Genomic DNA, 57671 nt, shown 5'->3' with positions numbered 1-57671 from the left:
AAATCACTCCGGCAGTAATCGAGTTTGTGGATATTGCGGGGCTGGTTCGGGGCGCTTCCAAGGGAGAGGGATTAGGAAACCAGTTCTTGGGAAATATCCGGGAAACGGATGCCATTGTCCATGTAGTGCGTTGTTTCGAAGATGACAATGTGATTCATGTAGACGGTTCTGTAGACCCCATCAGAGATATTGAAACCATTGAATTGGAGTTGATTTTCTCTGATTTGGAGCTTTTGGACAGAAGAATGCAAAAGACCAAGAAGCTGGCCAATAACGACAAGGATGCGAAAAAGGAATATGCCCTTTTGGAAAAGCTTCATGCTCATCTGGAAGAGGGAAAACTGGCCATTAACTTTGAAGCAGACGAGGAAGAGGGGGCTTTACTGGACAGCATCGGACTTCTTACCAGAAAGCCTGTGATTTATGCCTGCAATGTGGCGGAGGAAAGTCTTGCGGATGACGGAGAAAGTAATCCCCACGTGGCAAAGGTTCGGGAATATGCAAAGAAAAACCACTCCGAAAGCTTCGTGATTTCCGCCCAGATTGAGCAGGAGATTTCCGAGCTTTCCGAGGAGGAAAAGGGCGAATATCTGGAGTCCCTTGGATTAAGCGAGTCCGGTTTGGATAAGATTGTTCGTGCTTCCTATTCTCTTCTTGGACTGATGTCTTACCTTACAGCAGGGGAGAAGGAAACCAGAGCTTGGACCATTAAAAAGGGAACCAAGGCTCCTCAGGCAGCAGGAAAGATTCACACCGACTTTGAGAGAGGATTTATTAAGGCGGAAGTGGTAAATTACAAGGATTTACTGGATAACGGTTCTCTTTCTGCGGCAAGAGAAAAGGGACTTGTGCGTATGGAAGGAAAAGAATACGTGATGCAGGACGGAGATGTGGTGCTGTTCCGATTCAATGTCTAAATGAATATCCAAGGAGCCGGTTTCCTTTCGCTTTGGCCGGTTTAGCTTAAATCATAGAACAAGCTGCCCTGACAATAGCAAAATATGCTCCAACAGCAGAAAATATGCTCCAACAATAGAAAACATAAATTTTAAGAAGATGACTTTTTGCGCATCTTCTTTTTTTATGCTTTTTTGACATGACTGCTTCTTTCCTTATTGGATTTTTCGGGAGCATAGAGCGGAGAAAGCTTTGAATTTACGGCTTTTATCCACAATTTTCCGCATTTTACTATTTAGAGATTTTTCTTCTTTGTTCTTTCGAAAAAACAGGGGAAGGAAGTGGGAAAATTCTAGTATCTTGTCTTGCCATTTCCCTGAAAACTCGGTAATATAATGGAGAAGTGGGAAAAAGTGGGAGAAAGTGGTAAGTATGTTTACGGGAGAGTATCATTTAAATTTAGATACTAAGGGCAGGATGATGATTCCTGCCAAGTTCCGTGAGGATGGTTATAGCGAATTTTTCCTAACCCGTTCATTAGATGGCTGTCTTTCCCTCTACGCAATTCCGGAATGGAAGAAGTTGGAGGAAAAGTTACAGGCTTTGCCCATGACCAGTGAAAAGGCGAGAAAGTTAAAGCGTTATATTCTGGGTAGTGCAGTGTCGGTGGAGTGTGATAAACAGGGACGTATCCTCATTCCACAGGTCTTACGGGACAAGGCGGAATTGGAAAAAGATGTGATGCTTCTGGGTGTGGGAGACTATGCGGAAATCTGGTCTGCCGAGAGCTATGAAGAGAAGAATGATTTTTCCGATACGGAAGAGTTGGCTAAAGACATGGAAGGCATGGGCATATAATGGAATTTTCTCATAAAAGTATCATGGTTGAAGAATGTATGGAGGGTCTGAACATCAAGAAGGATGGCATCTATGTGGATGGCACTCTGGGCGGTGGAGGACATTCCTTCCATATTTTAGAAAGACTTGGGGAAAAGGGACAGCTGATCGGTATTGACCAGGATGAGGATGCGATACAGGCGGCTACAGAAAGATTAAAGCCCTTTGCCAAGCAGCTTCACATCATTAGGGACAATTATGAGCATTTTCCGGAAATCCTATCTTCCCTTTCTATAGAAAAGGTGGACGGGATTCTTTTAGACTTAGGCGTTTCCAGTCATCAGTTTGATGAAGAAGAAAGAGGCTTTTCCTATCGATTTGATGCACCCTTGGATATGCGGATGGATCAAAGACAGGACTTTAGTGCAAAGGATTTGGTGAACAGCTACAGCGAATCCTCCTTGTTTCACATCATAAGGGACTATGGGGAAGACAAGTTTGCAAAAAATATTGCAAAGCACATTGTTTTGGCAAGACAGGAAAAACCCATTGAAACAACCAAGGAATTGGCAGAAATCATTTCCCATGCCATTCCCATGAAGTTTCGTCTGCAGGGTGGTCACCCTGCAAAAAGAACGTTCCAGGCCATCCGGATTGCCTTAAATCGGGAGCTGGAGGTTTTGGAGAATTCCTTGAAGAGCATGATTGAAGCCTTGAATCCGGGAGGAAGAATCTGTATTATCAGCTTCCATTCTCTGGAGGACAGGATTGTAAAGCGAAGCTTCAAGGACGCGGAGAATCCTTGCATTTGCCCGCCGGACTTTCCGGTGTGTACCTGCGGGAGAAAAAGTTTGGGCAAGGTCATCAGCAGAAAAGCCATTTGTCCAAGTGAAGAGGAAATGGAAGAAAATCCCAGAGCAAAAAGTGCGAAGCTTAGGATTTTTGAAAGAGCATAAAGGAGTAAGAAATTGTCCGGCTGTATAAGTTATTGGAAAACTTGCGCAGAGGGCATGAAGATATTTTCGGGGGAATAAAGGGGAGTATATGAAGAAAAGGGGAGAGAGGAGACAGCTGCAATATGTGCAAGGAAGCTTGGCCGTGAAAGAGCAGTATCTCCCAAAAAAACGAGTAGAAAAGAAAAAAATAGAGAAAAAGCAGGAACAGAGAAAGAAAAGAGCTACTTCCGGCATGGAAAGACGGGTCTTACAGGAAAGAGCCAAGATTCTTCGGGAAAGAGAGAAGAATCACATTTTGCAGCAGGAGAGACTGAAGGAAAAAACTTCTGCCAATCTGTTCTTGGTATTTTGCGTTACAGCGATGATGTTTGTGATGGGCGGTTTATGCTTTCATTACATTCAGTTGCAGACGGAGGTAAATACCAGAATTCGAAAAATTGAGGTAGAGAAAACCCGCTTGGATAAGCTGCGGCAGAAAAATGACGCTTTGCAGAATGCTATCAATACCAGCGTGAATCCGGAAGAGGTCTATGAAATTGCCACCAAGGAACTGGGGATGGTATATCCGGGGGAAAATCAGGTAATAGAGTATAAAAAGTCGGAAAGTGAGTACGTAAGGCAGTATGAAAACATCCCCAAATCCTGAAGCTGAACAGAGAAGAAGACGGCAGACGAAAATTCTGCCGTTTTATATGCAAGAAAAACTGATTATCGGTTTTTGCTTTTTTCTGATTCTCTTTCTCTTATTGACCTTTGCCCTGTTTCAGATTGTACGAAACAACAACGAGGCTTTTAACAGAAAGGTATTAAGACAAAGGCAAACCCAATATGGTTCCAAGGTACTTCCTGCCAAAAGAGGAGATATCATGGATAGAAACGGAACCATTTTGGCCACCAGCCAGAAGGTTTACAATCTGATTGTGGATGCCAGAACCATGACTTCTTATCAGGACAAGCGTTATGAGGAAGCCAGTTTAAAGGCGGTGGAGGAATTTTTTAAAGAGGATGCGGGAGAGCTTAGGGCCTATATTGCCAAGCAGGATGCTTTGCCGGACGGGAAAAAGAGTGCCTACTATAAGTATAAAAAAAGAATGTCCTATGAAGAGCGGACGGCATTTTTGGATTATATAGACGAGCAAAATAAGCAGTACAAAAAAGATGGAAAGAAAGACCGGATTAAGGGTCTGGATTTTGAAGAAGAGTATAGGAGATATTATCCTTATAAAAATTTGGCTTGTAACATCATCGGCTTTACCACGGATGACGGGGAAAGCGGACAGGCCGGGGTGGAGCAATTTTATAATAAAAGCCTGATCGGTACCAATGGAAGAACCTATGGATATCTGGACTCCGATACCAAGTTGCAATCCGTGATTCGGGAAGCCACCGACGGAAACAGTTTGGTCACCACTATCAACTACAACATTCAGAGGACGGTGGAAAAATATTTGCAGGAATGGCAAACCGAGGATGTGGGTTCCAAGGTGGCTTCCGCCATTGTCATGGATCCGAAAACCGGAGAAATCCTGGCTATGGCCAGCACCAAGCAGTATGACTTAAATGAGCCGAGAAAGCTGAATGATGCGGAATATCCGGAGAGTCTTCTTTTGGAGCTTGGAAAAAAAGAAGCCCAAATCGTATATAAAAGAGAGCATGAAAATAAAAGTATTTCTTTAGAAGAGGTTGGTCAGTATTTTACCCAAGAGGAGCTTCTTTCCTATGGAAGGCAGGCGGCTTGGAATGAGGTATGGCGAAACCCCGTAATTTCCGACACCTATGAGCCCGGTTCTACGGTGAAACCCTTTACTGTAGCGGGAGCGTTGGAGGAATCCGTTATTAAGCCGAAAACCACCTTTACCTGTGACGGAAAGGTGACCTTAAGTGACGGTGTTCATACCTGGAACATCCGTTGTATTAAGAGAGACGGTCATGGAACTCTGGATGCGGAGCAGGCTTTGATGCAATCCTGTAACGTTTATATGATGAATACTGCCTTTGCAGAGGGGGCGGAAACTTTTGTAAAGTACCAGCATGTATTCGGCTTTGGAGATAAAACCACCGTGGACCTTCCGGGAGAGGCAGATACCGCCTCTTTGGTTTACACGGCTGATACCTTGGGAAAGACCTCTTTAGCCACCAATTCCTTCGGACAAAACTTTAACGTGACCATGATTCAGATGGCTTCCGCATTTAGCAGTGTCATCAATGGGGGATCCTATTACAAACCCCATGTGGTCAAGCAGATTTTAAATGCCAACGGTACGGTGATTAAGGATGTACAACCGGAGCTGATGCGGGTTACCGTTTCTGAAGATACCAGTGCCTTTTTACGAGAGGCTTTATTCCAAACCGTAGAGGGAGGAACCGGAAAGCCGGCACAGATACAAGGCTATCATGTGGGAGGAAAGACCGGAACAGCCCAAAAGCTGCCAAGATCTGCGAAAAACTATCTGGTTTCATTCTGCGGCTTTGCCCCCGTGGAGGATCCGCAACTTTTGGTCTATGTGGTGGTGGATACACCTAATTTGGAAGGAGAGGCTCAGGCCAGCGCTTCCTTTGCCACCAAGATTGAACAAAAGATTATGAATGATGCTTTACAGTTCTTAAATATTCAGCCTCAGGGAGAAACGGATCCCAATGCCTCTTTGAACAAGGATTTACAGTCGGAAGAAGGTATTTTGGGAGAGAATCAGAGCAGGGAAGAGGATGAAAATGCAGAAAGCGGTAAAAAAGAAGGAGCTTCCGAAAAGTCGGGAAACAATTCTTCTGCTAAGAAAGAAAGCAGTGCTTCCGATGCACAAGAGGGTAAAGTAGTAAAGCGAAGTGTTGATACAGACGAGAAGGCAGAAGACGAGGGAGAAGTTCCGGACGAACTGCCCAGTACAGCGGAAAGTGCGGAAAGTACATCCGGAAGATAAAGAGATGAGGGGGAAGGAAAATGTTTATGGAGGGAATAAGCTTAGGGATTTCCTTTTTGGTGATGCTTCTGATTTCACCAAAGGGAATCAAGCTTCTGCACCAATTGAAGTTTGGACAGGAGGTTAGAGAGGATGGCCCCAATAGCCATTTGAAAAAGCAGGGCACTCCTACTATGGGAGGCATCTTGTTTCTGATTGCCATTAGTGTTGCCTGTCTGCCCTTTGCAGGAACCTACCCTCATATTTTACCGGCTTATCTTTTGGGTATTGGCTTTGGCGTAGTAGGTTTTATTGATGACTATCTGAAGGTGGTAAAGCATCAGTCCGAGGGCTTTAATCCAAGGCAGAAAATGCTGTGTCAGACGATTATTTCCATCCTGTATATCTCCTATATTTTTTATTCCAAGGACTATAGCGGAGCCTTTCGCATTCCTTTCTTTGGCAAGGAGGCTTACAGCCCGGGATTGCTTCTGTTCTTCCCGATATCCCTTTTTATTATTACGGCAACGGATACCGGAGCCAATTTTACGGATGGAATCGACGGGCTTTGCTCCTCTGTGACCGGGGTGATTGTATTTTTCTTACTCTTGAAAAATCATCTGGGAACGGGAGATATGGCTCCTCTTATGGGAGCGGTTTTGGGCGGACTTTTAGGCTTTTTATGTTTCAATGCCTATCCTGCCAAGGTGTTTATGGGAGATACCGGTTCTTTGGCCTTGGGGGGCTTTGTGGTAGCCATGGCCATTCAGGAAGAAATTGCATTATTTATTCCGATTTTTGCCTTCATTTATTTTGTGGAAGTGCTTTCTGTGATTCTTCAGGTGAGCTACTTCAAATGGAGCCATGGAAAGAGAATTTTCAAAATGGCGCCCATACATCATCATTTTGAACTTTTGGGCTGGTCCGAGACCAAGGTGGTGACGATTTTTACCATCATTACGATTTTGCTATGTTTTTTCTGCTTTATGATTTTATAAAAAATGAAAGAGTAAAAAAGAAAAAGCAAAAAGAAAAAGCTAAAAAAGAGCAAGAAAAATTTAGGGAAATAAAGTTGCAGGCCTAAAGGGGAGAAGATTGGGCTTTGCAGAAAATACAAGCACAGGGAAAGGGATTTCAAAGAGGTTAAAGGGACGAAGATGGACAAGCAAAAAATTTTGGTTTTGGGAACAGGACGGAGCGGTGTTGCGGCAGCAAAGCAGATTCTTGCCATGGGGGGCGAAGTGATTTTCTTCGATAAGAACCCCAAGGTAGAGGATAGAGCCTTGCTGAGCCAATTTAAAAAGAAGGACAAGGTGAGCCTGATTAAGGGTAAGCTCTTGGCCTCTGATTTGTTGCATATTAACGCCTCTGTCATCAGTCCCGGAATCCCCTTAGATGAGCCTTATGTGAAAATGCTTTCCACCGCCCAAATCCCTATTATCGGAGAAATCGAACTGGCCTACCAATCCAGCAAGGGAAAGCTTTGTGCGGTAACGGGAACCAATGGAAAGACCACTACGGTAAGTCTTATCGGGGAGATTTTGAAAAGCGAATACAGTGATACCCATGTGGTGGGAAACATCGGAAATCCCTTTACGGCAGAGGCCCTGGAGACAGAAGAGCAGTCCGCCACCGTTTGTGAGGTCAGTTCCTTTCAGCTGGAAACCATCGTGGATTTTCGGCCGGAGGTTTCCGCCATCACCAACATTACCCCGGATCATCTGGATCGACACAAGACCATGAAAAACTATATTGCGGTGAAGGAATCCATTGCGGAGAATCAGGAAGAGGAAGACAGTATCGTTTTAAATTATATGGATCCGGAGCTTCGAAAGTTCGGAAAGAAAAGAAGTCTAAAGCCGAAGGTTTTATGGTTTTCATCCGAGGAAGAGCCGAAGGATACCAAGGAAAAGGAGTCTCTTTTCCTGAGAGGAGATACCTTCTATTATAAGAAGGCGGATAAGGAAGAGAAGCTTTTCACCACCAAGGATGTGCATTTGCTGGGAAAGCATAACTATGAAAATATCCTCTGTGCTGTGGGAGTGGGCCTGAAAATGGGCGTACCCATGGACAAGATTATCAAGGTTTGTAAGAAGTTCAAACCTGTGGAGCATAGAATTGAATTTGTTCGGGAACGTTCCGGTGTAAAATATTACAACGATTCCAAGGGCACCAATGTGGATGCGGCGATTCAAGCCCTTAGAGCAATGCCGGGCCCGGTGGTTTTAATCGGGGGCGGATATGATAAGCATGTGGATTTTGATCCTTGGGTGAAGGAGTTTAAGGGAAGAGTAAAGTACCTGGTTTTGATTGGAGAAACCAGAAATCAGATTGCGGAAACTGCCAAGAAAAACGGCTTCCAGAATGTGATGTTTGCCGAGGATATGGATGAGGCGGTAAAGGATTGCGCGGCCTATGCGGATCCCGGAGATTACGTGCTTTTGAGCCCGGCCTGTGCCTCCTGGGGCATGTTTAAGGACTATGAGGAAAGAGGCAGAATCTTTAAGGACTGCGTGAAGAACCTTTAAGGGCTACGTGAAGAAGCTGTAAGGACTGCGTGAAGAACCTTTAAGGACTGCGTGAAGAATTTTTAAGGACTGCGAGAAGAAGCCGTAAAGACTGCGTGAAGAAGCCGTAAAGACTGCATGAAGAACCTGTAAGGACTGCGTGAAGAACCTGTAAGGACTGGTGAAGAATCTGTAAGAGGAGGAAATCAGTGGCTGGAAAAAGAAGGCTAAAACGATTTTATGATATTTCCCTGGTGGTAATGGTCTTTTCCATTACCCTTTTTGGGCTGCTGATGCTGTATTCCGCCTCCTCCTATACGGCGGAAAGAGATAATTTGGGAGAGATGTTTTACCTGAAACGACAGGCTTTGTTTGCCGGATTTGGATTTCTGGTCATGCTTTTTACCTCCCGATTTATTGACTACCATATCTTTGCCAAATTAAATCTGGTGATTTATGCCATTGCCGCTGTGGCGGTAATTGTCACCAGCCTTATCGGTGTGGCATCCCATGGATCCAACCGCTGGATTGTCATTTTCGGTGTACGTTTCCAGCCTTCAGAGCTGATGAAACCTGCCATTATCATTCTCTTTGCCACGCTTTTAACCCATAAGGGAAGGAAGCTTGACGGTTTCGTTCCCATGTTAAAAGCGGCAGCCTGGGCACTGGTTCCGGCAGCAATCATTGCTTATACCAACCTGTCCACCGCTATGATTGTAGCGGGAATTGCGGCATTTATGCTCTTTGTGGCGGTAAAAAGCTATAAGTATCATTTGATGCTCTTGGGAGGAGGGATTGCGGCGTATCTTGGCGCTTATCCCCTTTCTTTGTTGTTGCAAAAAATGAAGGTGCTACACGGCTATCAGATTACCAGAATTTTAGCCTGGAAGGATCCTTCTTCCTATGAAGATGAAACCTTTCAAACATTGCAGGGGATTTATGCCATCGGTTCCGGAGGCATTTTCGGAAGGGGACTGGGAGAGAGTATTCAGAAGTTTATAATGCCCGAGTCCCAGAATGATATGATTTTTACCATTATTTGCGAAGAGCTGGGCTTTGTGGGAGGCCTTGGCGTGATGCTGGTTTATGCACTTATTCTTTTTCGTCTCTATGAGATTGCAAAAAATGCCAAAGACCTTTTCGGCTCTTTGCTGGTTATCGGCGTAATGTCCCACATTGCTTTGCAGGCAATTTTAAATATTGCGGTAGCGACAAACTCTATTCCCAACACCGGAATTACCCTCCCTTTTATCAGCTACGGAGGAACCTCCCTTGTGATTTTGCTGGCGGAAATCGGAATCTGCCTGAATGTTTCCTATCAAACTACTTTGGATGAGTCGATTTCTTCTGAAAAATAAGAGCAGGGAAATCAGCGTTTTTTGGAAACTTAAGAAATAATCAGCGTTTGCCGATGTATACTATAGAAGTAAGGAAGCTTTGGGAGTGATAAGGGAAGATGAACAGAAAATGAACAGAAGAAAAGAACAGAAACAATTAATACATTATGGACTGATTCTTTTTTTTCTTTTACTACTTTTGCTGATAGTCAGTATTCGCATTTCGGATGTGAAGATTTTGGGGAATAAGCAGTACAGCGAAAAAGAAATTAAGGCAATGCTCTTTCAGGATGAATGGGATGAGAAATCCGCCTATGCCTTTTTTAAAGAAAAGTTTCGTCCCCACAAAAGCCTTCCTTTTATTGAACGGTATGAAATGCGCTGGAAGAATCCATGGAGCGTGGAAGTTATTATCTATGAAAAAAATATGGTGGGCTATGTGCAATACATGTCCAGCAACTTTTATTTTGACGGAGACGGGGTAGTAGTGGAATCCACCAAGAAAAAAGCCCCCGGAATTCCGGAGGTAAAGGGCCTGAAATTTTCCTCTGTGAGTCTTTACAAGGCTCTTCCGGTGGAAAATAAGGGAGTGTTTCAGGATATTTTGAATCTCAGTGCTTCCCTGCAACAGGAAAAAATCAGCTGTGATTATATTGAATATAGCGGAACTCAGGCCATTATTCATGTGGGGGGGATTCGGGTTCTCCTTGGTGGAAATGAGGACATGGAGCAGAAGGTCATGAGCTTAAAGGACATTCTGCCGGCTCTTTCAGGAAGGAAAGGAACCCTGGATTTAAGTGAGTTTAAAGGCAGAAAAGAAAAGGAAGCCTATATCTTTCGAGAAAATAAATAAACTTGTAGGAAGAATTGAACTTGCACTTTCTTTGAAATCTGTGTATCATCCTTAAGGAAAGTCTTTACAAAATGCCGAAAATTCTTATAATGATATAGTTAGGATTAATGTGGAGAAGAGTCCGTTCCTAAAAGGAAAAAAGTCATAGATTGAAGGAGGAAGATATGCTGGAAATTAAGCTTCCCGAGTCCGAAGCGGCTGCGAAAATAATTGTTGTGGGAGTTGGTGGTGCCGGAAATAATGCGGTGAATCGCATGGTGGACGAGGGCATTGCCGGAGTAGAATTTATAGGGGTGAATACAGATAAGCAGGCTTTACAGTCCAGTAAGGCTTCTACAGCTATGACCATTGGTGAGAAATTAACTAAAGGACTGGGATGTGGAGGAAAGCCTGAAATCGGTACCAAGGCCGCTGAGGAAAGTGCAGAGGACATTACCGCTGCATTACAGGGCGCAGACATGGTTTTCGTTACCTGCGGAATGGGTGGCGGAACCGGAACCGGTGCAGCTCCTATTATTGCCAGAATTGCGAAGGATATGGGGATTCTTACCGTTGGTGTTGTAACCAAGCCCTTCCGCTTTGAAGCAAAGCAGCGCATGAAGAATGCCATGGAAGGTATTGATGCCTTAAAGAGTGCGGTAGATACCTTGATTGTAATTCCCAACGATCGTTTGTTGGAGATTGTAGAGAAGAAGACCTCTCTTCCGGAGGCTTTGAAGAAGGCTGACGAAGTATTACAGCAGTCCGTACAGGGAATTACCGACCTGATTAATGTACCGGGACTGATTAACTTGGACTTTGCAGACGTTTCTGCTGTTATGAAGGATAAGGGAATTGCCCATGTAGGTATCGGTAAGGCCAAGGGAGATGACAAGGCTATCGAGGCTGTAAAGATTGCGATTTCTTCTCCGCTCTTGGAGAGCACCATCGAGGGCGCTACCGATGTTATCATCAACATTTCTGGAGACATTAGTCTCATCGAGGCAAATGATGCGGCTTCCTATGTAGAAGAGCTGGTAGGCGAGAATGCCAACATTATCTTCGGTGCTATGTATGATGAGGATAGTCAGGATGAGGTATCCATTACCGTTATTGCTACCGGTATCAAGGAGAGAACCAAGACTGTAGAAACTGTAAGAACGGTAAATACACAGGCTCCACAGATTACTCCTTCCGTTGCCAACAATACCGGAGCAGGAAGCAATGCTACTCCCGGCCTTCCTTCTTTCCTTAGCAATCAAAGACCTGTTGCTCCCGGCCTTTCTCAAAGACCGGAGGTGCCTGTAGAGAATACGCAGGCTAATCTTGGGGGATATGCAAGCACTCCGCAAGTCAATATTTCCAGACCTGTAGAGACTCCGGAAAGCCCAAGCAGCAGAGTTAGAACAGGAAGAGAAAACAACATCGATCTTCCGGATTTCCTTCGGAGAAGATAAAAGCGGAAAGTAGGCTATGTCCCCAGGGCATAGCCTTTTTTATCGTAATAGGAGGAATCTAAGGATTCCTTGGATATAGAGAGACAAAAGACTAAAAGACAAAAGACTAAAAGACAAAAGACTAAAAGACAAAAGACAGGTTAGTTAGGCTTGAAGTGAGCGTTTGTAAATATAAATAGGAGAACCATGGCGAATTTAAGAGAAGAAATTGAAAAAAGAAGAACCTTTGCGATTATTTCCCACCCGGACGCAGGAAAGACCACCCTTACAGAGAAGTTTCTTCTCTATGGAGGTGCCATCAACTTGGCAGGAACGGTAAAGGGAAGAAAGTCCGCAAAGCATGCGGTTTCCGACTGGATGGAGATTGAGAAGGAAAGAGGAATTTCGGTAACTTCTTCCGTGCTCCAGTTTAATTATGACGGAAAATGCATTAATATTCTGGACACCCCGGGACACCAGGATTTCTCGGAGGATACCTATAGAACCTTGATGGCGGCAGACAGTGCGGTGATGGTGATTGACGGAGCAAAGGGTGTGGAGCCCCAGACCATTAAGCTCTTTAAAGTCTGTGTTATGCGACATATCCCTATTTTTACCTTCATCAATAAGTTTGATAGAGAGGCCAGAGACCCTTATGCCCTTTTGGATGAAATTGAGGAGGTATTGGGAATCAGAACCTGCCCTATTAACTGGCCCATCGGCTGCGGCCATAACTTTAAGGGCGTGTATGACAGAGAAACCGAGCAGGTCAGCCTTTTCCACAGCAATGCGGGAGGAAAGAAGGCGGTAGAAAAGGAAGTTTTTGAGTATAACGATCCGGAGCTTCCCAATCATATTTCTCAGGAGTACTTTGAAAAGCTGCAGGAAGACTTGGAGCTTTTGGATGGCGCTGCAGATGCCTTTGATGAGAAGAGAGTGGATGCGGGAGAACTTACTCCGGTATTCTTCGGTTCTGCCTTAACCAACTTTGGTGTGGAGACCTTCCTACAGCATTTCCTATCGATGACCAAGTCTCCCCTTCCCAGAAAGTCCGACCAGGGCATGATTGATCCGGTGGAAGAGGCATTTTCCGCCTTTGTCTTTAAAATTCAGGCCAATATGGACCCAAAGCACCGTGATAGAGTGGCTTTTATGCGGATCTGCTCCGGAGAATTTGATGCGGGAATGGAAGTAAACCATATTCAGGGAGGCAGAAAGGTGAAGCTTTCCCAGCCTACCCAGATGATGGCAGACGAGCGAAAAATCGTGGATAAGGCCTATGGAGGAGACATTATCGGTGTTTTTGATCCGGGAATCTTTTCTATCGGAGATACCCTGGAGCTTTCCAACAAAAAGTTTGTCTACGAGGGAATTCCCACCTTCGCTCCGGAGCATTTTGCCAGAGTACGACAGATTGATACCATGAAGAGAAAGCAGTTCCTAAAGGGGGTTTCTCAGATTGCGCAGGAAGGTGCCATTCAGATTTTTCAGGAGTATAACAGCGGTATGGAGGAGATAATTGTAGGTGTTGTAGGATCCCTGCAATTTGAAGTATTAAGCTACCGTCTGAAAAACGAGTATAATGTGGATGTGCGATTGGAAATGCTTCCCTACGAACATATTCGCTGGATTGAAAATTATACGGAAATAGATGTTTCCGCCATTTCCGGAACCTCTGATATGAAGCTGGTAAAGGACTTAAAGGATAGACCTTTATTGCTTTTCGCCCATCCCTGGTCCATCGGTATGGTTTTGGATAGAAATGAAAATCTAAAGCTCAGCGAGTTCTCCAGAAACTAAACATAACAGGAATAACAAGATAATCAGTGCAATAGCCTTAAGGTAAAAAAGTATATTTAACAGCATAGAAGTATATTTAACAGCATAGAAGCACAAAGAAAGGAAGGACCTTATGGAAAAGAGTATCAAAACTTGGTTGGCAGAGCATGAGGAGGAATTCGTTAAGGACTTAGGCAGACTGATTGCCATCGATTCCGTGCAGGGAGAGACAAAGCCGGGAGCCCCCTTCGGAGAAGGCCCCAAGAAGGCTTTAGAGGAGGCATTGTCCCTTTGCGAAGGCTATGGTTTCTCCGTAAACAATATGGAAAACTATGTGGGAACAGCGGATTTGGATGCAAAGCTTCCCAGAAGTCTGGATATCTTGGCACACTTGGATGTAGTTCCTGCAGGAGAAGGTTGGGAGATTACCGAGCCCTTTAAAATGCTGGAAAAGGATGGAATTGTCTACGGACGTGGCGTCAGTGACGATAAGGGACCGATGCTTGCGGGACTTTATGCTATGCGTGCGGTAAAGGAGCTTGGCTACCCCCTGAAGAAGGGAATTCGTATGATTATGGGAACCAATGAAGAGACCGGTTCCAAGGATTTGGAGTATTACTATGCCCGGGAGAAGGCGGGAGAGATGAGCTTTACTCCGGATGCGGAGTTCCCCATCATTAACGTGGAAAAGGGACAGTTCAGAGGAACAATTTTCAAGAAAAGAGGGAAGGAGGAGAGCAGTCTTCTTTCCTTAAAGGCGGGAATTGCGGTAAATGCGGTACCGCAGAAAGCTGTACTTGTTTTCTCTGCATTAGGAGAAGAGGAGTTCCAAGCTGCAAAGCAGGCGGTGGAAGAGCAGTGTCAGGTAAAGATCAGTAAAAACGGCAATGAGGTTACGGTAATCGGAACCTCCGCCCATGCGGCAACTCCCTATCTTGGAAAAAATGCAGGTCTTGCAGCGGTGATTTTTGCCGCAAAGCTTCCCTCTATCGGAGCAGAGCTGAAGCAGGATTTACAGCATCTTTTGGAACTTTTCCCTTATGGAAAGACCGACGGCTCCGGCTTGGGCATTAAGATGGAGGATAAGGAAAGTAAGGATTTAACCTGTACCTTGGATATCTATGCCATTGACGGAGAAGAGCTTCGTTTTACCTATGATTCCCGAGTGCCTATCTGTGCTACGGAGGAGAATTGTGTAAATACCGCAAGAAAAAATGTAGAAGCCAAGGGCTTCCAATTTGAAACCAAGGGAATGATTCCTCCCCACTATGTACCCTCCGATTCCCCCTTTGTACAGAATCTTCTCTCTGTTTACGAGAAGGTGACCGGATTAAAGGGAGAGTGCCTGGCAATCGGTGGCGGTACCTATGTGCACGATGTGGAAAATGGCGTAGCCTTCGGAGCGGTTCTTCCGGATGTGGACACCAGAATGCACGGGGCTGATGAGTGGATTAAGGTAAAGGATCTACTTTTGGCGGCAGAAATTTACGGAGAGGCAATTTTGGCGCTTTGCCAATAATCCGGCGAAGCACCGGGATATTTATGGAAGATAAAATGACAGAAGCGATTGTGAAAAACGATGCTCTTCCGAAAGAGAACTATACAGCAGAGGGTTCCGGGGAAGAGTTGAAGAATGAAAATATTATAGAAATCAAGGGGCTTGGCAAGACCTTTAAAAGCGACGGTGAGGACTTTGTGGCATTGGATCAGATTGATTTGTCTATCCGAAGAGGAAGCATTCAGGGTATTATCGGTCTTTCCGGTGCCGGAAAATCCACCTTGGTTCGTTGTATCAACTACTTGGAAAAGCCCAGTAGTGGACAGATTTATTTCCGAGGGCAGAGCCTGGGCTCCATGAAGCAAAGGGAAATTCTTGCTATGCGGCAGAACATGGGCATGATTTTTCAGCAGTTTAATCTTCTTGAGCAGAGAAATTTGTTGAAAAATGTCAGCTACCCCCTGGAAATTTCCCATAAAGGCGGTCCTATTTCCTACGTTAAGAAAAGGAAGGCAAGACTGGAGAGGGCGAAGGAGCTTTTGGCGATGGTGGGTTTAGAGGGAAGGGAGTACAGTCACCCTTCCCAGCTTTCCGGAGGACAGAAGCAAAGAGTAGCCATCGCCAGAGCCTTGGCGACAAAACCGGAGGTCTTGCTCTGTGATGAGGCGACCTCTGCCTTGGATCCTAAAACTACAGAGCAGATTCTGGAATTGCTGAAGAAGATCAATCGGGAGATGGGGGTGACCATTATTTTGATTACCCACCAGATGTCCGTGATTGAAGCCATTTGTGATGAGGTGGCCATTATCGATCACAGCCGGATTGCGGAAGCAGGCTCGGTGAAGGAGGTTTTCCGTTCCCCTAAGTCGGAAATCGGAAGAAAGCTGATTTTGGGAGAGGGAGAGAAGGAAACTCGATTCGGTACCGGAAAGCGCATTCGTTTGGTTTTTGACGGACGTTCCGCCCATGAGCCTGTGATTTCGGAAATGATTCTTTCCGCCAAAGCACCGGTGAATATTCTCTTTGCCAATACCAAAGATGTGGATAATATTGCCATGGGGCAGATGATTATAGAGCTGCCGGAGAATCCGGAGGATGAATTCCAGATTCTCAGCTTCCTAAAGGAAAGAGGAATTCTGTATGAGGAGGTGCATTCATGAGCATGAGTTTAAAGGAGCTTCTGGCACTTTTTTCCAAGGAGACATTGGCAACCTTATATATGGTAAGTATTTCCACTTTGATTTCCTATGCCATCGGTATCCCTTTGGGGGTGATTTTGGTGGTAACGGAGGAGGGCAGTATTGCACCGAATAAGATTATTCATGGGATTCTCGGATTTTTCACTAACATTTTCCGAACCATCCCCTTCCTGATTCTTTTGGTTATGGTGCTTCCCATCACTAAGGCTTTGGTGCATACGACGCTGGGACCTAAGGCGATTATTCCGCCTCTGGTAATTGCTTCCGCACCCTATATAGCCAGAATGGTGGAATCTTCCTTGAAAGAAGTGGACAGCGGAGTGATTGAAGCGGCGAAATCCATGGGATCCGACAGCTTTCAGATTATTTTTAAGGTTTTGCTTCCGGAGGCCAGACCCAGTCTCTATGTGGGAGCGGCAATTTGTATGACCTCTATTCTTTCTTATTCCGCTATGGCGGGCTTTGTAGGGGGTGGCGGTTTGGGAGCCATTGCCTTAAACTATGGTTACTATCGTTACCAGACGGATATGATGCTGATTGCAGTGGTGGTGCTGGTGGTTATTGTTCAGCTGGTACAGGAATTCTGGATGAGACTGGCGAAGTACAGCGATAAAAGAGGAAAGTTGAATTAAGAAATTTAGACCATTTAGCAGTCTTTGGAAAAGCTGGGATAGAGGCTTTAGGGAAAATTTATAAAATTGAATTAAATTCAGAGTTCTTGCTTTTTTCTATTTTTTCTTATACCATAGGGGAGTTGAAAAGGACTTTTCAACAGGGAGCACACCCAAGGAATAGAGTAGAAGAACATTTTCCTATGGGAAGGAAAGGATTCTCCCTAAAGGGAGAGAAAGAGGAGTTTTATGAAAAAGAAAATTGGCGTGCTTGTGGCATCCCTTGCTTTGGCCTTTGGGCTTGTAGCATGTGGAGGACAGAAGGCAGAAACTAAGGCGGAGAGTGAGAAGCAGACCGAGGCCGCTTCTGAAAAGGCTTCCGAGAAGGCCGGAGAAACAGAGAAAGCTACAGAGAAGGCTGAAGCGGGAGAGACCGTAAAGATTAAAATCGGTGCTACACCCAGCCCCCATGCAGAGATTTTAGAGGCTGCAAAGGATGCTTTAAAGAAGAAGGGCGTGGAAATCGAAATCGTTACCTACAACGACTATGTACAGCCAAACCTGGCTACAGATCAGGGAGAAATCGATGCCAACTACTTCCAGCATCTTCCTTACTTAGAGGAGTTTAATAAGGAAAAGAATACCAAGGTTGTTTCCGTAGGAAAGGTTCACTATGAGCCATTCGGAATCTATGCAGGACAGTCCAAGGATTTAAAGGAACTTAAGGACGGCGCTAAGATTGCAGTTCCCAACGATACTACAAATGAGGCAAGAGCACTGTTACTGCTTCAGGACAACGGTATCATCAAATTAAAGGATGGGGCAGGTCTTACCGCAACCAAGCAGGATGTGGTAGAGAATCCTCACAACATCGAGTTATATGAGGTAGAGGCTGCACAGATTCCTCGTTCTTTGGATTCCGTAGACTTTGCTTGTATGAACGGAAACTTTGCACTTCAGGCAAACCTTAAGCCATCTGATGCTTTAGTTGTGGAGAAGGCTGATTCCGAGGCTGCTCAGACTTACGCAAACATCGTTGCCGTAGCAGAGAAGAATAAGGATGCAGAATGGGCAAAGACTCTTGTGGAAGTATTACAGTCCAAGGAAATTCAGGACTTTATCAACAAGAAGTATGATGGCGGAGTAGTACCTATTCAATAAAAACAAAGTGAACATGGGACTGTGAAAAAGCGGAAAGGGGAATCCCGACTTCCCTTTTTCATAGTCCCATTTTGATTATCAGAAGGGATTTTTGTATATGAAAAATAAAGACATGAGAAGGGTGGCAAGAAAATTTTGGAGGGAAAATTGGTTTACGATTTTTCTTTCCTATATAGCAGGATTATTGGGCTTCGTTCTTTTGACCATGCTCTTTTCTTCTCTCCTTAACCCTTTCATCCTCTTTACCGGAGATTTTTCTTTGGGAGAGCTAAGGAGAGGAATCGGTCTTAGTCTTACGGGAATCCTCTTTGCTTTATATGTTTTTGTGTGTATTTTTTACTTTATTGTATTGGGATTCTCTTTTCGAAAAATGTTGCTGGAGATGTCCAGGGGAGAAAAGAAGGTGAATGCCGCTATGATTTTTTACGGCTTTCATCCCAATTCCTTCCCCCTGTTGGGAAGAATGCTGGGCTTTAGTATCTTGGCTTTTCTCTTTTCCACGGTGATTTCCTTAGGGCAGGAAGTGATAGATTACTTCTTGGGAGAAGGACTCATTTACTGGTCCTATTACGGAGTAAGCTTTGCGGTTTTAATCTTCTTCTCCCTTTTCTTTGATATGACCTTCTTTACCGTCTGGGATGGAGAGGGAAATAGCCTTTGGCAGAATATGAAAAAAAGTGTTGCGGTAATGAAGGGCCAGAAGTTCTCTTATTTCCGTCAAATTCTGTATTTTTCTTTGGTAACTTCCGTTGCCGGATTTATTGCGGTAATGTGGTCCTTTATTCTAAAATCTCCGGCTTTACCCATTTTTGTGTTGTTTTTGTATTTATCCATTTATCTGCTTCCTTACATGGGCTTTGTGCAGGCTTTAATTTATCGAAAGGGAGCAGGGGATTTTTCAACGATAAGCGCTACGAACAGAGACGCCTATCATAGACATGAAGAGCCTGTGGTTTCCGAACAGCAGCCCTCAACGGTTGAAGCGGCTCCTACAGAACAGTCCTCAATAGTTGAAGGAGCTTCTACAGAACATTCCGCAACAGTCGAAGGAGCTTCTACAGAACATTCCGCAATAGTCGAAGGAGCTTATACAAAACAGCCTAATGAAAACGAAGGAGGCTTTTCTGTGGTAATCTCCGAGGACCAGGAAGAGCGAAACTTGATTGGAGCGTTGGAGACTGCCGGGGAAGGAATGGAAGCCGGCGGGGTGGAGCAAGATACCGCTGCCGCAGGAACGGAAGCCACAGAGGTGAAGCAGGAGACTGCCATCGAAAATAAGCCTGAAAGCGATGAGGAAAATAAGCCTGAAAGCGATGAGGAAAATAAGCCTGAAAGCGATGGGGAAAGCAAGCCGGAAGCCGATGGGGAAAGCAAGCAGGATCCCAATCATAAAATGAGTTTTGAAGAAGCCAGAAGACAGTATACCGACTATGAGGAATAAGGAGGAAGTATGAAGTGCCCCTTTTGTAACGCGGAGGATACCCGAGTCATTGACTCCCGTCCGGCTGATGATAATACGGCCATCCGCAGAAGAAGACAATGTGAGGTTTGCGGAAAGCGTTTTACCACCTTTGAGAAGACGGAAACCCTTCCCTTTATGGTGGTGAAAAAGGACGAAAGTCGTGTGCCCTATGACCGTTCCAAGCTGGAAGGGGGAATTCTTCGTTCCTGCCATAAGCGCCCCATTTCTCCTAAGCAAATCTCCGCCTTGGTGGATGAGATTGAAAGTGTAATTTTTCATCAGGAAAGTAAGGAAGTCAGCACCGATACCATCGGGGAAATGGTGATGGAAAGGTTGAAAAACCTGGATCAGGTGGCCTATGTGCGTTTTGCCTCTGTCTACAGAGAATTTAAAGATATCAACACCTTTATGGAGGAAATCGGAAAGCTTCTAGGAGGAGGCTTAAAGACGGAGGGAAAAGAACTTGAAAAATAAGACATTTGCACTATTTCCCTGTTTTTCCATTTCTTCCATCTACACCTTAGACTTTGAAAAGCTGTATCAAAAGGGCTATCGAGCATTGCTTTTTGACATTGATAATACTTTGGTGCTGCATGATGAGCCTGCCAGAGAAGAAACGGTGGCCCTGTTTCATCGGATGCAGGCTGCCGGTTTTAAAACTGCGGTACTTTCCAATAACGGAGTAGAAAGAGTGGAGGCATTTCAAGACAGGGTTCATGCGGATTTGGTTATTCCCAATGCGGGAAAGCCTAAAGCGAAGGCGTATTTACAGGCAGTGGAGCAGTTTGGGATAGCAAAGGAGCAGGCGCTCTTTTTTGGCGATCAGCTGTTTACGGATATCTTGGGCGGAAATCGTGCGGAAGTACCTACTGTACTGGTAAAGCCTATGGGGAAGGAAAAGTATTTTCATATTCTTCTCAAAAGAATTTTGGAAAAACCCTTTCTTTTAGCTTATCAGAGAAAGCATGCTCTCTTTCAAGAAGAAATTGCGGCAATGGCCTAGTCGAATGGGAAAACTCTCCATATAAAAAGCACACATAGGAAAAAGTGCAGATATCAGGTGTTCACAGCGGAAAAGGAGAAGAGGTAAAATGGGAATGATTGTACCTTTAACAGGGGATTCTGAAAAGGATTTTCTAAGGGATGCTAAGGCATTAGCCCTGCATCCCCTGTATCCGTTTCTTTACGGGGTGGAAATTCGCTATGACTGTCTGAAAAAGCGTGAGGAGAAGTTAGGAAACTTTCTGGGAGAGCTTCGGAGAATTTTAGGAGACAAGAAGCTGATTTTCACCATTCGTACAGAGCGTCAGGGTGGTTTCTTTCCCTATGATAAATCTTATTTCCAACTGAATATGATGGCCATGGAAAGCGGCTATCCGGATTATATCGATTTAGAGGTGGAGCTTGACGGTAAAGGACGGCAGGCTTTTTTAGACTGCCATGCCATGATTTTGCAGCTGGGAGGAAAATGCATTGCCTCCTACCATGATTTTCAAAAGACACCCGGCCGGGGAGAATGTAGAGAGATTCTCAGCGCTCTGGCTTCCTATGGAACGGACACGGTGAAACTGGCCTGTATGCCAAGACAGGAAGCGGATGTTTTGAATCTTATGCTGGCCTCCCGGGAATGGAAGGATAAGCATCCGGAAAGAAACCTAATCAGTATGTCTATGGGAGAAATGGGAAAGAGCTCCCGAGTGCTGGGTAGCCTTTCCGGCTCCAAACATAGCTTTGTGCAAGCCTTTTCCGCCTCCGCTCCCGGCCAGTTCGGTATGGAAGAATACATGAAGCTTTGGCGGAAAATGGAGGGAAGAAAAAACATTGCCCTGATAGGTTTTATGGGAAGCGGAAAAACAACCTTAGGGGAGATGCTTTCCCAAAAGCTTTCCCTTCCTTTGGTGGAGCTGGACAGAAGACTGGAAGAAAGCTTTTCCATGCGGATTTCCCAGTATTTTAAGCAATATGGGGAAGAACGTTTTCGGAGAGAGGAAACAAGACTTTTACAGGAAGTGCTGACGGAAGAAAATAAGCTGTCGCAAAACTTGCAGGAAGCTTTTCCTGCAGACTCTCCGATAAGAGAGGAAGAGAAAACTCTCTATGAGGGACAGGCGGAAATGATTCTATCCCCGGGAGGCGGAATTGTACTTCGGGAGGAAAATCGTAAGCTTTTACAGGAGCATTGCTTTACCGTTTATCTGCAGCTCTCTCCCAAGGCGGTACTGGAAAGACTGGAAAAGGAAGCGGAGAATCGACCGGTATTACAAAACAAGCTGGATCTTCGTTCTATAGAAAAGATTATGGAAGAGCGGGAGAGCCGCTATCAAGCCTGTGCCGATGCGGTGCTATCCGTGGAAGGGAAGACTGTGGAGCAGTGTCAGGAGGAAGTGCTGAAGCTATTAAGGGAAGAAGGCCTTTTTTATTTTCCTGAATTCTGTCAAAAAGCGAAGGAAATCTAAAGGAAGAAGAAAGAAAATAAAAGATTTTAATCCTTTAGAGAAATGCTGGGATTTATAAAGGAAATATGCTATTCTTGCAAAGAATTATTATTTTCAACAAAAGGAGAGATTATGAAACGGAAAAATTTAGTTCTTGCTTTGGCGATTTTAAGCAGTTTGGCTCTTGCGGCTTGCGGCAATAGCGGAAAGACAGAAACTAAGGTTTCTGCAGAACCAGAGGCAACAACAGAGAAGGCTACAGAAAAAGCTGCGGAGAAAGCATCCGAGAAAGCAAGTGAAGCGGCGGGAGAGCAGAAGGCAAGCAATTTTTCCGTATCCGATAAGAGTTTGGAATTTACCACGGAGAATTTAGCTTTGGAGTCTGTGGACAGTTCTATTTTCGGGGAGAAGGACTTAACCGTTCTGAATGTATGGGGAACCTTCTGCGGGCCTTGTATTCAAGAGATGCCGGAGCTTGGAGAGTGGCAGAGAAGTCTTCCGGACAATGTACAGATTATCGGCTTGGTGGCTGATGTGGCCGGAAAAGAGGATGTGGATCATATTGAGCTGGCAAATACCATCTTGGATAAGACCAATGCGCACTTTACCAATATTATTCCCAACAATGATTTTGCGGATTTACTCTCCGGTGTAGTCGGCGTTCCTACTACTTTCTTTATTAATAAGGAAGGTAAGATTGTAGGAAAGCCTATTGTGGGAGCGCAGGTACCAAAGTATAAGGCCTTTGTGGAGGAGTATTTGAAAACTCTTGCTTCCTAAAGTGGAGCTTTTCGCAAATCTCTGAATTTTTTGCAAATCCCTGCAGTCATTTTTATAGAAAAATTCATAGAAAAAATTTTCCTTTAGAAAGATTTTATTATTGACAAAGGGCTTTGTATTTAGTAATATGAACAGGTCGCAAAAAATGCGACAGGGGGTCTTAGCTCAGCTGGGAGAGCATCTGCCTTACAAGCAGAGGGTCACAGGTTCGAGCCCTGTAGGCCCCAGTATTCGGTCCGGTCTGCGTATTATGCGCAGCCTGGGTCGGACATTTTTTTCTAAGGCGAGATAGCTCAGCTGGCTAGAGCACACGGTTCATACCCGTGGTGTCGAGGGTTCAAGTCCCCCTCTCGCTACGATAAATCGAAACGATTTCCGTAAAAGGGACGTTTCGATTTTTTTGTTCTTAACAAGGAAATTCCCTTATTCCGGAGAAAGGAAGAGCATGAAAGATCTTTGGCAGAAATTTCTTCGATTTTATCATAAATACAGCTATGCCAATGTCCTTTGGATCGGCATTATCTATCCCCTTTGGTTTAAGTCCATCGAGTCCAGAGTGACGGTGGCTACAGGATATCACATAATGCATACGAAGATCGATGAAATGATTCCCTTCTGTGAGTATTTCATCGTGCCCTATTTTATGTGGTTTCTCTACATTTTGCTGGGAATTCTGTACTTTCTTTTTACCAATAAAGAAGACTTTTATAAGGTCTGTCTGTACCTGTTTATCGGGATGATTTTTAGCCTCTTGATTTGTGAAATCTATCCCAACGGAACGGATTTACGTCCGCCTTATATCAGTGATAAAAATATTTTCCAAGTCATGGTAGCCGGCTTGTATCGTGTGGACACCCCCACCAATGTTTTTCCCAGTATTCATGCCTACAATTCCATCTGCATGCATGTGGCGATTATGAAAAGTAAGGATATCCGGAGTCTGCGCTATGGAAAAGCGGTGGTATGGGGCTCTTTTCTTTTGTGTCTTTTGATTTGTATGGCAACACTGGTGCTAAAGCAGCACTCTATTTTAGATGTGGGAGGAGCAATCCTTTTATCTTTTATTGCCTACGGCTTTGTGTACGGCTACCCCAGTTTTCGTTTATGGGAATATCTGGAGAAAAAATATCCTTGCCTTATGCAGGAAGAAGGATAGTATAGAAGAGGAGTTACAGATGGAAGGATTTCATTTTTGGAAAAATGCCATCGGACATTTTAAAACCATTACAAAGCATAAGATTTTGGTGATGCGCTACTGCTTTTCTATTGGGCTGTATAAGCAGGGCTTGCTCCATGACCTGTCCAAGTACAGTTGGACGGAATTCAGAGTGGGTATTCGTTTTTATAAGGGCTATAAAAGTCCCAACGGCGTAGAGCGGATTGAAACGGGAACCTCCACGGCTTGGTTGCATCATAAGGGAAGAAACAAGCATCATTTTGAATATTGGTGTGACTATGATTTACAAGACCCTAATCGTATGATAGGCTGTCCTATGCCTTATCGTTATGTGGCGGAGATGTTTTGTGACAGAGTGGCCGCATCGAAGAATTATCAAGGGGAAAAATACAGGGATGACAGTGCTTACATTTACTATAAGCCGATGAAGGATTCTCCCTTGATTCATGAACGGACAAAAAAAGAACTGGAAGAATTGCTGTTGCTTTTAAAGGATAAAGGAGAGAAGGAATGTTTTGCCTTTCTTCGAAAAGAAGTAAAGAGACGGAGAAGAGAAAAGGATTTTTTCTAAAAGAAAGGGGAGTGCAGTATGGCAATCGTTTACGACAAGGAAAAGGGGCTCATTAGTTTACATAGTAGAAACACCAGCTACCAGATGGGCATTGGTCCCTATGGGCATCTTTTGCATTATTATTACGGCAAAAGGGGAGAAGGGGATTTTTCCTACCTCTTCCAGTATAAGGATAGAGGATTTTCCGGTAATCCCTATGATGCCAATGCAGACAGAACTTACTCCATGGATACCTTGGCCCAGGAGTATTCTTCCTTTGGAAATGGAGATTATCGTATTCCGGCTTGTAGCATTTCCGGTTCTGACGGGGAGGGAATCTTAGACCTGCGCGTTGACCGGGTAGAGATTTTTTCGGGTAGATCCCATCCGGAGGGACTTCCCCATGCCAAGGCGGTAGAGGAATGTGAAACCCTTCGCATTTTCCTAAAAGAAGAAAGAAAGAGAGTGGAGGTGGAACTGGATTACATTCTCTATCCGGATGAGGATGTGATTGCCAGAAATGCCAGAATCAAAAATATTTCCGAGGAGGCTCTTTTTGTGGAGCGTCTGGATTCCCTCTCCCTGGACTTTTCCTATGGAGATTATGATCTGATTCATTTTTCCGGAAGGTACGGGATGGAGCGTCTCTACCGTAGAGAACCCTTGCAGCAGGGCGTAAAGCATATTGCGTCCATGAGAGGAAGCAGTAGCCATCAGGAAAATCCCTTTGGTATTTTAGCGGGAAGAAACACCACGGAGCATAGCGGAGATTGCTATGGTTTTGCTCTTTTATACAGCAGCTCTTTCCATCTGGATGTGGAGCGGGATTCCTACCGGGGAACCAGAGTTTCCCTGGGAATGCAAAATGACAATATGCACTACCTTTTGGAAGCGGGAGAAGAGCTGCAAAGCCCGGAGGCTATCTTAAGCTTCGGGGATGGACTTAGCGCCTTAAGCAACCAGCTACAAAGCATGGTGAAGAAGTATATTGCGGCAACATCTCCTTTACCCTATTTTCCGATTTTGCTGAATTCCTGGGAAGCCTGCTACTTTAACTTTACCGGAGAAAAAATCATTGAGCTGGCAAGAGAAGGAAAAGCCCTGGGCATGAATCTGCTGGTGATGGATGACGGTTGGTTCGGAAAGAGAGACACGGATTTCTCCGGGCTGGGAGACTGGGTGACCAATGAAGATAAGCTGGGAATGAGCCTGGAAAGCCTCGGACACAGACTGGAAGAAGAGGGTATGCATTTTGGAATCTGGATTGAGCCTGAAATGGTCAATGAAGACAGTGCTCTTTACCGTGCTCATCCGGACTATGCCTTGCAGATTCCCGGAGAGTCTCCCATTCGTTCCCGTTCTCAGCTGGTGCTGGATTTTTCCAGAAAGGAAGTGGTGGACGCAGTATTGGAAAGCCTGATTTCCTGCTTCCGTTCCGTGCCCCTTTCCTACATTAAAATGGATATGAACCGAAGCATTATGGACGTATATTCCCATGGGGTGAATTTCCAGGGAAGAGGAAAGATTTTGCACCGCTATTGTCTGGGACTATACCGTTTTCTTTCCGGTTTAAAGGAGGCTTTTCCCGACGTATTGATTGAAGGATGCTCCGGAGGCGGTGGCCGCTTCGACCTGGGAGCGCTCTATTACACGCCCCAGATTTGGCTTTCCGACAATACGGATGCTATCGAAAGATTGGAAATTCAGTACGGTTCTTCCTTCCTTTATCCCATTCAATGTATGGGAGCCCATGTTTCTCAGGTGCCGAATCACCAGACCGGACGTGTGGTACCTATGAATACCAGAGCCATCGTGGCAATGAGCGGAAGCTTCGGCTATGAGCTGGACCCTAAGGATTGTAGTGAAGAAGACAAGGCGGAAATTCATAAGCAGATTGCCATTGTGGAGGAGCTGGAGCCTTTAATGAAGGAGGGAAGCTATTACCGTCTTAGCGGTTATGGAGAGACAGGAGGCTATACTCCTCAGTCCGAAGACAGGGTTTCCGGAAAACGTTTTACTGCCTGGTCCTTTGTGTCTCCGGATAAAAATAAGGCCAGTCTTTCCGTAGTCTGGCGGGATAAGAACTTTAACGGAGCCAATGAAATCCTTTATTGCAAAGGCTTAAAGAGAGAAGGAAAATATCGCCTGCGCTTACTCTTACAGGGCGGTTCCTTCCAAGATGAAGCCTTTGTGGAAAGCCTCCTGAAGAGAACGTACAGCGGATTTTCCTTGATGGAGGTTGGTCTTCCCCTTCCGGAAGGAAAAGGAGAGTACGACAGCTTCCTGCTTCTTATGGAAGAAGTTTAGAAAAGAAAATCTATAGTAAAAAGATTTTAGTCAGAAAGGTTTGAGGAAAATGTTGATTTCCACGAAGGGGCAGTATGCCCTACAGCTTATGGTTGATCTGGCAGAACATAACGGGCAGGGATATATTCCCCTGAAGGAAATTGCGGCAAGGCAGGATATTTCGGAAAAATATTTAGAAAGCATCGTTAAAGTTTTGGTAAAAAAGGAGCTTTTGCTGGCTTTACGGGGGAAGGGAGGAGGCTATAAGCTGAAGAAGCCTGTAGCGGAATATTCCCTTTTGGAAATTCTGATTGCCTTGGAGGGCTCTCTTTCTCCGGTTTCCGATTTGGAAAAAAGAAGGGGAAGTCTTGGGGCTTGTAAAACCTATCCGGTATGGAAGGAACTGGACCGAATGATTCAGGAGTATTTTCAGGAGAAAACCCTTCTGGAGTTGGCTACCCCGGATCTGGCCGGAAATGATTTTGTTATATAAAGAGCTACTACAAACAGAGTCTTTTTCAAACTGTATAGGTCCGAATAGAGGCACGCTTTCGCTAACCTCGCCACGTAGGGGTACTAAGTGAAAAACTTCATGGGATTCGTTTTTCACAAGTACCCACGGGCTCAGATTACCCCTTTTTCAGGTCTATACTGCTTAAGTCCCTCCACGGCATTTTTGTTTACATTGGTGAGAGATTGCCTCTGTTTCGGACCTATACAGCTTTGAAAAAGTAATGCATCTGTTTGATGGCTCTTTTTTGACAAAATCCGGGAAGGGAATATAGTCTATAAAACTGCATAAGCTATATAATAGAGTAAAGATTTTGTCAGTTGATAAAGTCATATAAACATACTTGACTAGTATGTTTATATGACTTATACTTTTCCATGAACAAATTGTTTCAAAGTTTTATCTTAGTTAGGGAAAGCATATTTTTGGAGAAGAAGTTTTACAAAGTAAAGAATGTACAGAGTAGCAGATTTACAGAGAAGAAAAGGAGAATGCTATGGGAAAGATTTATCATGCAGCGGAAGAATTGATTGGACGTACTCCGATTTTGGAGCTTAGCCATATCGAAAAAAAGGATGGTTTGGAAGCAAAGCTTTTGGCGAAGCTGGAATATTTTAACCCGGCAGGCTCTGTAAAGGATAGAATTGCCAAGGGGATGATTTTGGATGCAGAGGAAAGAGGCCTTTTAAAGCCCGGCTCCGTAATTATTGAGCCCACCTCAGGAAATACAGGAATCGGTTTATCCTTAGTGGCGGCAAGCCGAGGCTACAGAATCATCATTGTTATGCCCGACACCATGAGTGTGGAGAGAAGAACCCTGATGAAGGCTTATGGCGCAGAGTTGGTGCTGACAGAGGGTGCTAAGGGAATGAAGGGTGCCATTGCCAAGGCAGAGGAGCTTGCGAAAGAAATTCCCAACAGTTTTATTCCCGGTCAGTTTGAGAATCAGGCTAACCCCAAAACCCATGAGAAAACCACAGGCCCGGAAATCTGGGAGGATACTGACGGTAAGGTGGATTATCTGATTTCCGGAATCGGAACAGGAGGAACCATTACAGGAATTGGCAAATATTTGAAGGAAAAGAACCCTGCTGTAAAGGTAATTGCAGTAGAGCCTGAGGATTCCGCAGTACTTTCCGGTAAGGCTCCCGGACCTCATAAGATTCAGGGAATCGGTGCAGGTTTTGTTCCTGACACTTTAGACACGAAGATTTATGATGAAATCATTACCGTTTCCAATGCGGATGCTTTTGCAACAGGAAGACGTATCGGAAAAGAGGAAGGCGTCCTGACCGGAATTTCCTCCGGAGCGGCTGTACATGCGGCAATTCAGATTGCAAAGCGCCCTGAGGCAAAGGGAAAGAACATTGTCATCATCCTTCCGGATTCCGGAGACCGTTACCTTTCTTCTCCGCTTTTTGCCGACGAAGCCTAAAGGATAAAAGGAAGTAGGAAATATCACAGTGAAATCATCGCTTCTATAGCAATATAGCTCTAAAGCGGGGCACGCTCTCGCTAACTTCACCTCGTAGCTGTACTAACATCAAGCTTCATTTCATTCGTTTTCTGTAAGTACAGACGGGTTCAGATTACCCCTCTTTAGAGCTATATTGCACGAAGCTATTCATGGACTGTATATTCCAGACTTCCTTTTTTAGTTGTCTAATTGTGGTATGGTTGAAGTCTATGGCAGTGCTGTGGATTTAGAATTAGGAATATAGCCTTAGCTGACTTTCGATTGACAATGCTGAAAGACTGCATGAGAATAGAGAGGCTTTACAGTATAGAGCAGAAGGATATTTTCCACGGTAATAGGATAAGACGTTTCGCGGAATTGTGTATGAGGGAGTAAATAGTAGGAGAGAGTAGAAAGGGAGAGGTGGCTTTATGGTTTTAGAAAGAATCAATAGCCCGGAGGATTTGAAGCAGTGTTCCATGGGAGACTTGAATACCCTGGCAGAGGAAATGCGGAATTTTCTGATTAAAAGAGCCAGTAAACACATGGGACATGTGGGACCGGACTTAGGTTTTGTGGAGGCGACTATTGCTCTGCACAGAGTTTTTGATACCCCGAAGGATAAGATTGTCTTTGATGTTTCTCATCAGACCTATCCCCATAAAATGCTGACAGGTAGAAAAAAGGCTTATATGGAAGAGGCTTCCTATGATGAAGTGGGACCCTATACCGACTCTAAGGAAAGCCCCTATGATTTGTTTTCCATCGGACATACCTCAACATCTATTGACTTGGCACTGGGACTTGCCAAAGCCAGAGACTTACTTTCCGGAACGGAAAAGGTGGTGGCGGTAATTGGAGACGGTTCCCTTTCCGGCGGAATGGCGTTGGAAGGATTAAGCAATGCGGGAGAGCAGGAGAGCCAACTACTCATCATTTTAAATGATAACGAAATGTCCATTGCGGAAAATCACGGAGGCATGTATAAGGGCTTGAAGCGCCTTAGGGAAAGTAATGGTCAGGCAGAGGATAATCTGTTCCGGGCTATGGGACTGGAATATCTCTATGAGGAGCAGGGAAATGATGTGGAGTCTTTGGTAAAGGCCTTGGAAAAGGCGAAAAGCTACAAAAAGCCGGTGGTGCTTCACATTCATACCGCAAAGGGTAAGGGACTTAAGTTTGCGGAGCAGGATAAGGAAAGCTGGCACTGGCATCTGCCCTTCCATTTGGAAACGGGAAAAACCAGAGAAGAATACGATTTTCCCGGGGAGGATATCGGAGAACTTACAGCCGAATTTTTGCTGGCGAAAATGAAGAAGGATCCGGCGGTTTTGGCCATTACCGCAGGAGTGCCCAGTGGCATGGGATTTCATGAAAAGCAAAGAAAAGAGGCGGGAAAGCAGTTTGTAGATGTGGGGATTGCGGAGCAGACAGGAGTAACCCTTGCTTGCGGTGCCGCAAAAAATAGAGCAAAACCTGTATTTTTCACATCCGCTACCTTCCTGCAAAGAGCCTATGATCAGATCTCCCACGATGCAGCCATCAATTCCCTTCCCATCACCATGGTAGTAAACAGCGCCTCTATTTTGGGAATGCGGGACAAAACCCACCTTGGACTGTATCTTTTGGCCATGGCCAATTCCATCCCGAATCTTTTAATCTTTGCGCCGGCCTTTAAAGGAGAATATTTCTCTTTACTGGATTGGGCTTTAGAACAGCAGGAGCATCCGGTACTGATTTTTGCACCGGAAGGAAATGTGCTGGAGGACGAAGCGCCGGTAAAGAAGAGTTTCTTCCCTGTTTCCTATCAGGAAATCCAAAGAGGACAGAAGGTCGCCATCTTTGCAACAGGCTCCTTGTATGAAGAAGGGAGAGAAGGGGCGAAAAACTTTGAGAAAAAGACCGGTATTAAGCCCAGCTTAATTAACCCCGGTATTCTATCTCATTTGGATAAAGTGTATCTGGAAAATCTGGAAAAAGACCATGAGTTGGTGGTAGTCTTAGAGGACGGCATTTTGTTCGGAGGTTTTGCAGAGAAAATTGCTTCCTTCTATAGCCTAAAGCCAATGAAGGTACTAAGCTTAGGTCTGGAAAAAGAATTCTATGACGAATATGATTTGGAAGCCTTGATGAAAGAATATCATATGGATAGAGAATCCATGGTGGAACGAATTTTAGAAGTATTATAAATTTCTCCACACTGCCTCATAAATTATCAAAAGAAACCGATGATTATGGACTATAGATTCTAACAGAACTAAAAAAAGCTTGCATAACATTAAAAAAGGATGGTTTTCGAGCAGTATAGGTCTGAAAGGGGGTAGTCTGAGCCCGTGGGTACTTGCGAAAAACGACTGTAAGGAAGTTTTTCGCTTAGTATCCCTTACGTGGCGAAGCTAGCGAGAGCGTGCCCCATTTTCAGACCTATACTGCGTAGAAAACCTTTTTAATATCGTATACAAGCTTTTTGCTGTTTAAGATTATATAGGCAATTTTAGGATCTCCGATTCCGAATCCGGATTAAACATCAGTACTTCCTTCCCATGTTCCTACTTCTCTGTGAGCGGACTTCTCATCGAACCAGTGTGTGGTTACAGTCTTTGCTCTGGTAAAGAAGCGAACGCCGTCTCTTCCAAGAACGTGAAGGTCTCCAAAGAAGGAATCCTTGTTTCCGGAGAATGGGAAGTAAGCTGTTGGAACAGGAATTCCTACATTGATTCCTACCATTCCTCCATCAGTCTCCATAGCGAAACGTCTTGCATAGTAGCCGCTCTGGGTGAAGATTGCAGAACCGTTAGCGAAGGGGTTTGCATTCATGATAGCGATACCCTCTTCATAGTTCTTCACTCTCTTGATACAAGTAACCGGTCCAAAGATTTCGCAATCACCGATGCTCATGTCCTTAGTAACATGGTCGAAGATGGTTGGTCCAACGAAGAATCCGTTCTCTAAGCCGGGAACCTTCACGTCTCTACCATCCAATACAAGCTCAGCACCTTCATCAATACCCTTCTGAATCCAGTTCAATACGCTTTCCTTATGCTTTGCGGAAACAACAGGTCCTAACTTGGTATCCTCATCATAAGCGGCACCAATCTTCATAGCCTGTGCCTTCTGCTTTAAGAGAGCTACAAACTTATCGGCAATGCTATCCTGAACTACAATTACAGGAAGAGCCATACAACGCATTCCCGCACATCCGTAGGTAGAGTTGACAATTGCATTGGTTGCACTCTCTAAGTCAGCATCCTCTAAGAGAAGAGCATGGTTCTTTGCCTCTGTCTGAGACTGAACACGCTTTCCGTGAGCTGCAGCAACAGAATATACTTCCTTACCAACCTTGGTGGTTCCTACGAAGGTAACGGCCTTAATACGCTCATCCTTTAAAAGGATATCCGCTTCTTGTCTTCCGCAGGTTACCAGGTTTACAACACCCTTTGGGAAATGTGCTTCTTCGTAGAAAAGCTCCAACATTCTCATGGAAGTAAGGGGAGTCTGGCTGTTAGCCTTCAATACAACGGTATTTCCGGTAGCAATAGCCACAGGAACCATCCAACCCCAAGGAATCATAGCAGGGAAGTTCATGGGAACAATGCCGGCAACTACACCAAGAGGTGCTTTGTAAGTAGCGGTGTCATATCCGGTGGTTACATTCATAGAGGTTTCGCCCTGAAGAAGATCAGGAATGGCACACGCCAGCTCTGTAGGCTCAATAGCCTTCTGTACATCTCCTCTTGCCTCACCGATGGTCTTTCCAAGCTCCTTGGCACAAAGCTGAGATAACTCCTCCTTATGCTTAATCAGAACATCTCTCCAAGTAAACATATACTGGGTTCTCTTGGAAATAGACAATGCGCTCCAAGCAGGAAAAGCTTCCTGGGCAGAGGCAATTGCAGCCAAAACCTCTTCCTTAGTACAGCTTGGTACCTCAGCAATCACTTCGCCGGTGCTGGAATCCGTAATAGGCATATATTTATCCGTCTTAGAGGGAACCCACTCACCGTTGATGCAATAGTTCATTCTTTTTACTCCCATGTTACTCCTCCTTTGTAAACATTCTTGAAAAATGGGTAAATGTTGAGTATAATGTTAGCATATCTATGGTATATGTCAAGGAGTAACTTGAAATTTACCAAAAAATGAATGAAAGAGAAGAGGGAATATGTATAACAAGGGGAATGAAGAGGAGAAAGGTCGAGATGGAGGAAAAGCATGAGGGATAAACGTTTGGATGATATGGAAGAATATATTTTGTCGCAGAAGGACAGCAGCTTAGACGAACTTTGCGCAAAATACCAAATTTCCAAAAATACAGTACGAAGAGACATTGAAGAATTACTATTAAGAGGAAATATAAAAAAGGTTTATGGCGGAGTAAAAGCTAAGGAAAATGCCGGGAAACAGGTGGAGCTGTCCGCATTTTCCGAAAGAAATATAAGCCATAAGGAAGAGAAAGAAAAGATTTGTAAATCGGCCGGGGAACTGGTGAAGGAGGGAGATACCATCTTTATCGATACCGGAAGCTCCTGTGTGAATCTGGTAAAGTACATTGGTCATGTTTCCTGCATGATTATCACCAACAGCTTGAGAGTGGCTTACATGGCGAAGGATTATCCCGGGCTACAGCTCCTAATGCTGCCGGGGAGCCTTAGACGGGAAACCATGTCCTTTGTAGGATTGGAAACGGTGGAACAGCTTCGGATTTACAATATCGATCAGGCCTTTATGGCTGCTACCGGAGTATCTTTGCAGAAGGGTATGACAAACGCCTCCGCATATGAATACAACATTAAAAAAGAGGTTTTGGAGCGCTCCAGAATCAAGAATCTGATGGTGGATCATTCGAAATTCGGGAAAACGGCTCTTTATACCTTTGGAGATTTTCAGGACTTTGACTGTCTGATTACAGATACCTGTCCACCGGAGGATTATGTGGAGATGCTGGGGAAAAATCATGTGAAGCTTCTTTATTAATAGTAGACGTTATCCAAAAGGGACTTTTCATTCTGCTTTTTACTTAAAAAAACAGGATGAGTAAGTCCCTTTTTATGTTAACTTATAAATTTTATGAAATCCCCAAAGCTTATCTGTTGAATTTTACAAAAACTTACCCATGAATAGGTAGAAATTAACCATAATTTGCAAATTGTATTGACATAAAAGCAATGAATTGATAATATTTTTCGTAATTAATGAGAAAGTATTAGATAGTTAAGGGGGAAAATCAAATGCCACTGGTAAAGATGAGTAAGTTGCTGGAAAATGCAAGAAAAGAGAACAGAGCCTGTGCCTCCCTGAGTGTTTACAGTATGGAAAGTCTGATGGGGGTTATGGCCGCTGTTGAGGAACTAAAGATTCCTGTGATTTTGCAGCTGGCAGAGGCGAGATTCGGAACAGCACCGCTGGAACTGATGGGACCCATGATGCTTTCAGCAGCGAAGAATTCTTCTATTGATATTGCAGTGCTTTTGGATCACGGTTTGACCTTTGAAACTATTGAGAAGGCTCTTCAGATGGGATTCACTTCCGTCATGTATGACGGCTCTCTCCTTCCGATAGAGGAAAATATCGCTAATACCAAAAAAGTAATCGAAATGGCGAAAAAGTATGATGCGGATGTGGAAGCGGAACTTGGATTAGTGGGAAAGGGAGAAGGCGGCGGTGTGGATCACGGCGTGGCCTATACCAAGAAGGAAGATGCCCTTCGATTTTGTCAAGAGACGGGCGTTACAGCTTTAGCCATTGCCATTGGAAACAAGCACGGTAACTATGACGGGGAACCGAAGCTTCGGTTTGATATTTTAGAAGAAATTCATCAGGCATTGCCGGAACAATTTTTAGTACTTCACGGAGGCTCAGGGATTTCTGATGAGGACTTCCAAAGAGCCAGCCACCTGGGCATTCAGAAAATAAACATTGCAACAGCTCTGGCTACGGCAGTGGTAAAGGCTTGTAAAGAGTATTGTGAGGAGAATCCCAAGGGAGACTTCTATAAGATGAGCAAAAGAGCAGTTGAGGAAGTAGAAAAGACGGCACAACACCATATTCTGGTGTTTGCGGGAAAAGAATAGGATTTTCGGAGGAGAAAAAATGGAACTGTTTTCATTAGATCAGAGTAAAGAATTGGATATTATCTTTTTAGGAAGAGTAGCCATTGATTTTAATCCGGCATACTCCAAGGAAGTAAAAGAAGAGTTTAAGCCCTTGGAACAGGTGCATTTCTTTGAAATGTTTGTAGGAGGCAGTCCTGCAAACTCCGCTTTGGGAGTACAGAAGCATGGCTTAAAGGCAGGGTTTTTCTCCTGTGTATCCGATGACCAGTTTGGAGACTTTGTGATTAACTTCCTTTCCGAAAAGGGCGTGGATACCAGTCACATTGTTCGGGCACAGCAGGGAGAGAAGCTGGGGCTTACCTTTACCGAGATGCGCTCCAAGTCGGAAAGCTCCATCCTGATGTATAGAAACCAGGCGGCAGATCTATCTCTTTCCGTAGAGCATATTGATGAGGAATATATCAAGAAGGCAAAGGCGATTCTGATTTCCGGAACCGCGCTGGCGGAGAGCCCCTCCAGAGAGGCAGCCTTAAAGGCTGTGATGCTGGCAAAGAAAAATGGCGTAAAGCTCATTTTCGATATCGACTACCGTGCTTATAACTGGAAGAATCAGGATGAAATCGGTATCTATTATGCACAGGTGGCTAAAGAAGCGGACTTGATTATCGGCTCCAGAGAGGAATTTGACTTAACAGAGCAGTTTATCCAAAAGGGCATGAGTGATGAGGAAAGTGCTAAATATTGGTTCTCTCAAAACGCCACGATTTTGGTTATCAAGCATGGTATGAAGGGCTCTACAGCCTATACCAAGGACGGAAAGGCCTACAGCATTAAGCCATTCCCGGTAGAGGCCAGAAAGGGCTTCGGCGGTGGAGACGGCTACAATGCAGCATTTTTATCTTCTTTATTTAAGGGAGAAGAGATGATTGTTTGTTTGGAAAACGGTTCTGCAGAGGCGGCAATGATGGTTCGCTCCAACAACTGTTCCGTAGACCTTCCCACAACAGAAGAGCTTCAGGCCTTCATTAAGGAAGAAAAAGAACAGTACGGAGAGATGATTGCCAGAGTATAGGAGTGGAATATGGAGAAGACAATTCGTTTAACGGTGGCTCAAGCCATTGTAAAGTTTTTGGATCAGCAGTATGTGTGTTTTGACGGAAAAGAGACCAAGTTTGTAGAGGGCTTTTTCACCATCTTCGGTCATGGAATTGCCTTAGGAATCGGTCAGGCGTTGGACGAGAATCCCGGAAGCCTCCACGTAATGCAGGGAAGAAATGAGCAGGGAATGTGCCATGCGGCCATCGCCTTTGCTAAGCAGCATAATCGGAGAAAAATTATTCCCTGTACTTCTTCAGTAGGTCCCGGTTCTGCAAATATGCTGGTGGCAGCAGCTACAGCAACAGTGAACAATATTCCATTGCTACTTTTTCCGGCGGATACCTTCGCTTCCAGACAGCCGGATCCGGTTTTACAGCAGCTGGAGAACTTAGGCAGTCTTGCGGTAACCACCAATGACGCGTTTAAGCCACTTTGCAAATACTGGGACAGAATTACCAGACCGGAAATGATTATGTCTGCCCTGATTCAGGCCATGAGAGTTCTTACCGATCCTTCAGAGTGCGGAGCGGTGGCTATCGGTCTCTGTCAGGATGTGGAAGGAGAGGCATACGATTATCCGGAGTATTTCTTCCAAAAGAGAGTTCACAGAATCAGCAGAGTATCTGCGGCAAAGGAAGAAGTACAGGATTTGGCAGATGCCCTTTCCAAGAGCAAGAAACCTCTTATCGTTGTAGGTGGAGGCGTAAAATACAGTGAGGCCGGGGAGGCTGTGGAGGCCTTCTGTAAGGAATTCAATATTCCTTTCGGAGAGACACAGGCCGGAAAGAGTGCTTGTAAGTCCTCTGATCCTTACTGCTTAGGAGGAATCGGTGTTACCGGAACCTTGGCGGCAAATCGTATTGCTAAAGAAGCGGATACGGTGCTGGCTATCGGTTCTCGCCTGTCCGACTTTACTACCGGATCCAAGTGGCTCTTCAGAGAAGAGGGAGTGCAGGTTCTTACTATTAACAACAATCGCTACCACGCCTATAAGATGGATGCCATCAAGGCGGTAGGAGATGCCAAGGCTACTTTGGAAGAACTGGCTAAGGCATTAAGAGAAAAGAATTATCGTTCCGCTTACAAGGGAGAAATCGAAAGCTGTAAGGCGGAATGGGATAAGGAATATAATCGTTTGGCTGAATATGCCTACAAGGAAGAGGGATTCGAGCCATTGGTACCGGAAAGAGACCCAAGAACCATTCCGGAGTTTGTGGAAAAGACGAAAGGCTATCTGACCCAGACCGCAGCAATCGCCGCTCTTCGGAGAAAGATGCCTGCAGACGGTATCGTAATCACGGCAGGAGGCTCCCTTCCCAGCTGTATGCAGAGGCTTTGGACAACAGATTCCCGCTACGCTTATCACGCAGAGTACGGCTACTCCTGCATGGGCTACGAAGTAGCTGCAACCCTTGGGGTAAAGATGGCAGAGCCGGAGAAGGAAGTTTATGCAGTGGTGGGAGACGGCTCCTTCCAGATGCTTCATTCCGAGATTATGACCATCGTGCAGGAAAAGAAGAAGGTCAACATCCTTGTCTTTGACAACTGCGGCTTCGGTTGCATCAACAATCTGGAGATGACCCACGGCGTAGGCAGTATTGCCACAGAGTTCCGCTATACCACAGGACAGAAGCCTGAGGGTGAGCTGATTCTTGTGGACTATGCCAAGGTGGGAGAGGGCTACGGCTTAAAGACCTATACCTGTAAGACCGTTCAGGAATTGGAAGAGGCCTTAGAGGATGCGAAGAAGCAGGATAGAACTTGTCTGTTCGACTTAAAGGTTATCCCCAAGACTATGACCAACGGCTATGAAGCCTGGTGGGACGTGGGAATGGCTGCGGTTTCCGAGAAAGCATCTGTTAAGGAAGCTTACGAAGAAGTGATTCGTCACAGAGAAGAGGCTAGAAAGTACTAGAGAAAGTCGGGAAATATGGAGAAAAAAGTATTTGGATATCCAGAGTTTAGTGCAGAGGGGGAGCAGATTCTTTGCACCTATGAAAATGAATACCGGGATATGCTGATGGACATCCGGGTATATCGGATGAAAAAGGGAGAGGAAAGACGTTTTTCCAAGGAAAAGGAAGAGTTTGCCGTATTGCTTCTCTCCGGAAAAATCAAGTTTGTCTATGAAGGAACGGAAAAAGAAGGAAGCAGAAAGGATGTCTTTACCGAAGGACCCTATGCAGTACATCTTTCCAAGGGAAAAGAGGTTTTGATTAGGGCTCTGGAGGATAGCGAAATTCTTGTACAGTGTACGGAAAATGAAAAGGATTTTCCCGCAGAGTTTTATGAGCCAAAGGATGCGCCATGGATTTACTCCGGCGCTAAGGGAAAGTTTGGAAATGTAGCCAACCGTCAGGTAAACACCATTTTCGACCATGAAATTGCTCCCCTTTCCAACATGGTTTTGGGAGAGGTCTTAAATGACAGAGGAAACTGGTCCGGCTACCTGCCCCATAGACACGATCAGCCGGAGTGCTATTACTTCAAGTTTGACAGACCGGAGGGCTTTGGTGCCAGCTTCGTAGGAGACGAGGTTTTCAAATCCGTAGACGGAAGCTTTTCCGCAATCCCCGGAGGATGCTTACATCCCCAGGCGGTAGCGCCCGGATTTTTGATGTATACCTGCTGGATGATTCGGCATTTACCCGGAAAGCCCTGGAACCAGACAGACCGTTGCGAGGATGAGCGCTACACCTGGTTACATGATGCAAAGTTTTAAGCAAGAGGAAGGAAACAGAAGCTCATCCTCTTGTAGAAAATAAAAGCAGCATTGCTGCGAGAGTTGAGAAAAAGGAGCAAACTATGTTAAACAAGGAAAAAATTTCTCTGGGCATTGCCCCCATCGGCTGGACCAATGATGATATGCCGGATTTGGGAAAGGAAAATACCTTTCAGCAGACCGTTTCCGAAATGGCTTTGGCAGGATTTTCCGGAACAGAGGTAGGAAGTCACTATCCTACAGATCCTGTAGAGCTGAAGAAGGCTTTGGACTTAAGAGGCTTAACCATCTGTAACCGTTGGTTCTCCTCCTTCCTGATTTCCAAGCCCTACGAGGAGACAGAAGAGGCTTTCCGTAAGGAGCTGGCATTCTTAAAGGCTGTTGGCGCAAAGAGAATCGGTGTTTCCGAGCAAAGCTACAGCACCCAGGGAAAGCTGGATCAGCCAATTCTGGAAGGCAAGTATGTGATGAATGATGAGGAGTGGAAGAAGCTTACCGAGGGCTTAAACAAGCTGGGTAAGATTGCCAAGGAAGAGGGCATGATTCTTACCTTCCACCACCACATGGGAACTGTAGTACAGACCGAGGAAGAAATCGACCGCTTTATGGCGGAAGTGGATCCCGAGTATGTATTCCTGCTTTTCGACAGCGGACACTGCTCCTTTGCGGGAATTGACCCTGAGAAAGTTTTAAAGAAGTATATTTCCAGAGTTCGCCACATCCATTTAAAGGATTTAAGAAAGGCTGTGGTAGAGGAGTCCAGAAAGAATCATTGGAGCTTCTTAAAGAGCGTAAGAGAAGGATGCTTTACCGTTCCCGGTGACGGAGATGTGGACTTTGCTCCATTGTTCAAGATTATCGAAGAATCCGGCTATGAAGGTTGGGTACTGGTAGAGGCTGAGCAGGATCCTGCAAAGGCAAATCCGTTAGAGTACGCTATCAAGGCTAGAAAGTACATTCACGAGAAGACCGGACTATAAGCCAGGAACAAGATAGTTCATCACTTCATCAGAATCTTGCAGAAAAAAGCTATAGAACATTTGGCGGAACAAGCTTGCCGAAGTAAATCTATAGAGAAAAATGTAAAGCAGTAAAACACAAAAGAGGTAAAAAGCTCCGAAGAAGGATAGCGGAGTAAAAATACAAAAGGAGGAATTATGGGAAAAACAGTAAAAATGGGACTTTTGGGAATGGGCAGAATCGGAAAGCTTCATGCCATGAACATCCAAAACAGTCTTCCTAACGCAGAAATCATTGTGGCAGTAGACCCCTTCTTAAATGAAGAGATGGAAGCCTGGGCTAAGGGTATCGGCATCACAAACTGTAGCAAGGATCCTAAGGATGTTTTTGAGAACAAAGAGGTAGAGGCAGTTTTGATTTGTTCTTCCACAGACACCCACGCGGATTTCATTATCCGGTCCGCAAGAGCAGGAAAGCAGATTTTCTGTGAGAAGCCAATCCACACCGACTTAGACAAGATTAAGGAAGCTTTGGCGGAGGTAGAAAAGGCAGGGGTAAAATTACAGCTTGGATTCGTTCGTCGTTTCGATCGTTCTCACAAGAAGGTAAGAGATGTGGTGGCATCCGGTCAGTTAGGAAAGCCTTATGTAGTAAAGGTTTGCTCCAGAGACCCTGAAGCACCACCTATGTCCTATGTGGCTGTATCCGGCGGAATCTTTATGGATATGATGATTCATGACTTTGACATGGTTCGTTACCTTGCAGGCTCCGATATTACCGAGGTAAACACAGTAGGCGCTTGCCTGGTAAATCCTGATTTTGCAAAGTATGACGATGTGGATACCGCTATCGTAACCTTGAAGTTTGCTAACGGTGCCATCGGCGTAATCGACAACTGTCGTCAGGCTCCCTACGGTTATGACCAGAGAGTGGAAGTACATTGCGAAAAAGGTTGTGTACAGGACAACAACAATCTGGAAAATGAAGCTTATATCAGCACTGCATCCGGTGTGGAGGGAGCAAAGCCCACATGGTTCTTCTTAGAGAGATATAACGATGCCTTTATTGCGGAAATGGAGGACTTCGTAGATGCAGTATTGGAGGGCAAGGAAGTACCTGTAGGCGGTAAGGACGGTTTGGAATCCGTACGCGTGGCTATGGCAGCAAGAAAGTCTCTGTTAGAGAAGCGCCCTGTACAACTTAGTGAAATCTAAGAGCGGAATTCTTCTATATAGAAGAGAAAAGTTCTTGATCGATAAATTAACCCGTTCCAAGAGGAACAAAATCCATTTTATAAGAGAGGTAATCAAAATGTTTAAAAAAGCACTTGTAGTTTTAATGGCAGCATCTGCTCTTTCCTTCGCTCTTACAGGATGTGACAAGACTGAGACCAAGACAGAAAATGCAGGAAGCGAGGCAAAGTCCGAGGAAGGCAAGTCCGAAGAGGCAAAGTCTACAGAAGCTAAGGAAGAGAAGAAAGAGGAAAAGGCTGAGGCTAAGTCCGATTCTTCCGAGGATCCATTAGCCGGAGCAAGCTTTGAAGGAGATTACAAGATTGACGTAATCTTAAAGACCACCTCCTCCGAGTACTGGAGCTATGTGGTAGCAGGAGCAAAGGCATTTGAGAAGGATCACCCAAACGTTAAGGTTGAGGTTAAGGGAGCAAGCTCCGAGACTGCTTATGACGAGCAGCAGAACATGATCGAGACCGACTTAAACTCCGGAAGCTATGACGGATATGTTATCGCTCCATTACAGGCTGATCTGGTAAAGACTCTTATCGCAGGACAGACCAAGCCAATCGTGGCAGTAGATACCAATATCGATGCTAAGGAAGTTTTATCCTTCGTAGGAACTGCAAATGACACTGCGGCAAAGGAAGGCGGAAAGGCTGCCGTTGAAGAAGCTAAGAAGAGAGGCTGGACAGAGATTAAGGCCATCTCCATTTCCGGAGTACAGGGAGACGGAACAGCAACAGCAAGACTGAAGGGATATCAGGAAGGTATCAACGAAGCAGGCGGAGAGTTCTTGGAGAAGGAAATCCAGTATGCTGACGCAGTAGCAGATAAGGCTGTAACTTCTATGGAAGCTATTATGCAGAACCACCCGGAAGGAATCGCTATCATCGCTTGTAACAATGACGATATGGCTATCGCAGCAGCAAGAGCAGCTAAGGGTAACGAAGCATACAAGAATACCATTTTCATGGGCTTCGACGGCATCAAGTCCGCATGTGAAGCTATCCTTGACGGAACAGAGTCTATGTCTGTTGCACAGGAAGCTTATGACATGGGATACAAGTCTGTAGCTGCAACTGTTGCAAAGTTAAATGGAACAGAGCTTCCAGAGTTCATCAACTCCGGCGTATCCGTAATCACAAAGGACAACGCGCAGAAGAGACTTGATGACCTGAATTCTTACTTAGGAAAGTAATCAGAGCTTTGAAAATCAAATCAGCCGGAAGATAGCGGATGCTTCCGAGCAAAATGAAGTGAATCTAAGCACAACAAAGGGATGTTTCTCCTCATAAGAAAACATCCCTTTTCTTGAAAGAAGATAAAAAAGAAATTTTTTTCAAATACATTTTTGTGAAAATCATAACAGGCACTATACACAAGAGTAAAATAAAGGGGAAAGCATGAAGGAAAGTATTGTACAACTGAAGGATGTACGCAAGACCTTCCCCGGTGTGGTTGCGCTAAGCAAGATGCAGTTAGATGTACGTAAAGGCGAGATTTTAGGATTGATCGGAGAGAATGGAGCAGGAAAGTCTACGCTGATTAAAGTATTAACTGGGGTATACCATCCGGATGAGGGGCAGATCATCGTAGAAGGACAGGAAAGACAATTTAAAACTCCACAGCAGGCCATTTCTGCGGGAATATCCTGCGTGTATCAAGAACTGAATATTGAGAAGTTGCTTTCGGTAACCGACAATATGTTTATCAACAAGTGGATTCACAAAGGGCCATTACTGGACTATGGAAAAATGCACCAGATAGCTCAGGACATGATGAAGAAGTTGGGATTGGATGTGGATGTGCGGAAGCCGGCAGGACACTACGGCATGGGTGTACAGCAGATGATTGAAATCTCCAAGGCCCTTCTGGCCAATGCCAAGTGCATCATCATGGATGAGCCTACCTCTTCCTTATCGGAAAAAGAGGTAGAAGAGCTTTTGAAAATCTGTAGAGATTTACGGGCGCAGGGGATTGGCATTATCTTCGTGTCCCATAAGCTGGAGGAGTTATTCCAGCTCTGCGACCGGATTACCGTTATCCGTGACGGAGAATACATCGATACCAAGGATGTGGCGGATTGGGACAATGACAGCCTGATTAAGGCCATGGTAGGCCGTTCTCTGGATAACCAATTCCCGAAGGAACCAGGCGTGCGTTCTGAAAAACCATTGTTGGAAGTAAAGAATATTCACCGTAAGGGCGTGCTTCACAATGTATCCTTTAAGGCTTATGGCGGAGAGGTTTTAGGATTTTCCGGACTGGTAGGTGCGGGAAGAACAGAAACCATGAGAGCCATCTTTGGAGCAGACCCCATTGACGGAGGAGAAATCTATATCCGTGGGGAAAAGGTGGATATTAAGAATCCCAAAGATGCTATCCGGGCTAAAATTGCTTTCCTGACCGAGGACCGGAAGGGACAGGGACTGATTTTAAATGAGTCCATCCAGAACAATCTGATTTTAGCGAATTTAAAGGGTTATCAGAAGGGCTTGTTCTTAAGTCAGAAGGATATGGATAGCATGGGTGAGGGCAGAATTCAAGAGCTAAGCATTAAGTGCCCCAGCCAGGAAGAAAGAGTAGGACAGCTTTCCGGCGGAAACCAGCAGAAGGTGGTTATCGGAAAGTGGTTAAATACCAATGCAGACATCTATATCTTGGATGAACCTACCAGAGGAATCGACGTAGGGGCCAAGGTTGAGGTGTATCAGGTGATTAACCGTTTGGTAAAAGAGGGAAAATGTGTCATCATGGTGTCTTCCGAAATGCCGGAAATCCTGGGAATGAGTGACAGGGTACTGGTAATGCGCGAAGGAAGAATCACCGGAGAAATGTCAAGAAGTACAGATGCTTTCAATCAGGAATCCGTGATGAAAGCAGCTTGGGAGGTATAAGATGCAAAAATCAAAATTAGGAAATTTAAGTAATTATATTGGAACATTTGCGGCACTGATCATTCTGTGTATCGCATTGGCATTGGCTTCTCCCAACTTCCTGGATAAGGCGAATTTGATGTCTATCTTAAAGCAGACCTCCTTCAATGCCCTGCTTTCCACCGGAATGCTGCTTACCCTGATTACCGCAGGAATCGATCTTTCCGTAGGCGCTACCGCAACCTTCGGAGCTTGCGTAGCAGGAGCTATGGTGAAAATGGGTATTACCAACCCGGTATTCCTGTTCTTGGCAGTGCTTGTGGTAGGCGGTGTAGTTGGACTGATTAACGGTCTTCTTCTTACCAGACTTCACCTTCCCCACCCCTTCGTATCTACACTGGGTATGAAGAACGTGCTTTGGGGTGCGGCATTAATCATCACCTCTTCTCAGATGATCAGCTTCTCCAACACCGGTGCAGAAGGCATCATGGTACTGGGAAGTGCCACCATCTTAGGAGGATTCCCTATCAGCTTCGTAGTGGTTATCGCCATTTATATCCTGATGCATATCCTTCTTACCAAAACTGCCTTGGGACGTTCCATCTATTGTGCCGGAGGAAATATGGAGGCTACCCGCCTTTCCGGTATCAATGCAGACAATGTATTAACCTTCTGCTATGTGCTTTCCGGCTTTATGGCAGGCTTTGCAGGAATCGTATCCATCGGCCGTTCCGGAATCTCCAACGGTGCAAATGCTATCCAGCCTTACGATACCGATGCTATCGCAGCCTGCATTATCGGTGGAGCATCCTTCATGGGAGGAAAGGGAACTATGGTGGGAACCATGCTGGGCGCATTAATCATTGCGGTACTTAGAAACGGATTCACCCTGCTTTCCGTACCCTCCGCTTGGCAGAACCTGGTGCTTGGTTTGGTAATCATTGGCGCCGTACTTCTTGACGTAACAAGAGAGAGAATGCAGAAGAAAAAGAAATAAGACAAATTTCCAGCAGGTCTATTCCATAGAAAATTGAATAGCTGAAAAATGAATCTAAAGCGGATTTGTTCCTAAAAAAATGTGGGCAAGAATAACTCCACTGTTAGTGAACAAATCCGTGGTTTTTTTATGGAAACAATACAAAATAGAAAACATACAACAATAGGAGAAAAATATGAGCGAGATTAAAGTGGGCATCGTAGGACTGGGACGCTTAGGAAAGGTACACGCAAGAAACATTGCCTTTAAAATTCCCGGAGCAAAGCTGGTGGCTGCCTGCTCCATTATGGAAGCGGAATTACAGTACGCAAAGGAAGAACTGAAGGTTTCAGAAACTTTTACTTCTTATGAAGAGATGCTGGACAAGGCAGATTTAGATGCAGTAGCTATCGTAAGCTCCAGCCCCTGTCACTGTGATCAGATTGAAAAGGCTCTAGCGAAAGGCCTCCATGTCTTTACGGAAAAACCTCTTGGAGTAGATGTGGAAGAATGTAAGAAGGCGGAGAAGGCAGTGGAGGCTCATCCCGACCAGGTATTCTTCTTGGGATTTATGCGCCGTTTTGATCCATCCTACAGTTACGCGAAGAAAAAGATTGAAGAGGGTGCAATCGGAACTCCCTATATGGTAAAGGCAACAGGAATCGATCCGGAGGCGGCTGTAGAGGGTGCTATCAAGTTTGCCCCAACCAGCGGAGGCCTTTTTATTGACATGGCAAGCCATGATGTGGATCTGATTCGATGGTTCTTAGGAAGTGAAGTCAAGGAAGTATATGCTCTGGGAGCAAATTTTAAGCATCCGGAATTTTTATCCTGTAACGATACAGAAACCGGCGCAGCGTTGTTCCAGCTGGAAAATGGAGGAATTGCGGAGCTTCATGTAGGAAGAACCGCAGCTCATGGTTATCATATTGAAACAGAAATCGTGGGAACGGAAGGCAGCATCAGAATCAGTCCTGTGCCGGAGAAGAATCTTGCCATCCTCTATGACCGTTACGGAGTACGCCAAGAGTGCGTAGAAAGCTTCCCGGAAAGGTTTGATGAGGCGTACCTTTTGGAAATGCAGGAATTTATTCAGTGCATTATCGAAAAGAAGAAGCCGAAGCTTTCCGTATATGACGGAACCAAGGCAACAGAAATCTGCTTTGCCATGAAGAAATCCTTTGAAGAAAAGAGACTGGTTAAGCTGGGGGAGTAGAAAAGCTATAGAACTCCGTTGTGATGATTCGCTACAAATAGTGTTCTGGAAAATCCCATAACAACAGGGACATACGGCTATAAAACAAAAGAATTGATTAGGAAAGTATTAAGAATTAGCTTAAGAACTTCGTAAGCATTTGTTTTTCCTTTGTAATAGACAAGGAGGAAAACATAGTTTATAGTGGGACAGGTAACGGGGCGAGCCCTAAAAATAAAGAAAAATTAGAATTTCTTTAGAAAAACTCTTGAATGGAAGAGAATTAAGGGTTATAATCGTCACGCAACTTGGATTATTATTTCCATGAATGAAAAAGGAGAGTGCATTAATTATGAGAAAGCAAACAAAATTGGTTGCAGCTTTATCTGCAACAGCTTTACTTGCTATTGGAGCTTCTGCAGTAACTTTTGCTGCAGGCTGGAACAATTCCACAGGTGAGTGGCAGTACCTTGACAATGATGGCAATGCTGTTACAGATGCTTGGAGAAAGTCCGGAGACTACTGGTTCTACCTTGGATCCGATGGAAACATGGCTAAGAACGAAGTTGTTCAGAACAACGATGATTACTATTTCGTAAACGGCGATGGCGCTATGGTTACTAACCAGTGGGTATCCTTCGACGAGTCCACAGAGGACGGAAACGATAAGAGATGGATGTACTTCGATTCTACCGGTAAGGCTTACAGAGACAAGAATGACAAGCTCACTGTTTCTGATATCAAGACCATCAACGGCAAGAAGTACCTCTTCGATCAGGAAGGTAAGATGCTTTACGGCTGGTTAGGTGAGGATTCCGCTCTTGTGACTGGCGATGATGCTTGGACTACTGCTAAGTATTACTACGGTGGATTTGATGACGGTTCCGCTCAGCACGGTTGGGTACAGTTAACTGTAAATGACAATGGTGAGGACAGCACTGCTTGGTTCTATTTCGATGACAACGGTAAGGTTTCCCGTGATAAGAAGAAGACTATCAACGGACAGACCTACTACTTCGATGAGAAGGGTCGTATGATTGAGGATTGGTCCACAGCAACCAAGGCTTCCGGAAGCTATTTCAATGCTAAGCCAACTACATCCGATAGCGTTGTTTATGTAAATGGTGACGGTGGAGCTAGAAAGAATCAGTGGATTTGGGCTGTTCCTGCAGAGAGCTATTTACCAAAGGATTTTGAGAATGATTCCGCTTCTTGGTGGTATGCAGATAATAGCGGAAAAGTAGTTACTGATAAGCTTAAGAAGATTAAGGGCAAGGTATATGCTTTCGATAAGTATGGTCGTATGATTTCTGGACTTGCAACTTCTTATAATGGACGTAATGAATTTACCAATGCTTCCGGAATTGGTGATGATGATTTCCAGGATCTTACAGGAGATGTATTCTTAAAGCAAGTTGCTGCTAGCACAAAGATTTACTACTTCTCCGGTGATGGTGAGAAGGACGGTTCCAGAAAGACCGGATACCAGAAGGTAGACTTTGATGATGATACATACGAGATGTACTTCAACAACAGCGGTGAGGCTGCAAACAACTATGTATCTAAGATTAAGAAGTATGCTAATAAGGGTATTATTCTTAAGGCTAACAACGATGATTCTAACTATGGCGTAATTAAGGTTGATAGTGCAAATGTAAAGAAGTTAGGTGACAATAATGGTGTTGTTTACTTTGATGGAAGTGTTTCCTTTGCTAACAACGATTATGTATTAGTTAATACAGCAGGAACTGTTCAGACTGGTAAGGTTAACTTGAAGGATAGCAATGATGCTTACTATTCCACTGATAAAGACGGAAAGGTTCTTTATTCTGGATACAAGAAGCTTTACACAGTTCAGAATAATGATCACCCGAATTTTGTATATTCTTACAATGGTAAGAATTACTACACAGAGTAATTTGTGTTTATAAAAAAAGAACCCCCTCCGGGGTTCTTTTTTTATCTAAAAATACGGCTTAAATCTTCAGAGCATTGCGTATCTCCTAGTCCCAAGGTACAGTCTCGCTAAGTTCGCCCCGACTAGCGGTACTAAACGCAAGCTTCGCTTTGCTCGCTTTTGTTAAGTACCGAGGGGTTCAGATTGCCTTGTGGCTAGGAAATAGGCAGTGCTCCTTAGTACTCGGATATAAGTGTAGGTAAGGATAGGTTTGGGGAGTTTGTGTAGCGCTATTTCTTTGACTACACGATTATATTATCAACATACGGATATTATCCGGATGTGGAGTATAGGAGATTTATCAATCTGGTAGTAAGATAATAAGCGATAGAATACAAGTGCCTTCATACATTCTAAATTTTAATCTAAGCTTTATTCTCTATAATTTTTCATTTATCTATTCAAAAAATCTTAATTTACTTATTATTCATTTCTATTATTTCAATTTCCTACAGGTGACTTATGAAAAAAACAAATTCTACTAATGCTAAGATGAAAAAATCTAGTCGTTTAAAAGCTAATTCTAAGAGAAAAAGAAGAAAGATAAATGCTTTGGAAAAGAAAAAGATTATCGAATCTCTTACTTTGATGGATGACCTCTTTATGGAAGTGGTTCTGGAAGAACAGGCTTGCACGGAGTACATTCTGCAAACGATTCTGGACAAATCTTCCTTAAAATTAAAGGAACAAAGACTTCAAAAGAGGTTGCCAAATCTGCATGGAAGAGCACTGGTATTAGATTGCTTATGTATGGATGATAAGGGCTTACTTTATAACATTGAAGTACAGAATTCATCTGCCGGAGCAATTCCTAAAAGGGCGCGTTATCATGCCGCTCTTATGGACATGCATAGCCTTAAGAAGGGAGAAAAGTTTTCCAAATTACCGGAGAGCTATGTTATATTTATTACAGATAAAGATGTATTGGGAGAGGGAGAACAACTCTACCAGATCGAAAGAGTTATCAGAAAGTCCGGAAGCTTGTTTCGGGATGGTTCCCATATCCTATATTTCAACACAGCAAGACAAGATGACAATGCATTGGGGAAACTGGCTAGGGATTTTAAAGAAGCCAATCCCAAAGAAATTCAGTCAGAAGTTTTGTCTCATAGAGTAGCCTCATTAAAGGAAGGTAAAATAGATAGGGAAGGAGAACAGAAGATGAATGTCTTATTAGAGAAGTATAGAAAGAAAGCAGTAGAGGAGGGTATAGAAAAAGGCATAGAGAAAGGTATAGAAAAAGGCATAGAGAAAGGTATAGAACAAGGTATACAGCAAGGTCTTGAACAGGGAAAGAATCATTTGGCAAATTTGATTGGTCGACTTCTGGAAGCAGGACGGATGGATGATCTTAAGAGAGTTTCTTACGATGAAGATTACCGAGAAAAGCTTCTGAAGGAGTTCGGGCTTTAAAATACCTTCTCATTAATTTAGTGTCAAAAAACATCAGTACTGTTCTTTGTGTGGAGTATAGGAGATTCCTCCACTAGTAGAAATATAGGTATATAGAACAAAATGTGTTGATAAAAACCGCTCTATACTCTTGTAAATCAAGGCTGTAGGGCGGTTCAATTTTATTCAAAAGAACTTTGAGGATGGAAGAATTATAAAGCTCTGGAGTACTAACTGCCCACTATCATTAAGGCACGCTCCCGCTAAGCTTCCCCCGGCTAGCGTTACCAAACTCAAGAGAATTGCATATATAGGGGGCTGGAGCTCCTTAGTTCTCGATATAGGCGAAGATGTGGATATGCAGTGCTCCTATGTTTTAGGATATGTCAAATGGTGAGAATAGGCAGTGCTCCTAAGCTATCGAAGATGCCAAAGAGTGGTGATAGGCATTGGAAGGATGGGCTGTGCTATTTCATCAACTATCCTTTTATATTATCAATATACGGATATTATCCGAATGTGGAGTATAGGAGAAGTCCTCTGCTTGTAGTAAAATATGAATCAGTGCAATACATAAATTGTTGAACAGTCTATATCTAAATTACAGAATCTACTTCTCTACTTTCATTTCTTTATTCTACAAATTGTAGTTTTCCTCGTTATTCAATTCTATTATTTCAATTTTCTGCAGGTGACTTATGAAAAAAACAAACTCTACTGATGCTAAGGTAAAAAAATCCGGTCGTTTAAAAGCTAATTCTAAGAGAACAAGAAGAAAGATGGATGCTCTGGAAAAGAAAAAAATCATAGCATCTCTAACTTTGATGGATGACCTCTTTATGCAAGTAGTTCTGGAAGAACAGGCTTGCACGGAGTATATTCTGCAAACGATTTTGGATAAATCTTCCTTAAAGTTAAAGGAACAAAGGCTTCAAAAGAGGCTGCCAAATCTGCATGGAAGAGCACTGGTATTAGATTGCTTATGTACGGATGATAAAGGCTTACTTTATAACATTGAAGTGCAAAATTCATCTGCCGGAGCAATTCCTAAAAGGGCTCGTTATCATGCTGCTCTTATGGACACACATACTCTTAAGAAGGGAGAAAAGTTTTCCAAATTACCGGAGAGCTATGTTATATTTATTACAGATAAAGATGTATTAGGTGAAGGGGAACAGTTGTACCGGATTGAAAGAGTAATTAGAAAGTCCGGTAGCTTATTTCAGGATGGTTCCCATATCCTTTATTTCAATACGGCAATACAAAGTGATAATACATTAGGAAAATTGGCTAGGGATTTTAAAGAAGCCAATCCCAAAGAAATTCAGTCTGAAGTTTTGTCTCACAGAGTAGCCTCATTAAAGGAAGGAAAATTAGATCGGGAAGGAGAAAAGAAGATGAATGTCTTATTAGAGAAGTATAGAAAGAAAGCAGTAGAGGAAGGTATAGAGAAGGGTATAGAAAAAGGTATAGAGAAAGGTATAGAACAAGGTATACAACAAGGTCTTGAACAGGGAAAGAATCATTTGGCGCTTTTGATTGGTCGACTTCTGGAAGCAGGACGGATGGATGATCTTAAGAGAGTTTCTTACGATGAAGATTACCGGGAAAAGCTTCTGAAGGAGTTCAGGCTTTAAAATACCTTCTCATTAATTTATTCTCAAAAACATAGGTATTTTTTGAGTTTCCTTTATTTCAATACGTCAAGGCAAGATGACAACGCATTAGGAAAGCTGGCTAAAGACTTTAAAGAAGCCGATCCCAAAGAAATTCAGTCAGAAGTTTTGTCTCATAGAGTAGCCTCATTAAAGGAAGGTAAACTAGATCGGGAAGGAGAAAAGAAGATGAATGTCTTATTGGAGAAGTATAGAAAAAAAGCGGTAGAGGAAGGTATAGAAAAAGGTATAGAGAAAGGTATAGAGAAAGGTATGCACCAAGGTCAAAATCGTCTTGCTCTTTTAGTAGGTCAGTTACTGAATGCAGGACGGATGGATGACCTTAAAAGAGTTTCTTTTGATGAAGAATATCGGGAAAAGCTTTTGAAAGAGTTCGGGCTTTAAAATACCATCTCATTAATTTATTCTCAAAAAACATAGGTGTTTTTTGAGTTTCCTTTATTTCGATATAGCAAGGCAAGTTGATAATGCATTAGGAAAGCTGGCTAAAGATCTTAAAGAAGCCAATCCTAAGGAAATTAAGTCTAAAGTTTTGTCTCATAGAGTAGCCTCATTAAAGGAAGGTAAACTAGATCGGGAAGGAGAAAAGAAGATGAATGTTTTATTAGAAAAGTATAGAAAAAAAGCAGTAGAGGAAGGTATGGAGAAAGGTATAGAACAAGGTATGCAACAAGGTCAAAATCGTCTTGCTCTTTTAGTAGGTCGTTTACTGAATGCAGGGCGGATGGATGACCTTAAAAGAGTTTCTTTTGATGAAGCATATCGGGAAAAGCTTCTGAAGGAGTTCGGGCTTTAAAATGAGAGTAAAAAATATAGGTTTATAGAACAAAACGTGTTTATAAAAACCGCTCTATACCTTGTAAATCAAGGCTGTAGGGCGGTTCAATCTTTTTTAAACAACTTTATGGATGGGTAATAGCAAGGGGGACTGTATATATGTGGAGCTTCGGGGGACTGTCTATTCCCTTTCACAAAGGCACGCTCCTTCTAAGTTCGCCACGACTAGTGGTACTAAACGCAAGGGCACTTTTTATATGCGAGGCTTCGGAGCTCTAGCACCCCCTAACCACAAGGCACGCTCCCGCTAACTTCGCCCGGCTAGCGGTACTAAACGCAAGCTTCGCTTCGCTCGCTTTTGTCAAGTACCGAGGGGTTCAGATTGTCTTGTGGCTAAAGGGTAGCTAGTGCTCCTTAGTTCTCGATATAGGCGAAGATATAGATATGCAGTGCACCTATATTTTAGGATATGCCAAATGGTGAAAATAGGCAGTGCTCCTATGCTATCGAAGATGCCAAAGGGTGGTGATAGGCAGGGGGAGATATTTCATCAACCATACTTTTATATTATCATTATACGGATATTATCCGAATGTGGAGTATAGGAGATTCCTTTAACTCGTTGTAAAATATAAATCAATGAATCACACAACTTTCTAAATAGTCTACATTAAATTTTTAATTCGTATATCGCTCTTTTTTTTATTTATTCTAAAAACTATAAATTTTTCTATATTCATTTCTATTATTTTAATTTTCCGCAGGTGACTTATGAAAAAAACAAATTCTACAAATGCTAAAGCTAAAAAATCCGCTCATTTAAAAGTAAACTCTAAGAGTACAAGAAGAAAGTTGGATGCTCTGGAAAAGAAAAAAATCATTGCATCACTTACTTTGATGGATGATCTCTTTATGCAAGTAGTTCTGGAAGAACAGGCTTGTACGGAATATATTCTTCAAACGATTTTGAACAAGTCTTCTTTAAAGTTAAAGGAACAAAGACTTCAAAAGAGGCTGCCCAATTTACATGGAAGAGCTTTGGTATTGGACTGCCTTTGCACTGATGAAAAAGGCTTGCTTTATAATATCGAAGTACAGAATTCATCTGCCGGAGCAACTCCTAAAAGGGCTCGTTATCATGCTGCACTTATGGACACGCATACCCTAAAGAAGGGAGAAAAGTTTTCCAAATTGCCGGAGAGCTATGTTATATTTATTACAGATAAAGATGTATTGGGAGAGGGAGAACAGTTATATCAAATTGAACGTGTTATCAGGAAATCCGGCAATTTGTTTAAAGATGGTTCCCATATCCTCTATTTCAATACGGCAAGGCAAGATGATAATGCATTAGGAAAGCTGGCTAAAGACTTTAAAGAAGCCAATCCCAAAGAAATTCAGTCTGATGTTTTATATCATAGAGTAGCCTCATTAAGGGAAGGTAAATTAGATAAGGAAGGAGAAAAGAAGATGAACGTCTTATTAGAAAAGTATAGAAAAAAAGCAGTAGAGGAAGGGATAGAAAAAGGCTTAGCCCAGGGAATGCAACAGGGATTAGAAAAAGGCCTAGAACAAGGCCTGCAACAAGGCCTTGAAAAGGGCTTGGAGAAGGGTCAAAATCGTCTTGCTCTTTTAGTAGGTCATTTACTGAATGCAGGACGGATGGATGACCTTAAAAGAGTTTCTTTTGATGAAGAATATCGGGCAAAGCTTTTGAAAGAGTTCGGGCTTTAAGCTACCGAAGATCTTGATAAAAGATTGGACTATAAGACAAAGGAGCAAACTTGGATACGAAAGAGAAATTAGCTGAATTAAAGGAGTTAATTCAAAAAGCGAACTATATCGTGTTTTTTGGCGGTGCAGGCGTATCTACGGAAAGCGGCCTTCCGGATTTTCGTTCTGTGGATGGATTATATCATCAAAAATATGCCTTTCCGCCGGAGGAAATCTTGTCTCATGATTTCTTTATGACACGACCTAAAGAGTTTTATAAGTTTTATAAGGAAAAGCTCTTGATTTCGGGAATCCTTCCGAATTCTGCCCACTATGCCTTGCAAAGATTAGAAGAGCAAGGGAAGCTAAAGGCAATTATTACCCAAAACATTGACGGATTGCATCAGATGGCAGGTTCCAAAACGGTATATGAGCTTCATGGCAGTATTCATCGCTACTATTGTGTGAAGCATCATCATCGAATCCCGGAAGAAGAAATTGACTTTTCGACATCCATTCCTTTGTGTCCTCATTGCCGTAACATGATACGTCCGGATGTGGTTTTGTATCAGGAAGGCTTGGATGAACGGATTCTTTCAGAGAGCATTGCCCATATTCAGAATGCAGATTTATTGATTATCGGAGGTACTTCCTTGACGGTGTATCCCGCTGCGGGCTTGATTCAATATTTTCCTCATCATGGAAACAATAAATTGGTTCTTATCAATAAAGAGGAGGGGCGACTGGATACAGAGTGCGACTTGGTACTCTATGGAAAGATTGGAGAAATTCTTTCGGAAGTGGTAAGTTAAGATAGGAGAGGTAAAGTGTTTAGAGGCGGTTTTTACCGTCTCTTTTTTTAAAGCGTTGCATGATGTAGTCTTTTACGAGAGTGCTTAATAACGTAATAGGATAGAGTACTGAATAAAATATCTTTTGCAAAAAACTAAATATTTTTATACAAATAAGTGGAGCATTTTGCTATAATCAGAGGGATGTTTTGTATACAGTTTTTATAAAGAAAGCAATGGGGTGACCGGGAAGGACAGGATAGAAATACTCCTCACTACTTTTAGCTGTTACGATAGGCAGAAGTATTAAAACGCATTGCTTTATAAGAGATTAGGAGAATGAGAATGAAGGCTTTTTTACAAAGGAAGAACATTGAGATTTCCCTGAAGCGCTATGGGATTGATGCCTTATCCGCTATGGCTCAGGGCTTGTTTTGTTCCCTGTTAATCGGAACAATTTTAAACACCCTAGGGCAGAGTCTGGGGATTTCCGCATTAACCAGAGTGGTTGCCACCATTGGCGGTGTGGATTATACCGTAGGAGCAATGGCTTCCGCTATGAGCGGTCCGGCTATGGCAACGGCTATTGCCTATGCTTTACAGGCCCCTCCCTTGGTACTTTTTTCATTGATTACTGTGGGCTTTGCCTCCAATGCCCTGGGAGGAGCCGGGGGACCCTTGGCGGTACTTTTTGTGGCGATTCTTTCCACAGAAATCGGTAAAGCGGTTTCCAAGGAAACAAAAGTGGATATTTTGGTGACGCCTCTTGTAACCATTGGCTCCGGAATGCTTTTTTCGGCAATCTTGGCTCCGATAATCGGAAAAGCGGCGATTCAGGTGGGAAGCCTGATTATGTGGGCGACAGAGCTACAGCCTTTCTTTATGGGAATTTTGGTATCCGCCTTGGTTGGTATTGCTTTGACACTTCCCATTTCCTCCGCGGCGATTTGTGCGGCTCTTGGACTTACGGGACTTGCGGGAGGTGCTGCGGTGGCAGGCTGTTGTGCCCAGATGGTGGGCTTTGCAGTGATTTCCTTCCGGGAAAACGGCGTTTCCGGTCTAGTTTCTCAGGGGCTTGGTACTTCTATGCTGCAGATGGGAAACATTGTAAAAAATCCCCGGATTTGGATTCCGGCTACATTTGCCTCCATGATTACAGGACCACTGGCTACCTGTCTCTTTCATTTTGAAAATAACGGTCCTGCGGTTACCTCCGGTATGGGAACCTGCGGTTTGGTTGGCCCTATCGGCGTTTACACCGGCTGGCTTAAGGGCATAGAAGAGGGGAGTAAGACAGCGGTAACTGCAAGTGATTGGCTTTCTCTTTTGCTGTTATGCTTTATTCTTCCAGCAATATTTTCTTTGCTTTGTTCTGCTTTTTGTCGGAAAATGAAGTGGATCAAAGAGGGAGATATGAAGCTTTCCTCCTAAAGCGAAGCTGTAATGTAAGAACTTGTAAGAAATTTTCTATGGCTTTTTTGTAAAGAACTGAGTATAGTTGGACAGGTCAAAGGCTTTAATTCTTAAAGAATAAGCCAAAAGATAGTCAAAGATATTTGTAGCGGTGCAAAGCAGGCATATAGGCATCCGGAGTCGATGTATCAGAGTATGTAATGAAGAGATATACAGATATACAGTGGAACCGGGGGAACATAGGGGTATGCAAAGCAACAAAGCACAAAGCAAGTATGTCAGTTCAAGGAGAGGAAAATGGCTTTACAAGGAAAAACAAAGAATGTAGCCATGTTTATGTTAAGCATGGCATTTACAGCACTTTTTTCCACGGGAGCTTTCGCTTATAATCTTTCGGCGAAGGTAAAAGACGTGGAGATTACGGACAACAGGCAGGAGATTCAGTTGCAAATGGATGCAACAGGAGACAGCAGCGGTACTGACGGATCGGTTTATATTTTCGAAATCAAGCCTTATCAGACCGATCTTGGCAGTCGTACCGACTTTATTGCCAAGGGAAGCTTGGGAGAGAATCAAAAATTTAATTTTCCTCTCTATGCAGGTCCCGGAGAGCTTCGTCTTTACAGCGCCTTTGTGCCGGCTGTAAAGGTGGGAAGCCGTTATGAAATGATTGCGGATAGAAGATATATAGAGAATCCGGAGGTGGTTGCGGAGAACCAAAGTCCTGCTTTAAATCCGGGAAAGAAGGGACTTCGTGTAGATCCCAATATCTTAGATGACGCACTGAGTCTGAACATTAAGCATGCGGGCGTAGATATTCCTACCCAGCGTTTCTTCGGTCAGGGAATTTCCTATTCCTATGAGGGAAAGACCTTCCAGATTAACAAGGAGCTGATTGATCAGCTGGACGGAGAGGTGAAGCGCCTTAGTGATTCCGGCGTAGCGGTCACCGCCATTTTGCTTAACGCATGGAACAATACCGTACCGGAGTTAAATCCCATCGGCGTTAAGGAGCTTCCCAAGGAGCAGGCGGTTTACTATGGCTTTAACGTAGAGTCCGAGCAGGGCTTTAGAGCGGTAAAGGCTATGGCTTCTTTCTTGGCAAAGCGTTATAACGGTCAGAACGGTCACGGAAAAATTACCAACTGGGTAGTGGGAAATGAGATTGACAACCAGTATTGGAACTATGAGGGAGACTATGATGTTTCCACCTATACCAAGAAATTCCAGCGTGCCTTCCGTGTATTTTATACCGCGATGAAGTCCGTTTCTGCCAACGACAACATTATGTTCTCTTTAGATCACTACTGGAACATGTTCCCGGAGGCGGCTCCTGTAGGCAAATATAAGGGAAAGGATGTGGTATTGGCCTTCCATCATTTTGACAATCTGGAGGGACATATGGACTTCGGTCTGGCATTGCACCCCTATCCATATCCTATTTCCTCCCCGGCATTCTGGGATGATGATAAGACCGGAAAGGTTAACGATACCATTGATTCTCCCATTATCAACTTTAAGAATCTTCATGTGATTACCGATTTTATGCAGTTGGACAGCATGAAGAACAAGAAGGGAGAGGTTCGAAAGATTTTCCTTACCGAGGAAGGTTTCACCAGTATTCAAAAGGGACAGGATAAGTCGGATGAGCAGGCTGCAGCAGTAGCATACTCCTACTATATTGTAGATAACAATCCGTATATTTCCGCGTATCTCATGAGTCGTCAGGAGGATTCCGATGATGAGGTAAAGCACGGACTGGCTTTCGGACTTTCCAGCATTGTGAACCATCAGTTGGTACATAAGAAGGCACACAGCGTCTTTAAGTATATTGACGATGCCAGCGCAACAGAGGGAACGGCAGACTTTGCCAGAGCTATTATTGGTATCGATTCTTGGGACCAGCTTATTCCAAATTTCCGTTTCCCGGGAAGATAAAGAAATGGAAAAAGAATTGTTGCAATCAATTTTGGAGCTTGGGGGAAAGGGCTTATTGCTCTATCTTTTGGGCATCAATATTCTTTGTTTTCTTAGCTTTGCCTATGACAAGTGGCAGGCCATACATAGGGGATGGAGAGTGCCGGAAAAAGTCTTATTGGGGCAAGCCTTCTTGGGCGGCGCCTTAGGAGGAATTCTGGGAATGTATCTTTGCAGGCATAAGACCAGAAAACCAAGATTTTTAGTCTTGATGCCGGTGGCGCTGCTACTATGGATTTACCTGATTTTTGGAAGA

General features: G+C 44.0%; 48 protein-coding genes and 2 tRNA genes (2 of these 50 cut by a window edge). 49 read left to right on the top strand and 1 reads right to left on the bottom strand.

Annotated elements, in window-relative coordinates:
- From ychF to HNQ46_RS03725, 28 genes are all read left to right on the top strand, one after another.
- A protein-coding gene (ychF, locus tag HNQ46_RS03860; protein WP_183683224.1) for a redox-regulated ATPase YchF crosses the window boundary here: on the top strand, positions 1-917 show its 3' portion. It extends 178 nt beyond the left edge of the window; only the last 917 of its 1095 coding nucleotides appear in the window; its start codon lies beyond the left edge, outside the window; it ends in the stop codon at positions 915-917.
- Positions 918-1329: 412 nt separating this feature from the next.
- Positions 1330-1755 (top strand): division/cell wall cluster transcriptional repressor MraZ, encoded by a 426-nt coding sequence (mraZ, locus tag HNQ46_RS03855; protein WP_183683222.1) that lies wholly within the window; start codon positions 1330-1332, stop codon positions 1753-1755.
- Entirely contained in the window at positions 1755-2690 is a 936-nt protein-coding gene (rsmH, locus tag HNQ46_RS03850; RefSeq protein ID WP_183683220.1) for a 16S rRNA (cytosine(1402)-N(4))-methyltransferase RsmH, read from the top strand. Before mraZ ends, rsmH begins: the two co-directional genes overlap by 1 nt.
- Positions 2691-2778: 88 nt before the next feature.
- Complete coding sequence (locus HNQ46_RS03845) at positions 2779-3336, top strand: septum formation initiator family protein (protein WP_183683218.1); 558 nt, start codon at positions 2779-2781, stop codon at positions 3334-3336.
- Positions 3314-5608 (top strand): peptidoglycan D,D-transpeptidase FtsI family protein, encoded by a 2295-nt coding sequence (locus tag HNQ46_RS03840; protein ID WP_183683217.1) that lies wholly within the window; start codon positions 3314-3316, stop codon positions 5606-5608. The genes HNQ46_RS03845 and HNQ46_RS03840 overlap by 23 nt, the downstream gene beginning before the upstream one ends.
- Before the next feature lie 20 nt (positions 5609-5628).
- Entirely contained in the window at positions 5629-6585 is a 957-nt protein-coding gene (mraY, locus tag HNQ46_RS03835) for a phospho-N-acetylmuramoyl-pentapeptide-transferase (protein WP_183683215.1), read from the top strand.
- A 159-nt stretch (positions 6586-6744) separates the two neighbouring features.
- Complete coding sequence (gene murD, locus HNQ46_RS03830) at positions 6745-8115, top strand: UDP-N-acetylmuramoyl-L-alanine--D-glutamate ligase (RefSeq protein ID WP_183683213.1); 1371 nt, start codon at positions 6745-6747, stop codon at positions 8113-8115.
- A gap of 188 nt (positions 8116-8303) precedes the next feature.
- Positions 8304-9452 (top strand): FtsW/RodA/SpoVE family cell cycle protein, encoded by a 1149-nt coding sequence (locus tag HNQ46_RS03825; protein ID WP_183683211.1) that lies wholly within the window; start codon positions 8304-8306, stop codon positions 9450-9452.
- Positions 9453-9561: 109 nt separating this feature from the next.
- Positions 9562-10284, top strand: a complete 723-nt coding sequence (locus HNQ46_RS03820; RefSeq protein WP_183683209.1) for a cell division protein FtsQ/DivIB — start codon at positions 9562-9564, stop codon at positions 10282-10284.
- A 164-nt stretch (positions 10285-10448) separates the two neighbouring features.
- Positions 10449-11720, top strand: a complete 1272-nt coding sequence (gene ftsZ, locus HNQ46_RS03815; protein WP_183683207.1) for a cell division protein FtsZ — start codon at positions 10449-10451, stop codon at positions 11718-11720.
- Between the two features lie 186 nt (positions 11721-11906).
- The gene (locus HNQ46_RS03810; protein ID WP_183683205.1) at positions 11907-13499 is read left to right on the top strand and encodes a peptide chain release factor 3; all 1593 of its coding nucleotides are present in this window, start codon (positions 11907-11909) and stop codon (positions 13497-13499) included.
- A 112-nt stretch (positions 13500-13611) separates the two neighbouring features.
- Entirely contained in the window at positions 13612-14997 is a 1386-nt protein-coding gene (locus HNQ46_RS03805; protein WP_183683203.1) for a Sapep family Mn(2+)-dependent dipeptidase, read from the top strand.
- Positions 14998-15032: 35 nt separating this feature from the next.
- Entirely contained in the window at positions 15033-16136 is a 1104-nt protein-coding gene (locus HNQ46_RS03800) for a methionine ABC transporter ATP-binding protein (protein WP_243155839.1), read from the top strand.
- A 2-nt stretch (positions 16137-16138) separates the two neighbouring features.
- Positions 16139-16807: a methionine ABC transporter permease gene (locus HNQ46_RS03795; protein ID WP_040649557.1), complete on the top strand. Its 669-nt coding sequence runs from the start codon at positions 16139-16141 to the stop codon at positions 16805-16807.
- A 228-nt stretch (positions 16808-17035) separates the two neighbouring features.
- The gene (locus tag HNQ46_RS03790) at positions 17036-17947 is read left to right on the top strand and encodes a MetQ/NlpA family ABC transporter substrate-binding protein (protein WP_183683201.1); all 912 of its coding nucleotides are present in this window, start codon (positions 17036-17038) and stop codon (positions 17945-17947) included.
- 97 nt (positions 17948-18044) lie between these two features.
- Positions 18045-19388 carry a hypothetical protein gene (locus tag HNQ46_RS03785; protein ID WP_183683199.1) on the top strand — a complete coding sequence of 448 codons (1344 nt, stop codon included), beginning with the start codon at positions 18045-18047 and terminating at the stop codon, positions 19386-19388.
- A gap of 9 nt (positions 19389-19397) precedes the next feature.
- Positions 19398-19883 carry a transcriptional regulator NrdR gene (nrdR, locus tag HNQ46_RS03780; RefSeq protein WP_007157908.1) on the top strand — a complete coding sequence of 162 codons (486 nt, stop codon included), beginning with the start codon at positions 19398-19400 and terminating at the stop codon, positions 19881-19883.
- Entirely contained in the window at positions 19873-20412 is a 540-nt protein-coding gene (locus HNQ46_RS03775) for a YqeG family HAD IIIA-type phosphatase (RefSeq protein ID WP_183683197.1), read from the top strand. Before nrdR ends, HNQ46_RS03775 begins: the two co-directional genes overlap by 11 nt.
- Positions 20413-20500: 88 nt before the next feature.
- Complete coding sequence (aroD, locus tag HNQ46_RS03770) at positions 20501-21865, top strand: type I 3-dehydroquinate dehydratase (RefSeq protein ID WP_183683195.1); 1365 nt, start codon at positions 20501-20503, stop codon at positions 21863-21865.
- A gap of 111 nt (positions 21866-21976) precedes the next feature.
- Positions 21977-22624 carry a TlpA family protein disulfide reductase gene (locus tag HNQ46_RS03765; protein WP_243155838.1) on the top strand — a complete coding sequence of 216 codons (648 nt, stop codon included), beginning with the start codon at positions 21977-21979 and terminating at the stop codon, positions 22622-22624.
- 154 nt (positions 22625-22778) lie between these two features.
- Positions 22779-22851 (top strand) — tRNA-Val (locus HNQ46_RS03760).
- A 55-nt stretch (positions 22852-22906) separates the two neighbouring features.
- Positions 22907-22980, top strand: a tRNA-Met gene (locus tag HNQ46_RS03755).
- Positions 22981-23069: 89 nt separating this feature from the next.
- Entirely contained in the window at positions 23070-23780 is a 711-nt protein-coding gene (locus HNQ46_RS03750) for a phosphatase PAP2 family protein (protein WP_183683191.1), read from the top strand.
- Positions 23781-23799: 19 nt separating this feature from the next.
- A complete protein-coding gene (locus HNQ46_RS03745; RefSeq protein WP_183683189.1) occupies positions 23800-24372 on the top strand; it encodes a DUF5662 family protein in 573 nt (190 codons plus the stop codon).
- Positions 24373-24390: 18 nt separating this feature from the next.
- Positions 24391-26658 (top strand): alpha-galactosidase, encoded by a 2268-nt coding sequence (locus HNQ46_RS03740; protein ID WP_183683187.1) that lies wholly within the window; start codon positions 24391-24393, stop codon positions 26656-26658.
- A gap of 49 nt (positions 26659-26707) precedes the next feature.
- Positions 26708-27130, top strand: a complete 423-nt coding sequence (locus tag HNQ46_RS03735) for an RrF2 family transcriptional regulator (RefSeq protein ID WP_183683185.1) — start codon at positions 26708-26710, stop codon at positions 27128-27130.
- Positions 27131-27644: 514 nt separating this feature from the next.
- Complete coding sequence (cysK, locus tag HNQ46_RS03730; RefSeq protein ID WP_183683183.1) at positions 27645-28583, top strand: cysteine synthase A; 939 nt, start codon at positions 27645-27647, stop codon at positions 28581-28583.
- A 452-nt stretch (positions 28584-29035) separates the two neighbouring features.
- Positions 29036-30793, top strand: coding sequence for a 1-deoxy-D-xylulose-5-phosphate synthase (locus HNQ46_RS03725; RefSeq protein ID WP_183683181.1), 1758 nt, complete (start codon positions 29036-29038; stop codon positions 30791-30793).
- Positions 30794-31124: 331 nt separating this feature from the next.
- Here the strand turns inward: HNQ46_RS03725 and HNQ46_RS03720 are convergent, their stop codons facing one another.
- The gene (locus HNQ46_RS03720) at positions 31125-32639 is read right to left on the bottom strand and encodes a CoA-acylating methylmalonate-semialdehyde dehydrogenase (RefSeq protein WP_183683179.1); all 1515 of its coding nucleotides are present in this window, start codon (positions 32637-32639) and stop codon (positions 31125-31127) included.
- A gap of 177 nt (positions 32640-32816) precedes the next feature.
- Here HNQ46_RS03720 and HNQ46_RS03715 point away from each other — a divergent pair, with 177 nt between their 5' ends.
- The 21 genes from HNQ46_RS03715 to HNQ46_RS03615 form a co-directional block, all read left to right on the top strand.
- Positions 32817-33578 (top strand): DeoR/GlpR family DNA-binding transcription regulator, encoded by a 762-nt coding sequence (locus HNQ46_RS03715; RefSeq protein WP_183683177.1) that lies wholly within the window; start codon positions 32817-32819, stop codon positions 33576-33578.
- 254 nt (positions 33579-33832) lie between these two features.
- The gene (locus HNQ46_RS03710) at positions 33833-34675 is read left to right on the top strand and encodes a ketose-bisphosphate aldolase (protein WP_183683175.1); all 843 of its coding nucleotides are present in this window, start codon (positions 33833-33835) and stop codon (positions 34673-34675) included.
- Positions 34676-34694: 19 nt separating this feature from the next.
- Positions 34695-35729, top strand: coding sequence for a 5-dehydro-2-deoxygluconokinase (gene iolC, locus HNQ46_RS03705; protein WP_183683173.1), 1035 nt, complete (start codon positions 34695-34697; stop codon positions 35727-35729).
- Positions 35730-35738: 9 nt separating this feature from the next.
- Positions 35739-37670: a 3D-(3,5/4)-trihydroxycyclohexane-1,2-dione acylhydrolase (decyclizing) gene (gene iolD / locus HNQ46_RS03700; RefSeq protein WP_183683171.1), complete on the top strand. Its 1932-nt coding sequence runs from the start codon at positions 35739-35741 to the stop codon at positions 37668-37670.
- Between the two features lie 15 nt (positions 37671-37685).
- Entirely contained in the window at positions 37686-38477 is a 792-nt protein-coding gene (locus tag HNQ46_RS03695; protein WP_183683169.1) for a 5-deoxy-glucuronate isomerase, read from the top strand.
- Positions 38478-38560: 83 nt separating this feature from the next.
- The gene (gene iolE, locus HNQ46_RS03690) at positions 38561-39457 is read left to right on the top strand and encodes a myo-inosose-2 dehydratase (protein WP_007157889.1); all 897 of its coding nucleotides are present in this window, start codon (positions 38561-38563) and stop codon (positions 39455-39457) included.
- A gap of 177 nt (positions 39458-39634) precedes the next feature.
- The gene (gene iolG / locus HNQ46_RS03685; protein ID WP_183683167.1) at positions 39635-40651 is read left to right on the top strand and encodes an inositol 2-dehydrogenase; all 1017 of its coding nucleotides are present in this window, start codon (positions 39635-39637) and stop codon (positions 40649-40651) included.
- Between the two features lie 97 nt (positions 40652-40748).
- The gene (locus HNQ46_RS03680) at positions 40749-41870 is read left to right on the top strand and encodes a sugar ABC transporter substrate-binding protein (protein ID WP_183683165.1); all 1122 of its coding nucleotides are present in this window, start codon (positions 40749-40751) and stop codon (positions 41868-41870) included.
- Positions 41871-42075: 205 nt separating this feature from the next.
- Entirely contained in the window at positions 42076-43569 is a 1494-nt protein-coding gene (locus HNQ46_RS03675; protein WP_183683163.1) for a sugar ABC transporter ATP-binding protein, read from the top strand.
- 1 nt (position 43570) lies between these two features.
- Positions 43571-44545 (top strand): ABC transporter permease, encoded by a 975-nt coding sequence (locus tag HNQ46_RS03670; protein ID WP_183683161.1) that lies wholly within the window; start codon positions 43571-43573, stop codon positions 44543-44545.
- A gap of 175 nt (positions 44546-44720) precedes the next feature.
- A complete protein-coding gene (locus tag HNQ46_RS03665) occupies positions 44721-45740 on the top strand; it encodes a Gfo/Idh/MocA family protein (RefSeq protein ID WP_183683159.1) in 1020 nt (339 codons plus the stop codon).
- A 331-nt stretch (positions 45741-46071) separates the two neighbouring features.
- The gene (locus HNQ46_RS03660) at positions 46072-47637 is read left to right on the top strand and encodes a hypothetical protein (RefSeq protein WP_183683157.1); all 1566 of its coding nucleotides are present in this window, start codon (positions 46072-46074) and stop codon (positions 47635-47637) included.
- 501 nt (positions 47638-48138) lie between these two features.
- Entirely contained in the window at positions 48139-49089 is a 951-nt protein-coding gene (locus HNQ46_RS03655) for an Rpn family recombination-promoting nuclease/putative transposase (RefSeq protein WP_183683155.1), read from the top strand.
- A gap of 677 nt (positions 49090-49766) precedes the next feature.
- The gene (locus tag HNQ46_RS03650; protein ID WP_183683153.1) at positions 49767-50705 is read left to right on the top strand and encodes an Rpn family recombination-promoting nuclease/putative transposase; all 939 of its coding nucleotides are present in this window, start codon (positions 49767-49769) and stop codon (positions 50703-50705) included.
- A 207-nt stretch (positions 50706-50912) separates the two neighbouring features.
- Positions 50913-51128: a hypothetical protein gene (locus HNQ46_RS12020; protein ID WP_243155837.1), complete on the top strand. Its 216-nt coding sequence runs from the start codon at positions 50913-50915 to the stop codon at positions 51126-51128.
- 43 nt (positions 51129-51171) lie between these two features.
- Positions 51172-51540, top strand: coding sequence for a hypothetical protein (locus tag HNQ46_RS03640; protein WP_243155836.1), 369 nt, complete (start codon positions 51172-51174; stop codon positions 51538-51540).
- Between the two features lie 752 nt (positions 51541-52292).
- Complete coding sequence (locus HNQ46_RS03635; RefSeq protein ID WP_183683151.1) at positions 52293-53255, top strand: PD-(D/E)XK nuclease family transposase; 963 nt, start codon at positions 52293-52295, stop codon at positions 53253-53255.
- Positions 53256-53305: 50 nt separating this feature from the next.
- On the top strand, positions 53306-54046 hold the full coding sequence (locus HNQ46_RS03630; protein ID WP_183683149.1) for an NAD-dependent protein deacylase: 741 nt from the start codon (positions 53306-53308) through the stop codon (positions 54044-54046).
- A gap of 324 nt (positions 54047-54370) precedes the next feature.
- Complete coding sequence (locus HNQ46_RS03625; RefSeq protein ID WP_183683147.1) at positions 54371-55456, top strand: PTS transporter subunit IIC; 1086 nt, start codon at positions 54371-54373, stop codon at positions 55454-55456.
- A gap of 279 nt (positions 55457-55735) precedes the next feature.
- Positions 55736-57376 carry a DUF5722 domain-containing protein gene (locus HNQ46_RS03620; protein WP_183683145.1) on the top strand — a complete coding sequence of 547 codons (1641 nt, stop codon included), beginning with the start codon at positions 55736-55738 and terminating at the stop codon, positions 57374-57376.
- Between the two features lie 4 nt (positions 57377-57380).
- Positions 57381-57671: the 5' portion of a DUF1294 domain-containing protein gene (locus tag HNQ46_RS03615; RefSeq protein ID WP_007157874.1), read on the top strand. Its footprint extends 6 nt past the window's final position; the window shows 291 of its 297 coding nt (coding positions 1-291); it begins with the start codon at positions 57381-57383; its stop codon lies beyond the right edge, outside the window.

The organism is Oribacterium sinus, from assembly GCF_014202695.1.
Lineage (GTDB): Bacteria > Bacillota > Clostridia > Lachnospirales > Lachnospiraceae > Oribacterium > Oribacterium sinus.
This window is presented reverse-complemented; position numbering and strand designations above follow the sequence as displayed.

Bases quoted from the DNA above. Each gene is read 5' to 3' on its own strand.
- mraZ (WP_183683222.1), top strand. From the start codon at position 1,330: ATGTTTACGGGAGAGTATCATTTAAATTTAGATACTAAGGGCAGGATG.
- rsmH (WP_183683220.1), top strand. From the start codon at position 1,755: ATGGAATTTTCTCATAAAAGTATCATGGTTGAAGAATGTATGGAGGGT.
- HNQ46_RS03845 (WP_183683218.1), top strand. From the start codon at position 2,779: ATGAAGAAAAGGGGAGAGAGGAGACAGCTGCAATATGTGCAAGGAAGC.
- HNQ46_RS03840 (WP_183683217.1), top strand. From the start codon at position 3,314: ATGAAAACATCCCCAAATCCTGAAGCTGAACAGAGAAGAAGACGGCAG.
- mraY (WP_183683215.1), top strand. From the start codon at position 5,629: ATGTTTATGGAGGGAATAAGCTTAGGGATTTCCTTTTTGGTGATGCTT.
- murD (WP_183683213.1), top strand. From the start codon at position 6,745: ATGGACAAGCAAAAAATTTTGGTTTTGGGAACAGGACGGAGCGGTGTT.
- HNQ46_RS03820 (WP_183683209.1), top strand. From the start codon at position 9,562: ATGAACAGAAGAAAAGAACAGAAACAATTAATACATTATGGACTGATT.
- ftsZ (WP_183683207.1), top strand. From the start codon at position 10,449: ATGCTGGAAATTAAGCTTCCCGAGTCCGAAGCGGCTGCGAAAATAATT.
- HNQ46_RS03810 (WP_183683205.1), top strand. From the start codon at position 11,907: ATGGCGAATTTAAGAGAAGAAATTGAAAAAAGAAGAACCTTTGCGATT.
- HNQ46_RS03805 (WP_183683203.1), top strand. From the start codon at position 13,612: ATGGAAAAGAGTATCAAAACTTGGTTGGCAGAGCATGAGGAGGAATTC.
- HNQ46_RS03800 (WP_243155839.1), top strand. From the start codon at position 15,033: ATGACAGAAGCGATTGTGAAAAACGATGCTCTTCCGAAAGAGAACTAT.
- HNQ46_RS03795 (WP_040649557.1), top strand. From the start codon at position 16,139: ATGAGTTTAAAGGAGCTTCTGGCACTTTTTTCCAAGGAGACATTGGCA.
- HNQ46_RS03790 (WP_183683201.1), top strand. From the start codon at position 17,036: ATGAAAAAGAAAATTGGCGTGCTTGTGGCATCCCTTGCTTTGGCCTTT.
- HNQ46_RS03785 (WP_183683199.1), top strand. From the start codon at position 18,045: ATGAAAAATAAAGACATGAGAAGGGTGGCAAGAAAATTTTGGAGGGAA.
- nrdR (WP_007157908.1), top strand. From the start codon at position 19,398: ATGAAGTGCCCCTTTTGTAACGCGGAGGATACCCGAGTCATTGACTCC.
- aroD (WP_183683195.1), top strand. From the start codon at position 20,501: ATGGGAATGATTGTACCTTTAACAGGGGATTCTGAAAAGGATTTTCTA.
- HNQ46_RS03765 (WP_243155838.1), top strand. From the start codon at position 21,977: ATGAAACGGAAAAATTTAGTTCTTGCTTTGGCGATTTTAAGCAGTTTG.
- HNQ46_RS03750 (WP_183683191.1), top strand. From the start codon at position 23,070: ATGAAAGATCTTTGGCAGAAATTTCTTCGATTTTATCATAAATACAGC.
- HNQ46_RS03745 (WP_183683189.1), top strand. From the start codon at position 23,800: ATGGAAGGATTTCATTTTTGGAAAAATGCCATCGGACATTTTAAAACC.
- HNQ46_RS03740 (WP_183683187.1), top strand. From the start codon at position 24,391: ATGGCAATCGTTTACGACAAGGAAAAGGGGCTCATTAGTTTACATAGT.
- HNQ46_RS03735 (WP_183683185.1), top strand. From the start codon at position 26,708: ATGTTGATTTCCACGAAGGGGCAGTATGCCCTACAGCTTATGGTTGAT.
- cysK (WP_183683183.1), top strand. From the start codon at position 27,645: ATGGGAAAGATTTATCATGCAGCGGAAGAATTGATTGGACGTACTCCG.
- HNQ46_RS03725 (WP_183683181.1), top strand. From the start codon at position 29,036: ATGGTTTTAGAAAGAATCAATAGCCCGGAGGATTTGAAGCAGTGTTCC.
- HNQ46_RS03720 (WP_183683179.1), bottom strand. From the start codon at position 32,639: ATGGGAGTAAAAAGAATGAACTATTGCATCAACGGTGAGTGGGTTCCC.
- HNQ46_RS03715 (WP_183683177.1), top strand. From the start codon at position 32,817: ATGAGGGATAAACGTTTGGATGATATGGAAGAATATATTTTGTCGCAG.
- HNQ46_RS03710 (WP_183683175.1), top strand. From the start codon at position 33,833: ATGCCACTGGTAAAGATGAGTAAGTTGCTGGAAAATGCAAGAAAAGAG.
- iolC (WP_183683173.1), top strand. From the start codon at position 34,695: ATGGAACTGTTTTCATTAGATCAGAGTAAAGAATTGGATATTATCTTT.
- iolD (WP_183683171.1), top strand. From the start codon at position 35,739: ATGGAGAAGACAATTCGTTTAACGGTGGCTCAAGCCATTGTAAAGTTT.
- HNQ46_RS03695 (WP_183683169.1), top strand. From the start codon at position 37,686: ATGGAGAAAAAAGTATTTGGATATCCAGAGTTTAGTGCAGAGGGGGAG.
- iolE (WP_007157889.1), top strand. From the start codon at position 38,561: ATGTTAAACAAGGAAAAAATTTCTCTGGGCATTGCCCCCATCGGCTGG.
- iolG (WP_183683167.1), top strand. From the start codon at position 39,635: ATGGGAAAAACAGTAAAAATGGGACTTTTGGGAATGGGCAGAATCGGA.
- HNQ46_RS03680 (WP_183683165.1), top strand. From the start codon at position 40,749: ATGTTTAAAAAAGCACTTGTAGTTTTAATGGCAGCATCTGCTCTTTCC.
- HNQ46_RS03675 (WP_183683163.1), top strand. From the start codon at position 42,076: ATGAAGGAAAGTATTGTACAACTGAAGGATGTACGCAAGACCTTCCCC.
- HNQ46_RS03670 (WP_183683161.1), top strand. From the start codon at position 43,571: ATGCAAAAATCAAAATTAGGAAATTTAAGTAATTATATTGGAACATTT.
- HNQ46_RS03665 (WP_183683159.1), top strand. From the start codon at position 44,721: ATGAGCGAGATTAAAGTGGGCATCGTAGGACTGGGACGCTTAGGAAAG.
- HNQ46_RS03660 (WP_183683157.1), top strand. From the start codon at position 46,072: ATGAGAAAGCAAACAAAATTGGTTGCAGCTTTATCTGCAACAGCTTTA.
- HNQ46_RS03655 (WP_183683155.1), top strand. From the start codon at position 48,139: ATGAAAAAAACAAATTCTACTAATGCTAAGATGAAAAAATCTAGTCGT.
- HNQ46_RS03650 (WP_183683153.1), top strand. From the start codon at position 49,767: ATGAAAAAAACAAACTCTACTGATGCTAAGGTAAAAAAATCCGGTCGT.
- HNQ46_RS12020 (WP_243155837.1), top strand. From the start codon at position 50,913: ATGAATGTCTTATTGGAGAAGTATAGAAAAAAAGCGGTAGAGGAAGGT.
- HNQ46_RS03635 (WP_183683151.1), top strand. From the start codon at position 52,293: ATGAAAAAAACAAATTCTACAAATGCTAAAGCTAAAAAATCCGCTCAT.
- HNQ46_RS03625 (WP_183683147.1), top strand. From the start codon at position 54,371: ATGAAGGCTTTTTTACAAAGGAAGAACATTGAGATTTCCCTGAAGCGC.
- HNQ46_RS03620 (WP_183683145.1), top strand. From the start codon at position 55,736: ATGGCTTTACAAGGAAAAACAAAGAATGTAGCCATGTTTATGTTAAGC.